Below are 56,365 nucleotides of genomic sequence, written 5' to 3'. Positions count from 1 at the left end.
CCGCCGCGCCCATGCCGTGTCCGGTCCGGGCGAAGAAGGCCGTGCCCAGGACGGCGACGCCGATCGAACCGCCTAGCTGCTGCACCGCGTTGAGCACCCCGGAGGCGGATCCGGTCTCCTGGTCGGACACGCCCGCCAGCGCGATGTCGAAGAACGGCGCCATCACCACACCGAGTCCCGCGCCGCTGACCAGCAGGGACGGTACGAGCTGCCAGCTCGTCACGGAGTCGCCCGCCAGGCGCACGGTCAGCGCCACCGCGCCCACGGACAGCGCGGTGAGCAGCAGTCCGCCCTGTACGGCACGGCGGCCGTAGCGCGGGCCGAGCCGCATGCCGGACAGCGTCGCGCCGACGGCGGAGCCGAACGCCCAGGGGATCATCGTCGCGCCCGCGTGCAGGGCGCTGAAACCGAGCCCGTACTGGAGGTAGAGGGTGACCACCAGCATCAGGCCGGTCAGCGCCGCGAAGAAGACCAGGCCGACGGCGAGGGAGCCGGTGTAGCCGCGGTGCCGGAACAGCCCCGGCTCGATCAGCGGCGAGCCGCCGCGGGCCCGTACCGACTTCTGGTAGCGCGCGAAGAGGACGAGGACCGGTACGGACGCCGCCATGCAGAGGTGACTCCACAGCGGCCAGCCCAGGTCGCGGCCCTGCACCAGCGGATAGACCAGCAGCAGAACGGCGACGCTGAGGATGCCGACACCCGGCACGTCGAGCCGGGGCGGCCGTGGGGCGCGGCTCTCCGGCAGTACGCGCAGGGCGGCGGCGAAGGCGACGAGCGCGATCGGCACATTGATCAGGAAGATCGCCCGCCAGCCGGTGCCGAACAGATCGGCGTCGGTCAGGAAACCCCCGAGCACCGGACCGGCGACCGCCGCCAGACCCATCACCGGCCCGAACACGCCGAAGGCGGCGCCCATTTCGGCCGGCGGAAAGACCTCCCTGATCAGGCCGAGGCCCTGCGGCACCATCATCGCGGCGAACGCGCCCTGCGCCGCCCGCATGCCGATCAGCATGTCCGCGGAGCCCGAGCAGGCGCACAGCAGCGAGCAGACCGCGTAGCCCGCCACCCCGATCAGGAACATCCGGCGGCGGCCGACGATGTCACCGAGCCGCGCCCCGGTGATCATCAAGACGGCGAAGGCGAGGGTGTACGCGGCGGCGATCCACTGGATACGGGTGGAGCTGCCGCCGAAGTCCGCCTGGATCGAGGGCGAGGCCACGCCGACGATCGTGGCGTCCAGCAGGTCCATCACCTCCACGGCCAGGACCACGGCGAGGGCGAGCCAGCGCAGCCGCGCACCGCCGGCCGGGGCCGCGTCCGGCTCCGACGCGCGATCCGGGTCCTCGGTGAGGGTCGATGCGGTCACGGTGATTCCTCCGGGCGGTGGCGGGACGGCATGCTGGGAACGAACACTGTTCTACTTACGAACACTGTTCGCGTCAAGTACGATGTTCGCAGCCGCTGTCCCTGGAGGTTCCACCGCCGTGACCGAGATCCCCGCCCCGCCCTGGGGGCCGACCCGCAAGCGCGCGCCGCGCCGCGTCCTCAGCCAGGACGGGATCATCGCGGCGGCCCTGCGGATCATCGACACCGAGGGCATCGACGCGATGAGCATGCGCCGGGTCGCCCAGGAGCTGGGCACGGGAGCGGCCTCCCTCTACGCGCACGTCGCCGGGCGGGACGAGCTGATCGCCCTGGTCCTCGACCGGGTCAGGGCCGAGATCCACTGCCCGGTCCCCGACCCCGAGCGGTGGCAGGAGCAGGTGAAGGACGTGATGCGGCAGGCCCGCGCGGCGCTGGCCGCGCACGGCGACCTGGCCCGGCTCTCGATCGAGATCGGCGTCCCCACCGGCGAGAACGCGATGCGCACGGCCGAGGGCGTGCTCGCCATCCTCGCCGCGGGGCGACTGCCCGTGCAGGTCTGCGCCTACGGGATCGACGCGCTCGCGCTGTACGTCACCGCCGCCGCAGCCGAGGAGGCCGCCCTCGCCTTCCGCACCGGCGTCACGACGGCGGGCAAGGACGACTTCCTCGCCCAGGTCCGCGACTACTACAAGAGCCTGCCCAGCGGGCAGTTCCCCGTCATCACCGGCATGGTCGACGAGCTGATGCGGGACGTCGGCGACGAACGCTTCGAATTCGGCCTCGACCTGCTGGTCTCCGGCCTCGCACGGCACGCGGTCCCGGCGGCGGGGGAGTAGGCCACTCGCCCAGATCCGGCCGCCCGCCCGTTTCCGGCCGCCTGCCCAGATCCGGCCGCCCGCCCGTTTCCGGCCGCCCGCCCAGATCCGTATCAGGCCGGTCGGCCGCCCGCCCGGCCCGGGGCTCGCTCAGCCGGCCCGCTCGTTCGGCGCGCCCGCACACTCAGTGCGGCTCCCGGATCGCCGCCGCCCCCGCCGTGCACAGGCCCAGCACCACCCAGCCGAACCACAGCCAGCCGTTCGACCCCAGTGCCACGGTGTAGGCGACCACCGCGACCAGAAACGCCACCGTGGTCAACGCCATCGCTTTCACGGAACCCGGCATCGCACGCCTCCCTTCCGCAGGCGCGTGCGCGCACCCGCCGACGAGGCGGAAGCCGTATCGCGGCCCTTCCTTCATGGTGACCCCACGGGCACCCCGCGCGCCACCACGCCTCACGGCCCGCCGCGCGCCAGGCCGCTCACCACTCCCCGTCGGTCACCCGGCCCGGATCGTCGCCCAGGTGCTCGACCTGCTCCGGCTTCGGCGGCGCCCACGGCTGCTCGTCATCGCCCAGCCAGTCACCGACCGGCCTGACCCCGGTCAACGGCTCGGTGGCGGCCAGATCCTCGCCGTCCGCGTCGTAGTAGTCGAACCACGGCAGCCCCGCCGCGTTGTACGCCGCCCGGTCCACCGGGGACGCGGGCGCCGGTTCTCCGGTGATCTCCCGCCACTGCGGGGCCGTCGCCAGATGGACGAAGACCCGGCCGGACGGCTTCTTCCGCCAGTCCTGCGCGGGCCGCTCGTCGCGGTACACCTCCTGGCGCATCCGGCCGCCCGCGCCGAGCCCCATCGCGGGCGCCGACCTGGCCGCCATCGGTGCGGGCGGCGGCACGTGACCCGCGCCAGGGGCCATCGACGGGAGCGCGGGTCCGCCGTACCCCCCGCCCGCCTGCGCCGACACACCCCACGGCCCGTTCGTCGTCACCGTCCTGCGGCTCTGCTCGGCGCGCCAGCGCGCCAGCGGCTCCTCGCGCAGCTCGAACACCTGGAGCTGCACCCCGCCCCAGACCTCCTCGCCGGAGACCTGCCCCTCCACGGTCGCACCGAGCCCCAGGGGCACGGCCACGAACTGCCGGATCGTGCCGGGGCCCGAGGTGATGCCGTCCAGCCACGGCTGCCGGGGCAGCACCACGTAATTCTGCGGGTCGCGCGACAGCCGGTCGCTCCACGGCCGGCCCGACACCGCGCACACCTTCCCGACACCGACCTGGAGGGCGGCGGGCGCGGCCGAGGAGAAGCTGAGCCACATCGCCTCGCGCTGATACACCGGCAGCAGCACCCCGCCGTGCGCGCGCCACCGCTCCGGAGTCCGCCCGGCGAAGTCGCCCACGCGGCGCAGCGGGAAGGAGCCCAGGCCGGGCGGCAGCGGGTGCGTGCCCTTCTCGGGCAGCCGCAGCGTCCGCATGAAGCGGACCGTCACCCCGCCGGGCAGCTCCAGCGCCGCCCCCGAGATCCGTACCTGTTCGCCCATCCCGGGCCCCCCTCCGTCAGCCGCGACCGCGCGCCTCCAGCGATGCCAAATACGCGTTGTACGCGACGAGTTCCGCGTCACCGTCGCGGTCCGCGGCCCGGTCGCCGCGCCGTGCCTGCCGCTGCTCGGAGGTGTACCACTGGAAGAGCAGCGCCACCAGCACGACGACCGACGGGATCTCGCTGAACGCCCAGGCGATGCCGCCCGCCGCCGTCTGGTCGCCGAGCGCGTCGATGCCCAGCGAGGCGGGCGGGTGCTCGAAGGTGGTCAGCATCGGCTCGCTGGCCATCATGACCGCGATGCCGAAGAACGCGTGGAAGGGCATCCCCGCGAACAGCTCCAGCATCCGCATCACATAACCGGGCCGGTGCGGCCCCGGGTCGACGCCCATGATCGGCCAGAAGAACAGCAGGCCCACCAGCAGGAAGTGCACCATCATCGCGATGTGCCCGGTCCTGGTGTGCATCAGCGTGTCGAAGATCGGCGAGAAGTACAGCCCGTACAGGCTCGCGATGAACAGCGGGAGCGTGAAGGCCGGGTGCGTGATGATCCGCAGATACCGGCTGTGCAGCAGCTTCACCAGCAGCTCGCGCGGTCCGGTGCGGCCGCGCTCGGCGGCGGGCAGCGCCCGCAGCGTCAGCGTCACCGGGGCGCCCAGCAGGATCAGGATCGGCGAGAGCATGCTCAGCACCATGTGCTGCACCATGTGCACGCTGAACATGACCATGCCGTAGTCGTTGAGCTTGGTGCACATCACCAGAGCGACCGTCAGCACCCCTGCGACGAACGCCACGGTACGGCCGGGCGACCACGAGTCGCCGCGCCGCCGCAGCCGCAGCACACCCCAGCCGTAGAGGACCAGCGCCACCAGGCAGCCGATGAGGAAGAACGGATCGCCGCCGCTGAACGACAGCCCCCGGCCGAGGGTGAACGGCGGCAAGTCCATGTGCATGCCGTGTCCGCCGTGGTCCATCCGTCACTCTCCTGTCGCGCCGGGCCGCGTGCTGCCGGTCCGGCCCGTGCTCCGATTCGACCCTTGTGCCCGCTCCAGAGTAGAACCGCCCCCGGACGCCGATTCGGCCGGGGGCGGGGAGCGCCGACGCACGTGGTCGGAGCACGTCATGAAGCGTCAGGACACGCCACTCACAGCACGCACTCGGCCTCGACGTACCGCTCGGCGGGCACCGTCTTGAGGTGCTCGACGGCCTCCCCGAGCGGGACCAGCGTGATGTCGGTGCCGCGCAGCGCCGTCATCATGCCGAACCGGCCCTTGTGGACGGCCTCCACGGCGTGCCAGCCGAAGCGGGTGGCGAGAACGCGGTCGTACGCGGTGGGCGTGCCGCCGCGCTGGACGTGCCCGAGGATGACCGGCCTGGCCTCCTTGCCCAGCCGCTCCTCCAGCTCGACCGAGAGCTGGTTGGCGACGCCGCTGAACCGCTCGTGGCCGTAGATGTCGGTCGCGCCCGACGTGAAGTCCATGGTGCCCTCGCGCGGCTTGGCGCCCTCGGAGACCACCACGATCGCGAACTTCTTGCCCGCCTCGAAGCGCTGGCCGACGACCCGCGCCAGCTCCGACACGTCGAACGGCCGCTCCGGCACCAGGATCGCGTGCGCGCCCGCCGCCATCCCGGAGTGCAGCGCGATCCACCCGGTGTGCCGCCCCATGACCTCCACGATCAGCACCCGCTGGTGCGACTCGGCGGTGGTCTTGAGCCGGTCCAGGGCCTCGGTGGCCACCATCACGGCGGTGTCGAAGCCGAAGGTCACGTCCGTGGACGCGATGTCGTTGTCGATGGTCTTGGGCACACCGACGATGGGCAGGCCCGCGTCCGACAGCAGCCGGGCCGCCTTGAGGGTGCCCTCACCGCCGATCGGGATGATCGCGTCCAGGCCCAGGTCGGCCACGTGGCCCCTGGCCTGTTCGACCCCGCCGCGCAGGTGGGCGGGCTGGACCCGCGAGGAGCCGAGGATCGTGCCGCCGCGCGCGAGGATGCCGCTCACGGCATCGAGGTCCAGCTTGCGGTAGTCGCACTCGAGCAGGCCCTTCCACCCGTCGTGGAAGCCGATGACCTCGTCACTGTGGTCCACCACGGCGCGGTGCACCACGGACCGGATGACGGCGTTCAGCCCGGGGCAGTCGCCGCCGCTGGTCAGCACACCAATACGCATTGCTCTCGTTACTCCCGCAACTCGACCGGACGGCCGGACCCCGTCGTCCGGATGGATCGCAGCCAGCTTACCGAGAGCGGCTGTCACGCCTCCACGGCGACCGAACTGCGGACACCTGACGATTACTCAAACTCCGGGGAACGCCTGCGCAGCGTGACGGACCCACCTCGGACCCCCGCCGACGCACGACGCCCGCGCCCTCCTGCGAGGACACGGGCGCGGTACGGGTCAGGCGGGTCGGAACGGTGTCACGCGGGCTGTACGGCCGCCGCGATCCGCTCGGCGCGCAGCGCCTCGAACCACTGGTCGTCGACCGGCGGCAGCGCGTTGACGTCCAGCGCGAGCTTGATCAGCAGGTCGGCGATCTGCGGATTGCGGGCCATCACCGGACCGTGCATGTACGTGCCGAAGACCGTGTCGTTGAAGGCGCCCTCGGTGCCGTCCCCCGTGCCGTTGCCCTTGCCCATCCGCAGCCGGGCCAGCGGCCTGGCCTGCGGGCCGACATGGGTGACGCCCTGGTGGTTCTCGAAGCCGGTCAGCGGCGGCAGATTGAGGTGGGGGTCGATGTCGGCCAGGACGTCGCCGACGCACCGCTCGCCCTCGCCGCGCACGCTCACCACGTCGAGCAGGCCGAGGCCCGGCTCGGGGCGGCCCAGGTCGTTGACGAACTCGTGGCCGAGGATCTGGTAGCCCGCGCAGACCGAGAAGACGATCGCGCCGTTGGCGACCGCGCGGTTCAGCCCGCCGTCGCGGCGCAGCCGCTCCGCGGCCAGCCGCTGCGGGCGGTCCTCGCCGCCGCCGATCAGATAGATGTCACCGGACGTCGGCACCGGCTGGTCGGAGCGGACGTCGACCCGGGTGACCGGCACCCGGCGCTGCTGGGCGCGGCGCTCCACGACCAGCGCGTTGCCCTGGTCGCCGTAGGTGCTCAGCAGGTCGGGGTAGACCCACACCAGGCGGAGGCTGGACTCACTCATGCGTGCTTCTCCTTGTCCGTCGTCAGCAACGTGACGCGATGTGACGCGACGTGGTCGCGGTCAGTTGCCGACCCGGCGGCGCAGGTCCTGGAAGGCGGTGTAGTTGGCGATGGCCTCGATCCGGCCGGGCGGCGCGGAGCGCACCGCCTCGTCGAGGTTGGCGCAGACCCGGAACTGGAGCCCGGCGACCTCCAGGCGGACCGCGAGGTCCAGCTTGCGGTCGCCGATCACCATGATCGGGTGTCCGGCCAGCCGGGTGTAGTCCACGTCCCACAGCCAGGAGGTGTCGGTGCCGTCGGCGCCGCGCGCGTTGACCGACAGGATCACCGGGGTGGGCGGGCCGTCGATCAGCGAGAAGGTCTCCAGCCAGCCGGCCGGGTTCTTCGCCAGCAGCAGCCGCAGTTCGCGCTGCTGGAAGCTCACCACGTCGTAGCGGCCCGCGACCGCCTGCACCGCGTACATCCGCTCCAGCGCGACCTTGGGGTCGATGCCGAAGGCCGCGGCGGCGGCGGCCGAGACCGCCGCGTTCGACTTGTTGGCGCGGCCCGGGAGCTGGAGGTGGATCGGCCAGGCGGAGCCGTGCGGGTCGATCACGTGGTCGCCGGACAGCGCCCAGGTCGGGGTGGGGCGGCGGAAGCCGCACTCGGCGCAGAACCAGTCCTCCGACGGGCGTTGCAGGACGCCGCCGCAGGACGGGCACGACCAGGCGTCGTCCTTCCACTCCTGGCCCGCCGCGACCCACACCACGGTCGGGCTGGAGGAGGCGGCCCAGGTGATCAGCGGGTCGTCGGCGTTGGCGATGATGATCGCCTCGACGCCTGCCAGGCCCTCGCGCCACTTCTCGGCCAGCATGCGGGTCTCGGCCGCGCGGTCGAGCTGGTCGCGGGAGAGGTTGAGCAGCGCGATGGCCTTGGGGGCGACGTCGCGGGCGACGCCCGCCAGGTACTTCTCGTCGACCTCGATCACGCCGAAGCGCGCCTCGGAGCCGCCCGCCAGCGCGGAGGTGATCCCCGCGGGCATGTTCGCGCCGAGCGCGTTGGAGACGACGGGGCCGCCCGCGCGAAGCGCCTCGGCCAGCAGCCGGGTGGTGGTGGTCTTGCCGTTGGTCGCCGACACCAGGATCACGTCGAGGTGCCGGGCGAGCCTGGCCAGCAGGTCGGGGTCGAATCTCAGCGCCACCTTGCCGCCGATCACCGAGCCGCTGCCACGGCCTGCCGCACGCGACACGCCCGCCGCCACCTTGCCCGCCGTCACGGCCAGTTTCGCCCGCGGCGACAGCGGCTCCGAGTTGCCTGCCATCGTCTCTCTTCCTCCTCGACTGCGACCGGCCCCGCTGCCCCGTGGCGGCTGGTTGTACGCCTCCGAGCGCCACTTGGGCGGCCGACAAGGTTCGGTCCCGGCTCAGCCTATCGACTCCGGGCCCCCGGACCGCACCGCGCCGCCCCGGTCGGACCGTGCGCCGAACTCCACGCGCACCGGGGGCATCCGCGCCACCGGCGCTGTCTGTGGGGACGGGTGCGGCCCGCTCGCGGTTCCTGATCCGCCCGCCGCGTTACAGCCCCGGGCTGCCCGCCCGGTCGCCGGCCGCCGCGAGGCGGCCCCACAGCAGGTCGGCCAGGTGCCTGACCAGCAGGTCGCGGGAGAACGGCCGCTCGCCGAGCCACCAGTCGCCCGCCGCGTACATCATGCCGACGATGCCGTGTCCCCAGGCGCGGGCGAGCTGCTCCGAGTCGGGGCCGAGGTCGAGGCGTTCGGCGATCACCTCGGCCAGGTCCTCGCCCATGCGGCGCAGCAGCGGTACGGAGTGCCGTCCGGCGTCCAGTCCCTTGTCGCCGTCGGCGGGCGCCTCGGCCGGGTGCATCAGGAAGCGGTAGACCTGCGGGTGGGCCTCGATGGCGGACAGATACGCGTGCAAGGTGGCCTCGACGCGGTCCCTGCGGTCGCCGGGGGAGTCCAGCGCGGCCCGCAGGGTGGCCAGCAGCGCGTCGGTGTGCCGCTTGGCCAGCGCCCGGTACAGGCCGCTCTTGTCGCCGAAGTGCCGGTAGAGGATCGGCTTGGTGATGCCCGCCTCGGCGGCGATGGCGTTCATGGACGCCTCGGGCCCGTCCCGCAGGACGACGCGGTCGGCCGCTTCGAGCAGCTCCGCCCGGCGCCGCTCCGTGGCCGTCCGCTGGTCCTGCCGCTGGCCGGTGTCCACCCGCGCCTCCCCAATTGTTCGATTGCTGGTGGTCAGCGCAACGTAACACCCCGCCAGCCGCCCCCCGCGCGCGCCGGAATGAGTTGACATGGCCTACCGGTCGGTAACAGACTGCTGTTACCGCTAGTAACTGGCACGTGGAGGGGAAGATGGGCGACTTCACGCTCGAACTCAATGACGACCAGCAGTCCGTGCGCGACTGGATCCACGGCTTCGCCGCCGACGTGATGCGCCCGGCCGCCGCCGAATGGGACGAGCGCGAGGAGACCCCGTGGCCCATCATCCAGGAGGCCGCCAAGATCGGACTGTACTCGCTGGACTTCTACGCCCAGCAGTTCTTCGACCCCACGGGCCTGGGCATCCCGCTCACCATGGAAGAGCTGTTCTGGGGTGACGCGGGCATCGCCCTGTCCATCGTCGGCACCGGACTCGCCGCCGTCGGCGTCCTCGCCAACGGCACCGAGGAGCAGATCGGCACCTGGGTCCCGCAGATGTACGGCGACGCCGACGACGTCAAGCTCGCCGCCTTCTGCTCCTCCGAGCCCGACGCGGGCTCCGACGTCTCCGCGATGCGCACCCGCGCCGTCTACGACGAGGCCACCGGCGAGTGGGTGCTCAACGGCACCAAGACCTGGGCCACCAACGGCGGCATAGCCAACGTCCACGTCGTCGTCGCCGTGGTCGACCCGGAGCTGGGCACCAAGGGCCACGCCTCCTTCATCGTGCCGCCCGGCACTCCCGGCCTGTCCCAGGGGCAGAAGTTCAAGAAGCACGGCATCCGCGCCTCGCACACCGCCGAGGTCGTCCTGGAGGACGTACGGATTCCCGGCGACTGCCTGCTCGGCGGCAAGGACAAGCTCGACGAGCGGCTGGCACGGGCCCGCGAGCGGGCCAAGTCGGCCCATGGCGGCGAGCGGGTGAAGAACGCGGCGATGGCCACCTTCGAGGCCTCCCGCCCGGCGGTCGGCGCCATGGCCGTGGGCACGGCGCGCGCCGCGTACGAATACGCCCTCGAATACGCCACCGGCCGCGAGCAGTTCGGCCGCCCGATCATCGACAACCAGGGCGTCGCCTTCCAGCTCGCCGACATGCGCACCCAGATCGACGCCGCCCGCCTCCTGGTCTGGCGCGCCTCCTGGATGGCGACGGCGGGTAAGCCCTTCACCTCCGCCGAGGGCTCGATGTCCAAGCTCTTCGCCAGCGAGACCGCCAAGAAGGTCACCGCCCAGGCCATCCAGATCCTCGGCGGCAACGGCTACACCCGCGAGTACCCGGTGGAGCGCATGCACCGCGACAGCGCGATCTACACGATCTTCGAGGGCACCAGCGAGATCCAGCGTCTGGTCATCGCCCGCACGCTGTCCGGGATGCCGCTGCGCTGAGGCGGCGCGACGGCACAGGGCTCAGGGGCGGACGCCGGGGGTGTCCGCCCCTGACGCATGTCCCGGCGGCCACCCCCTCGTTGGGCAGGGTGTACATCATCCGATACGCGCCGATTTCCGGCGCAAGCCCCGGGGAGGGCCGATGGCCGACCCGCAGTGGAAACGACTCATCGAACACGTCATGGCGGTCCCGGAACGCGTCTACGAGCACTGGAGCGGCGCCGACGGCTGGGACAACGACACCGAATTCGGCAAGGAGTACGGAGAGAACCGCGTCTCCTGGTGCGTGATCTTCGACTGGGACATGTACCACGACGTCGGTCTCGACCAGGCCGTCCCGAAGACCGACAACGTGACCGCGTTCAGCACATGGGCCCGACGCAAGGGCGCCTGGTCCGCGTACCCGAGCATCGGCGCCTGGGTGAATCTGGACGGCGGCGGGCACACCGAGATCGTCACCGGCTTCGACGAGCGCTACGTCCACACCAAGGGCGGCAACAGCGTGAAGGCCGGGGCCACCGACCGAGGCCAGGGCAACGGCGTGTGGTCGCACCGTGAACTGCGTCACGCCCAGCGCGTCACCGGCTACTTCGCGCCGCGCTTCCCCGACGGGATCTGCCCGCCGACCGCGGACCCCGCCGACCCGCGCGGCGGCACGGCGGTCGCCTCCTACCGAGTGCGCCCGACCGCCACCACGCACCCGGCGCCCGCGTTCCCCGGCCGTGAGTACTTCGTCCTCGGCGCGGTCAGCGACCACACCCTGCTGCTCCAGACCTGGCTGCAACGCGGCAACTGGGGCCCGCCGTACAAGGTCGGCCCGTCCCGCACCATGACCGCGCTCGACCTGACCAAGGTCAAGGCCCTCCAGCGGCACTACGTCGCCGCGCTCGGCCCGGCGGACGGCGCCGTCGGCCCGCTGACCTGGCTGTACGCCTACGAGGTCGCGTACGGCCTGCGCGCGAGATGACCGCCGCCGCCCGGCGCGGCCCCGCGTGACTAGTCCCCGTCGTTGCGGTAACCGCGCAGCAGGAACCAGGCGAGGAACACCACACCGACCACCGAGACGACGATGATGCTGCGCATCACCGGACCGGGGCCGGGCGAATTCGACATCGCGAACGTCGTGACGTCGTGGAACGCGCCGAGATCCATGTGGGTATGCATGGGGGTACTCCTTATGGTCCGGCTGCCCAGGGTAGACCCGCGCCCCGAGCCGTCCGCGCTCCGGGTCGGCCCGCGCGCCGACCCGGAGCGCGCACCCAGGTCAGTGGCCGGAATGCGGGCAAAGCGGCACCAGTGTGTCCGGGCGGTCACCGCACGCGCACGTCGTCTGGTTCAATAGGACACATGGCCAGCACTACTGACTCCGGGACAGGTCGCGACGACCTCGAACCCTTCTGGCCGTCCCGGCAGGAGCACCACTTCGACCGCTGGTGTTGCCGCGCGACCCCCGCGCGGACCCGCGTCCTGAGCTGACCCCGCCGCACCGGCCTCCGAGCCGCTGCCCGCAGCCACCGGTCCCCGCGCAATACGGCGTCCTGACGACCCCATCGCGCGAAAGAGCCGAATCATGTCGAACCTGCCGAACGTCCACTCCCTTTCCACGCTGCCCGCCCGACCGGGCGGAGCGCCCTCCTCCGGCGGCGCTCCGGCCGTCAACCGGCAGCGACTGCGCGCCGTACGCCCCGACGAGGTGCCGCCCGCACCGGACTTCCTGCCGCCCGGCGCCACCTGGCTGCCCGCGCCGGGACATGTGCTGCCCACCATCCCCGGCGGCGCCCCGATGGTCGGTTACCTGGTGCTCGTCCCGGCCGAGCAGGTCCCGACCGCCGTCCCCGCCCCGGCCCCCGAGTTCCGCACCGGCCGGGCGGAGACCTCCGACCCGCTGTCCCAGGTGCCGATCAGCATCGACGACGAGCGCCGCACCGCCGCGGTCGACGGTCGCCAACTCGACCTGACCTACCTGGAGTTCGAACTGCTCGCGCACCTCGTCGCGCACCCGCACCGGGTGCACTCGCGCGACCAGCTCGTGACCACGGTCTGGGGATACGGGCATGTCGGCGACGGCCGCACGGTCGACGTCCACGTCGCCCGGCTGCGCCGCAAGCTCGGCGCGGAGCACCGCGCCAGCATCGTGACGGTGCGCCGGGTCGGCTACAAGTACGCCCCCGCCGCGCCGGTATCGACCGCGGGCGCGACCGCGGCTACGGCACGACCGTGACCGGCCACCGTCCGGCTTTCACGAGCCGGACGGCGACCGAGCCGACGAATCGGTGCCCGGCGCGCTCCGAGGCGCCCACCACGACCGCGTCCGCGGTGAGCTGTTCCGCGGCCGTGGTCAGGCCGTTGTAGGGGTCGCCGCGGAAGGTGTGGAACTCCCACCGCACCGTGAACGTCCCCTGCAACCGCTCGACGGAGTCGCGGATCTCCGCCATGAGCTGCTCGGCGATCCCGGTGTCGACCTCCGACACCGGGACCCCGAGGGCGGCGCCGGTCGGCATGTACGGCTGCACGTAGACCAGGGCGAGCAGCGCGTGCTGCCGCCGCGCGAGCCCCGCCGCGTACGCGGCTGCCCGCCACGACGTGTCGGAGCCGTCCAGTCCGGCGAGGATGACCTTCGGTCCGTCCGTGCCGCGCTCGAAGTGCGCCGGCAGCTTCTGCTCTTCCACGCGCGCCAGGCTATCGGCCTCCGGCCTGCGGTTTCATCCCCCGGCACGCAGCGTTCTCACTCCAATGGGCGCATTGCCACGACATGTGCACCTTTGCGGGGCACGCTGTGCGAGAGGAGTGAAACAGGCGGCGGTACCGCGCCGGAGCCGCGCACCCCACGGGTGCGGTCGGCGTACCCGCGACGGCTCGCCGCCCACGCCGCTACCGGGGAGGTTTGTGATGCCGAGCGTGTCCACGAACGTGTTCGTGTCGAGGCCGACCACGGAGGTCTTCGACTTCCTCGCCGACGCCCGCAATCTCGCCCTGTGGAGCTCGGGGGTGGCCTTCGTCGACTCGGCGCCCGTCCCGCCGGGCGTGGACGCGGAGTACCGCTACCGCTACCCCGGACGGCGCAGACCGCACCGGCTGGTCTGCGCCGCCTTCGAACCGGGCCGCCGGATAGTCTTCCGCGGCCAGCGCATGTGGTGCCCGCTGGGCACCCAGGTGCCCGTGTACGGCTTCGAGCTCGCCCCGCACGCCGACGGCACGCTGGTGCGGCTGTCGGTCACCAGCTCGCTGCGCGCGGCCCTCGTCCTGCTCGCCCCGGTCGTGGCCATGGCCTGGCGCCGTGACCTGCCCGCGGACGCCAGGAAATTCTGCGATCTGCTCGGCGGCTCCCGCGCCCCGGCCGCCCCGCTGCACGCTCCCGTGTCCGCCCCCGCGGTCGCCTCGGCCCCCGAGGACCCGGCGCGGTCCACGTCCGCGCCGAGTGGCTTTGACTTCGCTCATTGAGTGTTAAACTAATAATGTGAAGATGTTCGCACACGTTCTTCACCCTTTACTGCCCCGGCCTGGTCCCCCCGTCCCGGCCGGGGCTCCTCCATGTCCGGACCCGCTTCGGGCTCGTTCCCGCCTGTGTCCGGCCCGCACCGGCCCGCCTCGGGGGTCGACTGTCAGACCCTCGTCGTACGGTGCGGACATGAACGACGCACATGAGCCGCGAATTCGCATCGAGCCCTGGTCGGCGGACGACCTGTGGCTGCTCCGCAGGACGAACACACCCGAGATGACCGAGCACCTCGGCGGACCGGAGACCGAGGAGCAACTGCTCTCCCGGCACCAGCGCTACCAGGACATCGAGAAGACCGGCGGCAGGATGTACCGCGTGGTGCTCGTCCCGGACGGCGAGGTCGCCGGTTCCATCGGCTTCTGGGAACAGACGTGGCGGGGCGGGAAGGTCTACGAGACCGGCTGGGCGATCCTCCCGGAGTTCCAGGGCCGGGGCCTGGCGGCGGACGCCGCCCGCGCGGTGACCGAGGCGGCCAGAGCCGCCGGTGCCCACCGCCACCTGCACGCCTTCCCCAAGGTCAGCCACCCGGCGTCGAACGCCGTCTGCCGCAAGGCCGGATTCACGTTGCTGGGCGAGGCCGACTTCGAGTACCCCAAGGGCAACCCGATCACGTGCCACGACTGGGTGATCGACCTGACGCCGGACGCCCCTGAGGCTGACCCGGCCGGAGCTCCCACGGCGACCGGCTGACGGTCGCAGGGCGTTCGCGGGGCGCCGCGGGACGCCGCGGGCCGTCAGGAACCGGCGGCCCGCAGTTGGGGCACGATCTGCTGCCGTACGTAACCGCGCACGTCCTGGCCGCGCAGGCCGCCCCGAATCACCGTCACCGAGTGCGCGGCGGCGGCCTTCCGCAGCCGACGCGCGGCCAGCGGGCCCACACCGCCGCCGATCACCAGCGCCGTCACACCGCCCGCGCCGATCAGAGAGACGGCGTCGCGCGCGCCGGTGACGCCACGCGCGTCGAAACCCTCCTCGCGAAGGACCGTGGTCGCGGAGCTGACAATGCTCTCCATACGGCCGATTACCACAACGGTCATGCTTAGCTGCTGCCCATCCACACCCCGCACACACCCGGCTGGCGCTCATCCGCCACCACCGCACCGAGGAGACCCCGTGCGCCCACTGACGCCGACCACCCTGGTCACCGCCGCAGCCCTCGCCACCACGCTCGCGGTCGGCGGCACCGGCGCCGGTCCCGCTCCCGGCTCGGGTACGGCGCAGCCCCGGCCCGTGGCGAACCTCCCGCAGATCATGAAGGACACCGGCGGCGGCACCCAGCTCATCACCGCGAGCGCCCCCACCCTCGGCTCCACCAGCGGCACCCTCACCTGGTGGGAGAAACAGAGCGGCGGCTGGAAGGCCGTCGGCACCGCGCCCGCCCGCTTCGGCGCCCACGGCCTGGCCGACGGCGCGACCCGCACCCAGAACACCAGCACCACGCCCACCGGCCTCTACGGCCTGCCGCTCGCCTTCGGCAACGCCGCCGCGCCCGCGGGCACCGCCCTGCCGTACCGCGCGGTCACCCCGACCGCCTGGTGGTGCGAGGACACCCAGTCGACCTCCTACAACCGCTGGGTCGACCCGCTGCCCAAGGACTGCCGGGGCACCGAGTCCGAGCGCCTGGCCGACTACCCCGGGCAGTACGCGCACGCCGTCCTGATCGACTTCAACTACGCCAAGCCGGTCAAGGGCCGCGGCGCCGGCATCTTCCTGCACGTCAACGGCAGCGGCGCGACGGCCGGTTGCGTCTCGGTACCCGCCGACGCGATGAGCCGGATCCTCGCGTGGCTGCGGCCCGCGGCGCAGCCGCACATCGCCATCGGCACCGTGGACGGCGGCACGGCATTGACCGGTTACTGACCCCCTGGTGCGCTGTTGGGTGACGCTACCGCCCCGTACCGTAGGGCACAGGCGCAACACCAGTGACGCGAAGGGGAATTGCCGTGTCGTTCGCAGAGGACCGGTCGCAGGCCGTGGAAGACGTCGTCCACGCGTGGACGCACGGCACCGACTGCCTGTTACGCGAGGCCGACGGCGGCTCGGGGGAGACGGTCGGGACGGAGACGGGGCCCAGGATGCTCTCGCACGCGGAAGCCGTGCAGATCGTCCACGCCCAGCTCGTCCTGATCGCCCTCGGAGCCGACCTCGGCCGCCTCCAGACGACCGCGAGGACCTGCTACCGCACCGCGGTCGACACGCGGCTCGAACGGCCGGAGGACGCCCGCGCCTACGCCAGGGCCGCCGATCTGTGCGAGCGCGCCGCCCGGCTGGTGGTCGACGCGGGAGCCGCGGGCGACGACCGGGCCAGGCGCCGCCTGCTCGCCGTCGCCGAGCACGACACCGCCGTGGCGACCGGAGCCGTGGACCCCGAGGTCGCCGACCGCGCCCGCCGCGTCCTGGAGTCCGCACTCAGCGAGGCCGAGAACAGGGCCGCCCGCGACACCGCGCCCCAGCAGCGCGGCCCGCGCTATCCCGGCCCGACCTACGACGAGACCACCGGACGGCACCGCGTCGGCGTCGGCGCGACCGGCGAGCCCGCCTACTGGCAGCTCAACACCCCCGGCTCCGGCATGGAGAGCGGCCTGATCTGCGGCGCGCCCGGCAGCGGCAAGAGCAGCTTCCTGCTGATGGTGCTCTACGAGGCCGCGCGCCGCGAGGAGTTCACGCTGTGGCTGGCCGACCCCGGCGGCCGGCACGACACCCCGGCGCCGATCGCCGAGGCCGCCGCCCGTACCGCCGCCACCCGCGAGCAGACTGTGGACCTGCTGCGCGACGCGGTGGCGGTGATCGCCGACCGCGCCCGCCACCACGGCCCGGTCCCCGACCCCACCGACACCTGGCAGGGCATCGTGCTCGCCGTCGAGGACTGCCGACTCGTCTTCGCCGACGACCTGGAGGCCACCCGGCTCGCCGAGCGCGTCGTCGCCGTCGGCGGCCGGTTCGGGGTGGCGCTGGTCGTGACCGCGCCCGACGCCGACCTCGCGTCCTTCGGCGGCAGCCTCGCGCTGCGCGCCGGGCTCGCCAGGACCAACTGCTTCCCGCTCGGTCCCGGCGGACGGCAGATGCTCACCGCGCTCGGCCGCGCGGTCTGACGGCCAACCGCCTCCGGCCGGACGTCGGTTGCCGGGCCGCCCTCGGCCGGCTCTCGCCCGCCGACCGCCGGATCTGACACTCCTCTGACACGCGCCTGGCCCTTTCCGGAAGGTCGGGCGGTGCATCTGTGGTTCCTGACCGAGACCTGAAGCCGGGGATCTTGTGACGGACCGGCGGACCGAAGAACCTGGTAGTCAGGATCCGGTGCGGTGTCGGCGAAAGCCCCCGGCGCGGTCCTCTCTCTCGGAATCTCTACGAATCTTCACGAAACTCGCGGATTCTCGCGGATTCTCTTTGGTTCTCTCCGAACGACCATGACGACCGTCCCCTGACGTCCGGGTGCGGCCCCTGAATCGCGTTGTCGGGCTCTGTGGTGTGGGAGGTGTGGACGATGGCAGGTGCGATGTCGTCGAACGCGGTGGCGGCTGGGACCGTCGCCGGAAATACGGTGGCGCCGCCGGAGGAACGGGTGGGCGAACCGGCCCCGTTGAGCAGACTGATGTCACTGCACCAGGCGCACCCGGTGGACGGCCGGTCACTGCGGACGGTGTGCGGGATGTTCGTGACCGGCGTGACGGTGATCACCAGCGGCGAGGACGGCAACGCCGAGGGCACCACGGTGAACTCGTTCACCTCGGTCTCCCTCGACCCGCCGCTAGTGCTGTTCTGCCTGCACAACGAGTCCCGACTGCGGTCCGTCGTGCGGGAGTCGGGGAAATTCGTCGTCAACTTCCTCCAGGGGCAGCAGGAGGGCGTGGCCCGCGCCTTCGCGGGCAAGGGCACCGCGGAGATCCACGACGTGGCCAACCACCCGTCGGTGACGGGCGTTCCGGTTCTCAGCGAGGCGCTGGCGTTCCTGTCCTGCCACCTGGTCGAGGAGTTCGACGGCGGCGACCACACGATCTTCCTCGGCCGCGTGGTCGAGTTGGGCGTGCCCCGGCAGCACCAGGAGCCGCTGGTCTTCTTCCGCGGCTGGCTCGGCGCGCTGGAGGAGGAACTGCGCGGCGTGCACCCCATCATCGACGGCTGACCGCCCCGCCCGTTCCCTGTCTCCTTGGCACGGCGGTGCGTCGCACGGCGGTATTTCGCGACGCCCCGCGGTCTTCCGCGTGGATCCGAGGTGATCCGCGCTGTTCGTGTTCCTGACGTTTCTGCGAGTTCCCGAATTCGACCGGTGGAGGGTGTGATGGGCGTGGATTCCGGCAAGGTCGTCCGACTGGAGGACGTCGTACCGATCACATACGGCGGAGGCGAGGAGACCCGCTTCCTGCTGCGCGGCTCGGACACCAGCGGCCGTTCCTCGTTCTACGAGGTCCGGATGCCCGCGGGGGAGGGCTCGGTGTGGCATGTGCACCATGACACCGACGAGTCCTTCTACGTCCTCGAGGGCGAATTCGAGGTCAAGGTCGGCGAGGAGATCCACAAGGCGCCCGCCGGGACGATGGTGCACGGCCCGCGCGGCGTGTGGCACTCCTTCTTCAACGTGGGCGAGACCACGGGACTCATGCTCTGCACGATGACGCCCGGCGGCATCGAGCTGTTCTTCGAGGAGCTGAGCGAGGTGCTGACCCGCCCCGAGCGGCCCGACTGGGACACGATCAAGGCGGTCGGCGAGCGGCACGGCATCACCGCCGCCCGGCCGCAGGGCGGACCGCACGGCGGCCCGCCGGTCAGCGCGCCGCAGTAGTCCGTACCGTCGCGCACCGTCCTCGCGACGGGGGTCGGGAGCCGCCGGGTGACCGGCGCCCTGCGCGCCGTCGGGTGACGGGGGGCGGCCGGTCCGGGGGATTCACCCGGCGGCTCCCGGGCCTAGGGGGTGTCCGCGCGCCGTCCGGCCTCCCGGGGGTGCGCGTCCTCCTGCTCGGGGTCCAGCTCCGGCTCGGGCACCGCGTCCGGCGCGAGCCGCGGCGCGCCCGTCGGCTCACCGCTCTCGTCGAGCCGGACCCGGGAGAGCTTGTCGGGGTTGGTGACCAGGTAGATGTCGGTGATCTGGTCGTTGCTCGGGTTGAGGTCCATGACCATGACCGCGTACGGCGAGTCGCCGGAGAAGACGACGGCCGACGGGTCGCCGTTGACCTGCTGGTAGCGGATGTCCAGCGACTCGGGCAACCGGCTGGTGGCGTAGCCGTTGAGGAAGCGGGCGACCTTGTCCCGGCCGTTGACCGGCCGGAGCGCGGAGCGGACCTTGCCGCCGCCGTCGGTCCACATCGTCACGTCCGGCGCGAGCAGGCTCATCAGCTCGGCGATGTCGCCGCCGAGCGCGGCGGCCACGAACCGCTCGGTGACCTGCTGCTGGAGGTGCGGATCGGCCTGGTAGCGGGGCCGCCTGGCCTGGACGTGCTCGCGCGCCCGGTGCGCGAGCTGCCGGATCGCGGACGGGCTGCGTCCCAGGATCTCGGCGATCTCCGTGTGCGCGTAGCCGAACACCTCGTGCAGGACGAAGACCGCCCGCTCCAGCGGCGTCAGCGTCTCCAGCACCACGAGCAGCGCCATGGACACCGACTCGGTGCGCAGCGCGGACTCCGCGGCGTCCACGGCCTGCGCGCCCTGCGGGCTGTCGAGGGCGTCGGGCGTACGGGTCAGCAGCGGCTCGGGCAGCCAGGGGCCGATGTACGTCTCGCGGCGACGGCTGATCGTCGCCTGCCGGGCGAGCGCCTGGTTGACCGCGATCCGCACCAGGTACGCGCGCGGGTTGTCGATCTCCTCGGCGTCCGGCTGGCGGACCCGGCGGGCCCAGGCCAGCCAGGTCTCCTGGAGGACGTCCTCGGTGTCGGAGACACTGCCGAGCAGGTTGTAGACCACCGAGAACAGGAGTTCCCGATGGCCGACGAACACCTCGGTCGCGCGGTCACCAGCAGCCGAGGGGAGCTGAGCCGGAGTGTCGGACACGATGTGAGCCTCCCGTGATGCGTTTCACCTATGAGGTACCGCGGACCCGAAAGCGTGACACTCGCGCCGCGAAATGTGACGCGCGTCTCTTTCACCTGCGATATTCCGGCGCGCCCCACCGATCTCCATGAGTGCTGGAATGATCACACGGTGCCACGATGTCACATCGACCGTGGCCCGAAGCTCTTTATCCGCGGGGCCGGACACGGTCTGGCGGTGGCCCGGACGCCGGGCCCGGAGGGGAGCCTCCGGACCGTCGAGGCTCCGAGCGGTCACCCCGATCCCCGGGGGGCCGATAACGACATTCGTACGAAGAAAGTGGTGGGCCGTCGTGGCCGAGTCGAAAGACCCGAACGTGGACATCGATTTCACCGTCATGTATGCGACGCACAAGGCGTTCCGACGCGACCTGCGCCGGCTGGCGACCGCGGTGGCCGCCGGTCAGGCGACGGCGCCGCAGGTGCGCGCGGGGTGGGACAACTTCAATCACCAGCTCCACAACCACCACTCGGTCGAGGACCGGGCGCTGTGGCCGCAGGTGGAGGCCAAGATCGCCGACCGTCCCGACGATCAGCGGCTGATGAAGGAAATGGAAGAGGAGCACGCCGAGCTGGGCCCGCGCATCGAGGCGGTGGACACCGCGATCAAGGGCGGCGGGGGCGACCTGGCCGCGCTGATCGAGGACCTTTACCAGGTGATGGACGGCCACTTCACGCACGAGGAGGAGGCCGCGCTGCCGCTGATCCAGGACGTGCTGTCGCCCGCCGAATGGCGGACCTTCGGGCTCGCCAACGCCAAGAACCTCGGCATCAGCGGCGTCAGCGTCTACATCCCCTGGGTCATCGATGACGCGACGCCGGACGACCAGAAGCGGTTCCTCGGGTCCTTCCCGCCGCCGCTGCGCGTCGTCAACAAGCTGATCTGGCAGCGCGGTTACGCGAAGAAGGAGCTGTTCAAGGTCTGACCGGACCCGGGCACCGACGACCGGGCGCCTGAACGGCCGGAATCGGCGGGCACCGCGCCACCGGGCGCGGTGTCCATGCTCGGGCGCGGTGTCCATGCTCGGGCACTGCGGAAAGGCGTGGCCATGGACAGCACGGCGATCGTGGAGCGGGCCCGACCGGCCCCGCCCGCCCGCCGCACCGGGCGGGTGCCCGGCGCGGCCGAGCTGCTGCGGAGGGTGCCGTGACCGGCGCTGTGGTGGTGACAGGTCTGGGCATCGTCTCGCCCGCGGGACTGGGCGCCCGCGACTACTGGGCGCAGGCGTGCGGGAGCGGGCGCGGCGCCGGACGGCACGGCGAGGCCCGTACGGCGGGCGAACCCGCCTGGCAGACCGCCGCCCTCCTCGAGCCCGCTCCGGGCGACCAACTGTGGGGCAGGCCCGCGCCGCAGGCCGACCGGATGGCCCGGCTCGCGCTGGCCGCAGCGGACTGGGCGCTGGCCGACGCGGGCATCCGCCCGCAGGACTTGCCCGACTTCGGCCCCGACGCGGTGACGGCCGTCACCGCCGCGGCTGCCGCCGCCGCGGCTCCCGGCGGTCGGTACGGCGAGGGCCGCGGGCCCGGCTTCGGCGCCCGTTTCCGGGCCGGCTCCGGCACCGGCGGACCGCGCGGCCAGGCCGGGCGGCAGAGCGGCGCGTACCGCTCCTTCGCCTGGTTCTACGCCGTCAGCAGCGGCCAGATCTCGATCAGGGACGGCATGAAGGGCCTGGACGCCGTGGCGCACGCCCGGCGGCAGATCCGGCAGGGCGGACGGCTCATCGTCTCCGGCGGTGTGGACGCGCCGGTCTGCCCCGCCACCTGGAGCGCGCACACCCCGCCGCCCGCCGCCCGGCCCGGCGGCGGAGCGCTGCTGGTACTGGAGACCGCGCAAGCGGCCCTGGCCCGCGGCGCCAAGATCTACGGCGAGGTCGCCGGATACGGCGCGACCTTCGACCCCGACCCGAGCGGCGGACGCGAACCGGGCCTGCGGCGCGCGGTGGAACTGGCCCTGTGCGACGCGGGAGCCGTCCCCGGCGAGGTGGACGCGGTGTTCGTCCCCGGCCTCGACGCGGCCGAATCGGCCGCCGTCACCGCGGTGTTCGGCGTGCACGCCGTACCCGTCACCGCGCCCCGCACCATGACCGGGCGCCGCTACCCGGGCACGGCCGCGCCGCTGGACCTGGCGGCAGCCCTGCTCGCCATGGAGGAGGGCCTGATCCCGCCGACCGCGGACGATCTGCCGTCCCCCGGCTACGACCTCAATCTGGTCCTGTCGCCGCGCACCGCGGAACTGCGCACCACGCTGGTGGTGGCCCGCGGCCACGGCGGCTTCAACTCCGCCGTCGTGCTGCGCACCCTGGACTGACCGCACCGCCCCGCGACAGCGCGGCGAGCAGCAGCACCGCACCGACCCCGTGACGTCCCCTCTCCCGCACCGGGAGCCGGGGACGTTTTCGCGTGCCCCGACACATTCCTACCCGGGAGGGACGAAGCAGCATGAACACAACCGCCCAACAGGCCCAGTCCAATGAGAAGTTCGATGTGGCGATCCTCGGCGCGGGTATGGCCGGCGGTCTGCTGGGCTCGGTGCTGGCCCGCAACGGGGTGAAGGTCCTGCTCATCGACGCGGGCGTGCACCCGCGCTTCGCGGTGGGGGAGTCCACCATCCCGTACACCTCGTCGATGACCCGGATCATCGCCGAGCGCTACCAGGTGCCCGAGATCGAGCCGCTGGCCAGCTTCAAGGGCATCCAGGAGAAGATCGCCCCGTCGTGCGGGCGCAAGCAGAACTTCGGCTTCGTCTACCACGTCGAAGGGCAGCCGCAGGACCCCGAACAGATCAACCAGCTCGTGGTGCCCGAGTGGCAGCGCACCGAGACGCACCTGTTCCGGCAGGACGTGGACGCCTATCTGTTCAACCTCGCCGTGACGTACGGCGCGGTGCCCAAGGTCGCCACGAAGATCGCCGACATCGAGGTGTTCCCCGAGCACGGGGTGCTGCTGAGGTCAGACAAGGGCGAGGAATTCCACGCCAGTTACCTCATCGACGGCAGCGGCTTCCGGTCGCCGGTCGCGGAGAAGTTCGGGCTGCGCGAGACCCCGACCCGCGCCAGGGCGCACTCGCGCTCGCTGTTCACGCACATGGTCGGCGTCACACCCTTCGACGACGCGAAGGCGGCCCGCTCGCACAAGCAGCCCAGCCCCTGGCACAACGGCACCCTGCACCACGTCTTCGACGGCGGCTGGCTCTGGGTGATCCCGTTCGACAACCACGACGGCGCCCTCAACCCGCTGTGCAGCGTGGGCCTGCAACTGGACGAGCGCAAATTCCCCGCCGAGCCCGGCGTCTCCGCGCAGGAGCAGTTCGACCAGTTCCTGGAGCGGTACCCCGAGATCGCCGAGCAGTTCACCGACGCCACCGCCGTACGCCCGTGGGTGGCCACCGGCCGGCTCCAGTACTCCGCGACGCAGACCGTCGGCGAGCGCTACTGTCTGACCGCGCACGCCGCCGGATTCATCGACGCGCTGTACTCGCGCGGCCTGACCAACACCCTCGAGGTCGTCAACGCCCTCGCCTGGCGGCTGATCGAGGCGTCCAAGGACGGCGACTGGTCCGTCGAGCGCTTCGCGTATGTCGACAGCCTCCAGCAGGGCCTGTTCGACATCCACGATGACCTCGTCTACTGCTCCTTCGTCGGCTTCCGCGACTACGACCTGTGGAACGCGGTCATCCGGGTGTGGGAGTCGACCAGCATCCTGCCGACGGTCACCATCGACCGGGCGTACCGCACCTTCATGGCCGACCCCGAGCGCGACGAGCAGGTCTTCCGCGACCTGGAGAAGCGCGATGTGCCCGGACTCCCGGCCCCGGTCGGCCAGGACATATCGGAGCTGCTCGGCTTCACCCGCTCCATCTGCCAGCAGGTCGAGGCGGGCACGCTGGAGGCCAAGGCCGGCGCGGCCCAGCTCTTCGAGCGGCTGCGGACGTCCGAATTCCTGCCCGCCCCCTTCGAGTTGGGCTCGCCCGACAACAGGTGCTTCGAGGCCACCCCGGCGGTGATCCAGAGCGCCGTCGAATGGGCCGGTACGGACGCGCCCGCGCACATCGCGCAGCTCTTCGCGCGCTGAGCCCCCGCCGTACCCAGGTCGTCGAGCGCCGCCGTACGCAGGGCCCCCCGCCGTACGCATCGCAGACGCACCGCACCCGCGACAGCGCCGCCGGACGCCTCCTGACGGGCCGTCCGGCGGCGCGTCCCTGCCCGTGGCCCCGTTCGCCGGAGGCAACTTCCTTTCAGACAGGAGTCAGACGTGGACGAGAAGGTGGACGAGAAGGTGCACGAGAGGGACAGCACGGGCGCGGGCGGAGCCGCTGCCCTGGACACCGATGTGATCATCGTGGGGGCGGGGCCCACCGGGCTGATGCTCGCCGGTGAACTGCTGCTGGGCGGCGCCCGGGTGATCGTCGTGGAACGCCTGGACGAACCCACCGGGCAGTCGCGCGGCCTGGGCTTCACCGCCCGCGCCATGGAGGTGTTCGACCAGCGCGGGCTGCTGCCCGCCTTCGGCGGCCCCGACGGCACCCTGGAGATCTCCCCGGTCGGCCACTTCGGCGGCCTGGTCTTCGACTACACGGTGCTGGAGGGCGCGCACTTCGGCGCCCGCGGCATCCCGCAGTCGCTCACCGAGTCCGTGCTGGAGGCGTGGGCCGTGGGCCTGGGCGCCGACATCCGCCGCGGCTGGGAATTCCTCGAAGTCGCCGACGGGGAAGGGGCGGTGACCCTCACCGCGGGGACCGCGGACGGCGTACGCCACCTGCGCGCCTCGTACCTGGTCGGCTGCGACGGCGGAAAGAGCGCGGTCCGCAAGGCCGTCGGCTTCGACTTCCCCGGCACCGACCCGACCCGCGGCATGTACCTCGCCGACGTGGTCGGCTGCGGGCTGCGCCCGCGATTCCTCGGCGAGCGGCTGCCCGGCGGCATGATCATGGCCGCGCCGCTGGGCGAGAACGTCGACCGGGTCATCGTGGTCGAGAACGGCGCCCCGCCGCCGGACCGCACCGAGGAGCCGACCTTCGCCGAAGTGGCAGGTGCCTGGCAGCGGATCACGGGCGAGGACATCAGCGCCGGTACCGCCGACTGGGTCGGCTCGTTCACCGACGCCAACCGGCTGGTCACCGAATACCGGCGCGGGCGCGTGCTGTTGGCGGGCGACGCCGCCCACATCCACCTGCCCGCGGGCGGCCAGGGCCTGAGCACCGGCGTGCAGGACGCGGCCAACCTCGGCTGGAAGCTGGCCGCGGTCGTCACCGGCTGGGCGCCCGAGGGTCTGCTCGACACCTACCACGCCGAGCGGCACCGGGTCGGTGAGCGGCTGATGATGAACACCGCCACCCAGGGCATGGTCTACGTCGGCGGTCCCGAAATGGACCCGATCCGCGAGATGTTCGCCGAGCTGATCGAGTACGACGAGGTCAAGCGGCACCTCGCGGGCACCGTCAGCGGTCTCGACATCCGCTACGCCTTCGGCGCGAAGGACGACGACCACCCGCTGACCGGACGCCGGTTGACCCCGCTGAAGGTCGACACCGACGGCGGCGGCACCGACACCACGGAACTGCTGCACACCGCGCAGGGCGTGCTCGTCGACCTCGCCGACGCGGCGGCCGTGCGCGCGGTCGCCGCGCCCTGGAAGAGCCGCGTCCTGACCGTCAGCGGCACGGTCGCCGAGCCCGAGGGGCTGTCCGCACGGGAGTTGGCGGGGGCCACCGCGGTGCTGCTCCGGCCCGACGGACATGTCGCCTGGGTCTCGACGGGCGGTGAGGACGGCCTGGCCGAGGCGCTCCAGCGGTGGTTCGGCGCGCCCGAGACGGGCGCGTGAGTTCCAGCCTCCGACCGGAGGGCGCCGACCGTTCGAGGGCCGGCGCCCTCCGCCAACCGAAGGGCGGGGCACGGCGGTCCGCGGGCGGGCCCTTCCGGTCGCTGGCCGTGCGCAACTTCCGGCTCTTCGCGCTCGGCCAGGTCGTCTCGGCGGCCGGCACCTGGATGATGGTGGTCGCGCAGGACTGGGCGGTCCTCTCGCTCACCGACAACTCACCCACCGCGCTCGGCCTGGTGACGGCCCTTCAGTTCACCCCGGTCCTGCTCCTCGCGCTGTACGGCGGGCGGCTCGCCGACCGCCACGACAAGCGCGCGCTGCTCGTCGCCGCCAACCTGGTCTGCGGTGTGCTCGCCGCCCTGCTCGCGCCCCTGATGCTCACCGGGACGCTGCGGCTGTGGCATCTGTATCTGTTCGCCCTCGGCCTCGGCACCGCGAGCGCCGTGGAGATCCCCACCCGCATGTCGTTCGTGCGCGAGATGGTCGGCCCCGAACTGCTGCCCAACGCCTCGGCGTTGAGCGCGGCGTACTTCAACGTCGCACGGGTGGCGGGGCCCGCGTTCGGCGGCCTGCTCGTCGGCTGGCTCGGCACCGGACCCGTCGTCCTGCTCAACGCCGTCAGCTATCTGGCCACGGTCGTCGCGCTGCGGATGATGCGGCCCGCCGAACTGCACCGCGGGCCGCCGGGCGCAGCCCGCGCCCGCGTGATCGACGGCCTGCGCTACACCGCGAGCCGCCCCGACCTGCTGCTGCCGCTCGCCCTGGTCGCCGTCATCGGCCTGGCCGGGTTCAACTTCCAGCTCACGCTGCCGCTGGTGGCCAAGACGGTCTTCCACACCTCCGCGGCCTCCTTCGGACTGCTCACCACGGCGCTGGCGGCCGGATCACTGCTGGCGGCGCTGGTCACCACCTCGCGTACGACCCGGCCGAGCGGACGGCTGGTGACCGGCTCCGCGCTGGCCTTCGGCGCGGCCGAGACCGCGGCGGGCTGGGCGCCGAACTACCTGAGCGAGCTGCTGCTGCTCGCGGTCACCGGCTTCACCACGCTCTACTTCGCCCAGGCGGCCAACCACCGCATCCAGCTCGGCGCCGACCCCGCGTTCAGCGGGCGGGTGCTGGCCATCTACGCGCTCATCCTCCAGGGGACCACCCCGCTGGGCGCGCTGGCGGTCGGCTGGCTCACCGAGCACTGGGGCGCCAGATCAGGACTCTACGCGGGTGGCATCGTCTCGCTGGCCGCGGCGGCGGTCGCCATGCTGCTTGACCGGCCCCGTCCGGGCCGGGCGGACGGCGGGGACCGGGCGGACGGCGGGGACCGGGCGGAGCGCGAGGGCGACGGTGATCGGGAGGCCGGGCGCGCGCGGGAGACCGGCAGCCGCTCGCCCGAGTCCCCGGCCGTCCCGATGACCGGCGCGTGACGTCGGCGCGCGGACGGTGCCCCGAGGCACCCGAACCCCCGCCCGTACGCGCCCCGTCCGTACCGCGCCCGTCCCCACGAGGGCCGCGGGCCCGGTCCCGGACGACCCCCGCGGGCCGACGCTCCGCCACCGCGCGGAGCGACCCGTGCCCCGCGGAGCCGTCCGCGCGGCACGTTCTCGAACCTGCCGGTGAACCGCCGCGCCACAGCGCAACGGCGGCGCCGGTCCGTGCACTACCGATGGAAGGCGGTATGCCGTGATGGAACAGACGGTCCCACTGCACCTGAGGGGGCTTCCCGACCCGCACGTCCTGCGTGCCGCGGGCATCGACGTGCGGACCAGGATCATCGAGCGTTACATCTGCCGTCAGTTGGAGCCGTATCTTCATGTGCCCCCGGCCCACCGGATCAGCACCGACCGGTCGCTGCGCAGCCAGGGCGTCGACTCGATCACCGCGCTGGCGCTGCGCCGCAGGCTCGTCTCGGCGCTGGGCGTCGACGTCCCCGCCGCGGACCTGCTGCGGGACGACTCGGTCACCGAGGTGGCGGCGCTGCTGGCCGGGCTGGTGACCCCCGTACCGCAGAGCGTCCCGCAGACCGCCCCGGTCGGCGCCGTCGCCGGGGCCGTCTTCGACACCCCGGCGGAGAGGCCGCGGCTCACCGCAGCGGCGCGCACCGCGCGGTGAGCGGCGCGGTGGACCGTACGGGGGCCGCCACCGCACCGGCTCTGACCGTCGCGCCGGGCGACCTGCACATCTGGGTGCTGCCCCGGCCCTGGACGCACACCGACCCGGCGCCGCTGCCGGTCGGGGAACTGGACGACGACGAACGCGAGCGCGCCGCGGGCCTGCTGCGTACGGGCGACCGGGTGCGCTACCTCTCCGCCCACGTCGCCCTGCGCCGCCTGCTGTCGGCCTACACCGGCCTCCCGCCGCGGGCGCTGCGGCTCGGCCGGGACCGCTGCCCCTGCTGCGGCGGCCCGCACGGCCGCCCGGTGCTGCTCGACCGCCCGCGCGGCCCCGTGCCCGACTGGCCGCACTTCTCGCTGTCCCACAGCCACCAGGTCGCGGTCGTCGCCTTCGCGGGCGCCACCGTCGGCGTGGACGTGCAGCGGGTGCCGCCGGCCAACGCCGTACGGCTGTGCCTGCCCGACCTGCACCCCGCGGAACAGGCGGAGTTGGCCGCTGTGCCCGGCCGCAGGAGGCCCGCGGCCTTCGCCCGGCTGTGGACCCGCAAGGAGGCGTATCTCAAGGGCCTCGGCACCGGTCTGCGCCGCGACCTGGCCGCTGACTACCTCGGGACGGCGGCGGGCCGGCGCGGCGGCCCGCACCGCCCGTCCGGATGGTCCGTCACCGACGTGCCGGGACCGCCGGGCCACGCCACCGCGGCGGCCGTCCGCACCCCGCACCACTACCGCACCGTCGTCCGCACACTGACCGCCGACTGCCTCCACGCCGAGGACGCCACGGAGCTGATCGCCGATTCCCGCACGCGGGTGCACCGCGTGCCGCAGGCCGCCGTCCGGCGGCCACAGGAGTGATCGACATGAACCCGAGCAAGGGAGGGTGGAGCGCCATGCCCAACGCGGAGTCTCCCGCCGAGGTCCCCGACCGGTTGCAGGAACTGAGCGACCTCAAGGAGCTGGCCCGGCAGGGCCCCGACCCCACGGCGACAGAACGCCAGCACGCCAAGGGCAAGCTGACCGCGAGGGAGCGGATCGACCTGCTCCTGGACAAGGGCAGCTTCACCGAGGTCGAGGCGCTGCGGCGGCACCGGGCCAGCGGCTTCGGCCTGGAGGGCAAGCGCCCGCACACCGACGGCGTGGTCACCGGCTGGGGCACCGTCGAGGGCCGGACGGTCTTCGTCTACGCCCACGACTTCCGGATGTTCGGCGGCGCGCTCGGCGAAGCGCACGCCGAGAAGATCCACAAGATCATGGACATGGCCATCGCGGCCGGCGCCCCGCTGGTCTCGCTCAACGACGGCGCGGGCGCCCGTATCCAGGAAGGCGTCTCCGCGCTCGCCGGTTACGGCGGCATCTTCCAGCGCAACACCAAGGCGTCGGGCGTGATCCCGCAGATCAGCGTGATGCTCGGCCCGTGCGCCGGGGGCGCCGCGTACTCCCCGGCCCTGACCGACTTCATCTTCGCCGTCCGCGGCATCTCGCAGATGTTCATCACCGGGCCCGACGTCGTGCAGGCCGTCACCGGCGAGGAGGTGACCCAGGACGCGCTCGGCGGCGCCGACGTGCACGCCAGCGTCTCCGGCGTCGCCCACTTCGCCTACGACGACGTGCACACCTGCCTCGCCGAGGTCCGCTACCTGCTGTCGCTGCTGCCGTCCAACAACCGCGAACTGCCCCCGGCCAGCCCTGGACAGGACCCGGTGGACCGGCCGGGCGACGCGCTGCTGGAGATCGTGCCGACCGACGGCAACCGCAGCTACGACATCAGGGACGTCATCGAGGAACTGGTCGACGACGGCGACTCGATGGAGGTGCACGCCGCCTGGGCGCCCAACATCGTCTGCGCGCTGGCCCGGCTCGACGGGCAGACCGTCGGCATCGTCGCCAACCAGCCGTCGGCGATGGCCGGGGTGCTGGACATCAAGGCGTCGGAGAAGGCCGCGCGCTTCGTGCAGTTCTGCGACGCCTTCAACATCCCGATCGTCACCCTGGTCGACGTCCCCGGCTTCCTGCCCGGCGTCGACCAGGAACACGACGGCATCATCCGGCGCGGCGCCAAACTGCTCTACGCCTACTGCAACGCGTCGGTGCCGCGGATCTCGGTGGTGTTGCGCAAGGCGTACGGCGGCGCGTACATCGTCATGGACTCGCAGTCGATCGGCGCCGACATCGCGCTGGCCTGGCCCAGCAACGAGATCGCCGTCATGGGCGCGGAGGGCGCGGCCAACGTCGTCTTCCGCCGCGAGATCGCCGCCGCCGAGGACCCCGAGGCGATGCGGATCCAGAAGATCGAGGAGTACCGCAGGGAACTCGTGCACCCCTACTACGCGGCCGAACGCGGCCTGGTGGACGACGTCATCGACCCGCGCGACACGCGGTCGGTGCTGATCCGGTCGCTGTCCATGCTGCGGACGAAGGACGCGGACCTGCCGCGCCGCAAGCACGGCAACCCGCCGCAGTAGCCCGCCGTACTCCGCACAGCCCTTGACGGTGCGTCAGCGCAGCCGCCCGCAACTCGTGCATTCCGTCCGGCAGTTCCGAGACCGAAGGGGACACCGCCCATGCCCGCCGCCATCACCGCTCCCACCCCCGCCGCACCGCACCTGGTGCGGGTCGGCACGCTGACCATCCCGGCGCAGCCGGGACCGCCCGCGCTGGAGACGATCAACGCCGCGCCCGCCGTGGTGCCGCTCGCCGCACCCGAGGCGGCTCCGGCGCCGACGACGCTGGTACGTGTCGAGCGCGGCACCGCGACACCCGAGGAGATCGCCGCGGTCACCGCCGTGCTGCTCGCCCGCGCCGCCACCGTTCGCGCGGCGGCCGACGCCGACCACGCGACGGCCGCCCGCCGCCGGGGCGCCGCACGCTGGCGCGCGCACGGCTTCACCGGCCCGCGCGCCTGGACCGCCGGGACCCGGGATCTGCTCGCGAGTTGAGCGCGGCCGGTCCCGTAGGAGTACCTGAGCGCCCGATGCTTCGAGCACTGAGCACTGAGCACTGAGCACTGAACACTGAGCACTGAGCACTGAGCACCGAGCACCGTCAACGGCCCCACGCGCTTCGGCGCGTGGGGCCGTTTTTCGTCGTCTCACCCGCGATTCCCGCCGGAGGCGATTTCCCCCGGCCGCGCGGCGGGGTCCCGCGGCCGGAAGAGGGCAGGCGTCGTAGCGTGACGGGGACGTACAACGGATCATCGGACCGCACGACGCGAGGGGACCTCATGTGCTGGAGCGCCACGGCCGATCTGGCGGCGGGCTCGGTGATCTGCGCCCTGGGCGTGACCTGCGTCGCGCGCGTACGCCGGGCCCGGGACCTGCCGCTGGCGGCGCTGCCGCTGGTGCTCGGCGCCCATCAGCTCATCGAGGCCGCGGTCTGGCACCGCGGCGGCGGCACCGGGCCCGCCACCCTCGCGTGGGCGATCATCGCGCTGCCGCTGCTGGCCGCCTATGTGCCGCTCGCCGTGCTGACCGCCGCGCCGCCGGGCGGGCGGCTGCGGCTGGCCGTACCGGTGCTGGCCGGACTCGCCACCGCCGTCGTGCTCGTCGCCTGCCTGATCGACCGGGCGCCCGTCGCCGACATCCGCGGCCACACGGTCGGCTACGCGGTGGACGTGCCCGCCGTACCGCTGGTCATCGCCGGATATCTGGTGGCCACCGTCGGCTCCCTGCTGCTCAGCGCGGACCGGATGCTGCGGCTGCTCGGCGTCCTCACCGGGGTGGGGGCCGCGGTCTGCGCGGCGGTGTGGCGGACCGAATTCGTCTCCACCTGGTGCGCCTTCGCCGCCGTCGTCTCCGTCGTCCTCCTGCTGTGGGTACGGCGGCCGTCGACGGGGCCGGCGCCGACCGCGCCCGTACTGTCGTAGCGGCTGATCACACGTCAGACTGGGCGGATGCGTCCTCACCGTACCGTGTCCACGGTCGCCCTCACCGTCGTCCTGATCACGCTCGGCCCGGCTCTCGCCGCCTGCTCGTCGGGCTCGCCGTCCCCCGGCTCGCCCGGCGCCGCCCGTTCCGGCCCTTCCGGCCCCGGCGCCGTCGATCCCGACGCGGTCGACCCCAACAGCGGTGTGAAGCCGTCGGAGTCGACCGCCTCGGGCCGCACCGTCGCCACGTACACCGCCGCCTCGGCGATGAGCGCGGACCAACTCCAGGAGACGGTGCGGCGGCTCAAGGAACGCGCCGCCGCCTTCGGACTGACCGGCACCCGTATCGAACAGCGCGGCAACGTCATCACCGCCGACGCGCCCGGCGACAGCGGCGACCGGCTGCGGCAGTTGGCTGCGACCGCCGAGCTGGCCTTCCGGGCGGTCAAGGGCGATCACGCGGAGGGGTCCGCCGAGATTCGGCAGCGCTTCGACGCCCTCACCTGCCCGGTCACCGGCACGCCCCCGCTGTCCAGGCCCGAGGAGCCGACCCCGGCCTGCGACGCCAAGACCGGCCAGAAGTACCTGCTCGGCCCGGTCGCGCTCGACGGCGAGGACGTCAAGAGCGCCAAGTCCGCGTACGAACCGAACTCCGGCCAGTGGATGGTGAATCTGAACTTCACCGAGCGGGGCGCGAAGACATTCGGCACGGTCACCGCGGCGCTGGCCCAGGAAACGCCGCCCGCCAATCAGTTCGCGATCCTGCTCGACGACGACCTGCTGTCCGCACCGGCCGTCCAGCAGGCCATCACCGACGGCGCGGCGCAGATCTTCGGCGACTTCGACCGGAAGCGCGCGGAGGACCTGGCCGCCCTGATCGGCAGCGGCGCGCTGCCGGTACGGCTCACGGTGAGCGGGGTGACGCGGCAGCCGTAGCCGGTCGCCGCGCCGGCATGATCGCCGGACACTGTGTGTCCGGCGTGTGTTCGGGTGTGTGTTTGGCTAGGGTGACGGCCGGAGGTGGTCCGGTTGTCGAATGAGCAGGGCGAGCTGTTCGCTTCGGTCGACGCGCTGCTCGAACAGGTGGCCGCGCAGGACTCGCTGCCGGAACCCGCCGAGCGCAAGCGGCTGCGTGAGGCGGCCGGGATCAGCCAGGACCAGATCGCGAAGACGCTCAAGGTGCGGCGCGAGACGGTCACCGCGTGGGAGTCCGGCCGCGCCGAGCCGAGGTCGCCGAAGCGGGCGGCGTACGTACGGCTGCTGGACGGTCTCGCTGCGCTGCATCCGGCGCCGCCGGTCGCCACGGCTCCTGAGCCGGCCCCGCAACCTGTGCCCGTACCTGTGCCCGTACCGGAGCCCGCGCCGGTCGCCGTGGTGGCGCCGCCAACTCCCCGGCTCCCGGCCCCCGTTGACCCCGCACCCGAACCAGCAGCCGCCCCCACGCGCCAGCCCGCCCCGCCGCCGCGCCGCCCCGCCCCCGCCCGCCGCCCCCAGGCCCCCGCCTCCGTCCGGGCCCCCGAGCCCGGTGCCGATCCGCGGTTCGCCAACGGACCGCTGGCCGTCGTGGACGGCGACGGCAGCGCGTACTGCGTCGGCGGCCTCGTCCTGGAATGCCCGGCGGACGACATTCCGTCGCTCGTGCAGTGGGCCCTCACCGACGCACGCCTTGGCGCGGCCCGGCTGCACCGCTCGGGCAAGGACGCCGACCCGCTGGTCGTCCTCACCGAGTCCGCCACCACCCGCTTCGGCCTCCCCGCGGAACTGGCCGACCGGCGCGGGCTGCGGCTGCCCGAGGACCACGAGGCCGTACGCCGCGTCGCCCGCGCGGGCTGGCAGCTCACCCGGCGCGGCTTCGGCCCCTGGGCACGCGTCTACCGGCCCGCGCAGGCCGGACAGCGCCAGTGCGTACAGCTCGCGATCCTGCCCTGGGGCGCGCTGGACAGCCGGTCGTGGGGGAACGTGGACCAGGCGCCGCCCGCCGAAGTGGCCCGCGTCCTCGGCACGTACGCCACCCGCGTGATCACCCCGCGCGGCTCGACCGCCGTCTGCGGCCTCGAACTGATGACGAGCCTGCGCCCGCCGACCAGGGCCGTACGGGACGAGGCGAGCGGCGCGTGGGTGTCGGGGCAGGTGGCCGGCGCGCTCGGCGCCGCCGTCGACCCCGCGCCGCCCGAGGCCCCCGACGAGCACCCCGTGGCGGCCCGGCTCCATCCGCGCGGCCACCGGCGCACACCGGACCAGGTGCTGGACGAGGAGGCGTACGACTGGATCCGCGACCCGCAGCTCCTCGGCGACGACGAGTGCGCCCGGCCGTACGCGGTCGGCATCGACGTCAACATGGCCTTCGCCGCCGCCGCGAACCGCCTCACCGTCGGCCTCGGCGCCCCCGTCCACCGCACCGCCCCCGGCTTCGACAAGGCGCTGCCCGGCTGCTGGCTCGTCGACCTCTCCGGCATCGAACTCGACCCCCGGCTGCCGAGCCCCTTCACCCCCCAGGGCACCCGCCCCGAGGGACCCGCCTGGTACGCCACCCCGACCGTCGCCTACGCCGTCGAACTCGGCCACGACGTCAAGCCCGTCGAGGCGTACGTACGGCCGGAGACCGGCGCGTATCTGGACGCCTGGTACACCCGGCTGCGGGACGCCTACCTCGCCACGATGGGGCAGCTCGGCGTCACCGCGGGGATGGACGAGGCGGACTTCCTGGCCGCGATGGCCGTCCACAAGGACACCGATCCGGGCCTGGCCGCCGTGCTGTCCGCCGTCAAGGCGACCGTCAAGGGCGGCATCGGCAAGCTCCGCGAGCGCCCGCAGGGCGCGGGCTACCGGCCGGGGGAGCGGTGGTCCGCGCTGGACCGCCCCACCTGGCGGCCCGACATCCGCGCGGCCGTGATCTCCTCCGCGCGGGTCAACATGCACCGCAAAATGCGGAAGTTCGCCGCCGTCGGGCTCTACCCGCTCGCCGTGCTGTCCGACTGCGCCGTCTACGCCTCGGACGGCCCCTCGCCGCTGGACTTCCTGCCGCGCGCGCCGGAGGGCAAGCCGCTGCCCGGCGGATTCCGGCTCGGCGTCAGTCCCGGCATGGTCAAGCACGAAGGCACCCAGGACCTGATGTGGGCGGTCGAACTCCTCGACCAGGGCCACAACCCGGCCCGGCACATCAAGGGCACCGACGCCGCCGTCGACGGAGAGTAGGACCACAGCGTGGGCATCATCGGCGACAGCCTCGACAAGGCGACGGCCAACACCCAGACCCGGCCGATCCCCAAGTCCGCGCAGGCCCAGATGCGCTTCCTGGTCAAATACGCCAAGGGCTCCACGCGCGCCGTCGCCCAGCGCCTCGGCGTCACCCAGCGCACCGTCGAGCGCTACCTGAAGGGCACGCTCAAGCGGCCGCGGCGCGAACTCGCCGACCGCCTCGCCGCCGCCGTCCGGCAGGACTGGCAGCCCCGTGTCAAACAGCGCGCCCAGCGCCGCGCCGCCACCTCCGACGGCCTCGTCATCGAGACCCGCGCCCGCTTCGGCTTCACCGCCGCCCCCGGCTCCACCGACGACGGCCGCATGCGCCGGATCACCCAGCACCTCCCGCCCGCCTACGCCGCCCGGCTCTTCGAAGCCCAGTCCTCCGGCGCCACCGAACAGCAGCTCCAGGCCATCGCCGCCGAGGGCCTCCAGGAGGTCTACTTCAAGGACAGCGGCCGCCGCGCGGACGGGCTGCTGGTCGAGTTCACCGACATCGACTACGTGGAAATCGACTTCTGACGGAGGCGCTCGTAGGGGCGGACCGCACGCACACGGTGACGCCGACCTGGCGGACACCGCGCTGCGCGCCGCGGAGGCCAAGGCGCGCGAGCGCGGCGCCGCCGTGCGGTTCCTGCACCACGACGCGCGGCGGCTGCCGGAGCTGGGGGAGCGGGCAAGAGGCGAGGCCCGACGCGCAAGAGACCGGGCACGAGACCGCGTATGAGGCGAGGCCCGAGGCGTAGAAAGGCCGTGCGGGCCGTCAGTAGCGCAGCACGGCCGCGATGTGGTGGGAGCCGTTGAGCATCGCGTCGGGGACGAAGTGCACGCGGGCGCCGGTGTCGAGGGCCTGTTCGGCGATCTCGTCGACGATGTCCTCACGGGCGCCCGGGGTTTCTGGCGTGGCGGGGACGAGGTGGTCGGCGTCGTCGCGCACGGTGGTGCGGTAGTCGTCCTCGATGACGACGACGGCGGCGCGGCCCTCGACGACGCACTGCCAGACCTCGTCCACGCCCGCGGCGAAGGTACGGCGGCCACGGGCGGCGTCGAGTTCCGCGAGGACATCCGAGACGTCCTGGTCGGCGCGCTCGCGGACGGCGGGCAGCACGGCCTGCCGGACGGCTTCGGCGGGGCCCTTGGACAGACCGCCCTGGAGGACCCGGACGGCCTCCTTGGCATCGGGGCTGACCTCGTCCAGGACGGCGAGGGCCTCGGCCTCCGCGACGACGTAGAGGGGCCGCGGCTCGGCCGTGAGCACCGTACCGACGGCGTCGGCGACCTCGCGCAGATAGCGGCGGGTCTCCTCGTCGTTGAAGGTGCTGGGCCGGTCCCCGATGCGCTCCTCGCGCTCGATGTCGGTGTCGGGCAGCGACCGGGTCTTCGGGAAACCGCTCGCGGTGTGCTCGGTCAGCCGCTCCCGGCCGCCGCCCCACAAAGTGGCGTGGTCGGCGGAGACCGCCAGCACCCAGTACGGCTGGTCGGCCGCCTGCGCGGCGATGAGATTACGGGTCAGGAACGTCTGCGCGAGCAGCACCCGCTCCGGCACCGAACGGTCCAGCGACCACACCTGGTGCTCACCGGGCGCCGCGAAGATCGCCAGACCGTCCTCGGCGTGCACCAGGTCCACCTCGGACAGCGCCTTGTCCAACTGCTCGACCACATCGATCCGGTCGGCCCTGGACACCTCGGGGTCGGACTCCACCTCGTCCTTGGCCCGCGCGATGAGATTGCGCAGGCGTACGGCGTCCTGCGCGTTGTCCGGCTCCCGGCGGTGCGTCGGCATCAGCACGGAGACGGCGGGGTAGTGGCGCGGACGGCGCAGGTCGGCGAGGGTGGCGGGGCTGAGAGGCGAGTGCATGGCAGGCCCTTCCGGCGAAGTCCCCCCGGACATGAAATCCCTTTGTCTCTTTATGGATATCTCACTGGGGCAGTGGCCGCAGCTCGTACAGCAGTGCGTCCTCCGCCCACGCCAGCGCGTCCTCCACGCTGTCGTGCCGTACCGCGACACCGCCCCAGTGCTGGTCCGGCGCGCCGACCAGGGCGACCTGGTGCCCCGCCGCCGAGATCCGCTCGAAGGCGTTGCCGAGCATCAGCCCGGCCACCGGATTGACGTGCGTCACGCGCTCCATGTCGACCACCACCCAGCCGGGCACCAGCGGCACGGCGCTCGCCAGCGCGTGCAGCAGCCGCTCCGCCGCGGGGAAGTCCACCTCGCCGCGCGCGGCCACCAGCACCACCCGGTCGCCGTCCCGGTCCAGCAGGTCGCGGTCGGCCGTCACCCGCTCCCGCCCGGAGGAGACCCGGGTCCCCGTACCGCCGCTGCCGCCCGTGCCGACCCGCGTGACGGTGTCCGCGCCCGGCACCGGGTGGTGCATCAGATGCATGCCGAACCGCCGCGACAGCTCCCGCAGCGCGACCACCCCGCGGATCGTACTGCCGGTACGGTCCAGCGGCGGGCTGTAGCAGGCGATGCCGAACCGGGCCGGGCTGGCCGCCGCGAGGCCGCCGGACACCCCGCTCTTGGCGGGCAGCCCCACCCGCACCAGCCAGTCACCGGCCGCGTCGTACATCCCGCAGGTCGCCATCACCGACAGCACCTCGACGGCCACCTGCTCGGCCACCACCCGCTCGCGCGTCACCGGATTGACCCCGCCGTTGGCGAGCGTCCCCGCCATCACGGCCAGATCGACGGTGTTCACCAGCACCGAGCACTGCCGGAAGTACACCTCGGCCGCCTCCACCGGATCGGTGCGCAGCGAACCGGCCGCGTGCATGAGATACGCCAGCGCCCGGTTGCGGTCGCCGGTGGCCGCCTCCGAGCGGTAGACGTCCTCGTCCACGGTGAGCCGCCGCCCGGCGAAGGCGCTCAGCGCGTCGAGGATGCGCGCGGACCGTTCGCCCGGCGAGGCGGCCGGTACGAGATTGGTCGTCGCGATGGCCCCCGCGTTGATCATGGGGTTGGCGGGGCGGCCGGTGCCGTGCTCCAGGCTGATCGCGTTGAAGGCGTCGCCGCTCGGCTCGTTGCCCACCCAGCGGGTCATCTCGTCGAGGCCCAGCTCGGACAGGGCCAGCGCGTGCACGAACGGCTTGGACACCGACTGCACGGTGAACTCGGTACGTGACCTGCCCGCCTCGTAACGGTGGCCGCCCATGCTCACCAGCGCGATGCCGAAGTCGTCCGGGTCGGCCAGCGCGAGCTGCGGGATGTACGACGCCACCTCGCCGTCCCGCAGCGGCAGCAGTCGCCGGTGCACCTCGGCCAAGCCCTCGCTGACCACGTCGAACGCCACCGGATCGGTCATGGCCTCATGCTCGGCCCGCCCCGCCGACCCCGCAAACGCGCAAGGCCCGCGGCGGGCACCCCATCGCAGGGCCGGTGCGGACACCCCACCGCCGGGCCCGGCGCGTCACCCGTACGGCACCGCGCACGCTGCGCGCCGCCGGGGCACCCCGCACGGTGGAGGGGCGGCCGGAGCGTGTGCCCGACCGGTGACCAGCGCAGAAACCGGAGGGGAAGCCCGTGAGCCGACGTCGTACCGAGGGGACCCGCGCAGGAGAAACCGGTGACGGACGGGTCCGTACGGCCCGCTCGCGCCGCCTGCGCTCACTGACCGCGGCGGCGCTGGTGGCCATGGCGGCCGGCGGCCTGGCGCTGGTGTCGGCCTGCGACAACTCCTCCGGCAACAGCTCGACCGGAGCGACGACGCCCGGCGGGCCGCCCAGCACCGGGAACTTCTCCGGCACCCTGCCCTCCCCGCTGGACTCCCTCGCCTCCGCCGCCCAGCAGACCGCCTCCGCCGCGCAGTCCTCCGCGAAGGCAGCCGCCTCCAGCTTCGAGGCGTCGGTGGAAGCGGGCGCGGGCAGCGCCGCGGCCGAGGCGAAGTCGGAGCTGGCCAAGGTCGACGGGCAGGGCAACGCCGTCAAGGACGTCCAGCTCACCGGCTTCCCCAAGGCCAGGACCGGCGGCCTCAACGCCGTCCTGGTCAGCATCACCAACACCACCGACACGAAGGCGTCCTTCGCCGTCAAGGTCGAATTCGCCGACTCCGACGGGGCCGTCGTGGACTCCACGGTCGTCGGCGCCCGCGACGTCGAGCCCGGCAAACACGCCCAGCCGGTCGCCTTCAGCACGAAGGACGCCGACAAGACGCTCTTCCCGCGCGTGGCCCAGGCCCAGCGCTACTGAAGGACGCCCCGGCCCGCTCCCGCCCTCCGTCAGCGCGTCCGCCCCGGCGGGGGGCCTGCTGACAGCCCTGGACTCGTGTGCGAAGCTGCCTTCCGCGACAAGGGGAGGTGGCGGTGGGACGGGCGGGGAACGGGGGAGGGCCGCGGACGAGCGCCGGGGCACGGGCGGCGCTCGGCGTCCTGGTGATCGCGGGTCTGGCGCTCAGCGCCCTGGTGCTGCGGCCCGAGGGCAAGGCGTTCGGCAAGGGCGGCGGACCGCTCGGCGGCAATGTGTTCGTGGTGGCGCTCGGCCTCGCGTGGTTCATCGGCGCGCTGATGCTCCACAACCGCTATGTGCTCCAGGTCGGTGACGACGCCGAGTCCGACCCGCTGCGGCAGCGGCTCGTGGACGTGGTCCGCGCCGCACTGCTGGGCGCCGCCTTCGTCGTCCCACTGCTGATCCTCGTCATGCACCGGTTCCACGCGTCCGGCCGTACCTCGGGCGGTGGCAAGGACCGCAAATGGCGAGACGCCACCGCGCCGACCCCCAGCGCCCCCACATCGCCACGTCCGCTCAAGAGGCACCAGGACAACCACGGCTTCCCCTCCTGGCTGACGCACGTCCTGATCGGCATCGGCATCGGACTGCTGGTGCTGGCCGTCGTCCTCGCCGCCGTGCTGCTCTGGCGCTATCTGCGGTCGGGTGAGGCGGAGCGGCAGGACGGCCCCGGGTACGACCAGGCCGACGACGAGGACGAACTGCTCGCCGAGGCCGTGGAGTCCGGGCGCCGGGCGCTGCGGGACGACGCCGACGCGCGCGCCGCCGTCATCGCCTGCTACGCCGCCATGGAACGGTCCCTCGCCGCCTCCGGCATCGCCCGCCGCGCCTCCGACAGCCCGCAGGACCTGCTCGAACGGGCCGTCACGGCAGGCCGGTTGGCGGGCCCGAGCGCGGCGGCGCTCACCGCGCTCTTCCGTGAGGCGCGCTACTCCACCCACCCCATGGACGACGGCCACCGGGACCGCGCCGCGCGGGCACTCACCGAGATCGCCGCCCAACTCGCCCCGGACGAGGCCGCCTCGGGCGACGGCGGCGGTTCCGGGGAGCGGACCACCGAAGCAGCCGCGGAGGCCGCACAGTGAAAGAACGCCTCCGGCGGGCGGCGGGCCCGCCCGGCTCCGTACGCCACTCGCTGACCCTGCTCGGCTGCCTCGTCGTCGCCGCCGAAGTGCTGCTCGCGCTCACCGACGGCCTCGTCGCCGCGGCCACCGGCCTCGCCCTGATCACCGTCGTCGCGCTGGGCGTCGCCCGGTACGTCGGCGGCGCGGGCGCGCAGGACAGCGGATACCGCAAGTCCGTACGGCTGCTCGGCGGTCGCGCCCCGGCGCTCGGCGAATGGCCGCGGGTCGTCCGCAAGGCGCTCGGCCCCGAAGGCGCCCTGCACTTCCACTCCACGCTCCGCCCGCAGTTGCAGCGGCTCTTCGCGGCCCGGCTCGCCGAGCGGCACGGGGTGCTGCTGCGCAAGAGCCCCGACCGGGCCCGCGCGATCGTCGGTCCCGACCTGTGGCCGTGGATCGACCCGACGACCGGCCCGCCGCAGCCAGCGATTCCCGAAGCCGTACTGCGGGCGCTGCTCGACCGTCTGGAGACGCTGTGACCGCGCCCGCATTTCGCGCGTCCGCCTTGCGCCGCCCCGCCCCCGTATTCCGCGCGTCCGCCGCGCGCCGCCCCGCCCCCGTACCCCGTTTCACGACGCTCCACGACCAGGCAAGGTGAGGACCGCAGTGACCAGCTCCGAGCGCATATCCGACCACGACGCCGACGCCCTGAGCCCGCGGCGGGCGGGTGAGAGGGCCGCCGAGGTGCTCGCCGAGATCCGCACCGCCGTAGTCGGCAAGCCGGAACCGCTGGAGCTGGTCATGCTCGGCGTGCTCGCGGGCGGCCACGTCCTCATCGAGGACCTGCCGGGACTCGGCAAGACGCTGCTGGCCAGATCCTTCGCCACCACCCTCGGACTGGAGTTCCGCCGCATCCAGTTCACCCCCGACCTGCTGCCCTCCGACGTCACCGGCGCGCCCTTCTACGACCAGCACAGCGGCGAGATGGTCTTCAGGCCCGGCCCCGTCTTCACGCACCTGCTGCTCGCCGACGAGATCAACCGCACCCCGCCCAAGACCCAGGCCGCCCTGCTGGAGGCGATGGCCGAGTCCCAGGTGTCGATCGACGGCAGCACCCGCGAACTGCCCGACCCGTTCGTGGTGATAGCGACCGCCAACCCCATCGAGTACGAGGGCACGTACACGCTCCCCGAGGCGCAGCTCGACCGGTTCCTGCTGCGGGTGCGGATGGGCTATCTGTCGGCGCCGCAGGAGACCGACATGCTGCGGTCCAGGATCGACAGGGCCGCGCCCGAGGCGAAGCTGCGCACCCTCAGCGGGCCGTCGGAAGTGCTGGCGATGCGCGCGGCCGTGGAGCGGGTCGAGGTCGAGGACGACCTGCTGGAGTACATCGTGGCGCTGGTCGGCGCGACCCGCGACCACGCGCACATCCAGGTCGGCGCGTCACCGCGCGGCGGCCTCGCGCTGGTCCAACTCGCCCGCGCCCGCGCCGTGCTCGACGGCCGGGACTACGTCACCCCCGAGGACGTGAAGTGGGTGGCGGTCCCGGCGCTCGCCCACCGCGTCACGCTCCGCCCCGAGCTGTGGGTCCGGCAGATCAACGCCGACGACGTGATCCGGGAGATCGTGCAGTCCGTACCCGCCCCGCAGACCCTGCCGCTGGCGGCCCGTGACGCCGTCGCGTCATGACCGACCCCCACGCGGCCGTCGCCCGCGCGCTCGGCGGCGCGCAGCCTCCGCCCGGCGAGCGGCGGGCCGTGCCCGCGGAGCCACCGCCGCCGCCGCCGACCGGCTGGCGCGCGGGCGAGCGCGCCCTGCGGTACGGCACGGTGACCGCGGTCGCCGTCGCCGCCGCCCTGCTCACCGGACGGCCGTGGCTGCTCGCGCTGGCCGCCGGCCCGCTGGTGCTGCTCGCGCTCTCACTCCCGTACGGCACGCGCACGGCGCGGATGGACGTCACGGTCGACGTCGAACCGCGGCGGCTGTTCGAGGACGAGACCGTCACCGCCAGGATCACCGTCGCGTACGACGGCGACCGCGGGCGGCTCGACCCCGGCGTCACGCTGGGGCCCGGTGTACGGCTCGACCATCTCACCGTGGGCAGTTCGCGCGTGGAACTGCGGCTGACCGCCGAGCGGTGGGGCCGCTGGACGCTCGGTACCGTCGACCTCGACCTCTACGACGCGGGCGGCACCGCCCGCCGCACGGTCCGCGCGGACCTCGGCGAGGTGCGGGTGTTCCCCGTGCCGTCCCGCGCCGGGATGACGCCCATCCCGGTCCGCCTCCCGCAGCGGCTCGGCGAGCACACCGCGGCGCAGCGCGGTGAGGGCGTCGAGGTCACCGGCGTGCACCCGTACATCCGCGGCGAGCGGCAGCGGCGGATCAACTGGCCCGCCACGACCCGCCGCGGCTCCCTGCAACTCCAGCAGTTCGCCGCGGAGCGCGCCGCCGACACCGTCGTCATGCTCGACGGACTCGGTGACGTCCTCGACCCGGTCACCGGCACGTCCTCGCTGGACGAGACCTTCCGCGCGGCGGCCGGACTGGTCCGCGCCTATCTGCGCACCCACGACCGGGTCGGCGTCGTCTCGGTGGGCGGCACGACCCGCTGGCTCCAGCCGGGCAGCGGGGACGGCTACTTCTACCGGATCGTCGAGAGCGTCCTCGAAGTCCGCAAGGACATCTCCTACCGCACCGAGGGCGTGAGCAACCTCCCGCCGCCCGCGCTGCCCGAAGGCGCGATCGTGTACGTCTTCACGCCGCTCGCCGACCAGCGGATCCTCGACGTGCTGCATCGCGTGGCGGCGCGGGCCCTCGCCCTGGTGGTGATCGAGATCGCCACCGCGGACCCGTACATCGAACCCGGCGACGTCAACGCGGAGCTGGGCCTGCGGCTGTGGCGGTCCGAGCGGGACGCGACGCGCTTCGCGCTGAAGGAGCGCGGCATCGCGGTGGTCACCCACGAGCGCGGCGAGACCCTCGATCTGGCCCTGGCGCCGCTGGTGCGCACACGTATCCACGGAGGCAGGCGATGAGCGGTACGGCGGAGCGGCCGGGCGCGGCCCCGGCACCCTCGCCCCTGACGCCCGCGGCACCTTCGGCTCCCGCCCTGACGCCCGCGGCCCCGGCCCCCTCGGCCGACGCGCCTTCGGCACCTTCTGCACCTTCGACCCCCGCCCGGGCGGCCCGCCGCATCCGGCTCCCCGCCCAACTGCCCGCCCGCTGCCTGGCCGTGGCGCTCGCGCTCGCGGCGTGCGACGCGCCGGAGGCCGTACGCCACTCGCTCGGCGCACAGGTGGCGCTGCTCGTGGTGGCCGGGGTCGCCTGGTGGGCGGCGCCGATGGTGGACGAGCGGCCGGTGCGCAATTCGATGCGCTGGGCGAAGATCGCCGCCCGCCGCCGCTCCACCGTCCTCGCCGTGGGGTCGGTGGTGGCCGCGGCGGTCACCGAACCGCCGACCTGGCTGGCCGCCTGCGTCGTGGGCCTCTTCCTGGCGTATCTGCTGATCACCGACGACTGGACGCGGGGCGCGACCGCGCCGCGCGCCGCCCGCGGCCCGGCCCCTGCCCTGACCGCGGCGGCGGCCGTCGTCCTGACCTTCGTCTGCGCGACGGTGCCGGTGGCCGGTACCGACTGGGCACGGCTGCCCGCCGCGCTGGCCCTGGCGGCGACGGTCGGCTGCGTCGCCTTGGCCGTGCGCGGCCGGCGCGGCCCGCGCTGACCGCCGCCTCCTCGCGCGGTGCGGCCTCGCCGCGTGCCGCGGCCTCCCGCGCTCAGGCCGACTCCGCCGCGGCCAGCGCGCGGGCCTGGGCGAGCCACCGCGTGAACAGTTCGGCGTCCACGTCGTCCAGAGCGCGCAGCTTGACCGAGGCCATGGCCCGCGCGCCCGGCTCCAGCCGCCCGCTGGCGTCCTCGACCTGCTGGCCCTGCCAGAGCCCGAAGGTCACATAGGAGCCGTACGCCTTGAGCAGGCAGACCGGTGCGACGCCCGGCGCTCCGCCCAGGCTCCACACCGGGTGGCCGTGCCACATGGCGCCGGGCGCGTCCGGCAGCGCGGCCTCGATGATCTCCCGCGCCTTCGTGCCGACTTCGCGCAGCGGCTCCTCCAGGGCGGCGAGGTAGTCGGTGACGGTGGTGGTGGACGTGGCCATGCGGATCACTCCCGAGCGTCGGATACGGCTTGTGCGGGGTTGACCGGCGCGGCGTCCGAAACTCATCGCCTCCGGCGGAGGTTTTTTCACCGCCACGGTCCGCCGGGTCCCGCACCGACCCCGGACAGGCTCCGGGCCGGCTCCGGGACGGCCCTGTATCGGTTCAGCAAAGCCCCTGACATCGAGGGAACACCCCGCTTCCCATCAGCACTTGCGGTGCTTTACCGTTTAATGGACAGCCGGTCGGCGGGGTCGCTAGGTTGGGCGCCGCGGGCCACGGGGCCGACAACCGGCCGGAAACCGCCCGGCGGCAAGGCAACAGCAGGCAAGGAGCAGGGATGAAGGACGTCACGCCGATCGCCGACGGCTGGAGGCTGCGCCTTCCCGAGTCCGGGTCGGCAGCCGGAGCCGGAGGCGGAGCGGACGCCGTGCCCGCGCTCGGGTCCGGCACCGTACCCGCCCAGGTACCCGGCTGCGTGCACACCGACCTGATGGCCGCCGGGCTGCTGAAGGACCCGTTCCTGGACCGGAACGAGACCGCGGCGGCGTGGGTGGGACGCGCGGACTGGACGTACGAGACAGTGCTGCCGCCGCGTGCCACCGGGCACGAGCGCACCGACCTGGTCTTCGACGGCCTGGACACGGCGGCCGAGATCCGCCTCGGTGACACCGTCCTCGGCGCCACGCGCAACATGCACCGCGGTTACCGGTACGACGTCACCGAGCGGTACGGACCGGCGGGCGAGACCGCGCTGACCGTCGCCTTCACCTCCGCCTACACCGAGGCGGAACGGGTCCGCGCGCTGGTCGGCGACCGGCCCAACTCGTACCCCGAGCCCTTCCAGTACATCCGCAAGATGGCCTGCTCCTTCGGCTGGGACTGGGGTCCGACGCTGGTCACCGCCGGGATCTGGAAGCCCGCGCGGCTCGAACACTGGTCGACCGCGCGGCTGTCGGGCGTCACCCCGCTGGTCACGGTGGCCGACGGCACCGGACGGGTCGAGGCCCGGCTGGAGATCGAGCGCACCGCGTCCGGCCTGAACCGCCCGCTGACCGTCCGCCTGCGGGTGGGGGAGACGCGGGTCGAGGCCGACGTGCCCGCGGGCGCCGACCGGTGCACCGTCACCGCCGAGGTGCCCGGCCCCGAGCTGTGGTGGCCGCACGGCTACGGCGCCCAGCCGCTGTACGACTGCGAGGTCACCCTCGTCGACGCCGGGACCGAGAGCCCCGACAGCGAAGACGGCGTCGCGCTCGACCACTGGCAGCGCCGCATCGGCTTCCGCACCGTCACCCTCGACACCGCCCCCGACGAGAAGGGCACCCCCTTCACCCTGCTGGTCAACGGCGAGCCGATATTCGCCCGCGGGGTCAACTGGATCCCGGACGACGTCTTCCCGACCCGGATCACCCCCGACCGCTACCGCCGCAGGCTCCAGCAGGCCAAGGACGCGGGCGTCGACCTGATCCGCGTCTGGGGCGGCGGGATCTACGAGAGCGACGACTTCTACGACGCCTGCGACGAGGCCGGGCTGCTGGTCTGGCAGGACTTCCTGTTCGCCTGCGCCGCCTACTCCGAGGAGCAGCCGCTGCGTTCGGAGGTGGAGGCCGAGGCGCGGGAGAACGTGGCCCGGCTCGCCCCGCACGCCAGCCTCGTGCTGTGGAACGGCAACAACGAGAATCTGTGGGGCTTCCGCGACTGGGACTGGGAGCAGGATCTGGCGGGCGCGTCCTGGGGCGAGGGCTACTACCTGGGCCTGCTGCCCCGCGTGGTCGCCGAGACCGACCCCACCCGGCCCTACTGGGCGGGCAGCCCCTGGTCCGGCTCCTGGAACCACCACCCCAACGACCCGGCGCACGGCACCGCCCACTCCTGGGAGGTGTGGAACCGCCGGGACTGGACCGGCTACCTGGAGGACGTGCCGCGCTTCGTCGCCGAATTCGGCTGGCAGGCGCCGCCCGCGTACGCCACACTGCGCCGGGCGCTGACCGACGACCCGCTCACCCCGGACTCGCCCGGCATGCTGCACCACCAGAAGGCCGCCGACGGCAACGGCAAGCTGGACCGCGGCCTGGCCCACCACTTCCCGGCCCCCGCCGACTTCGACACCTGGCACTACCTGACGCAGGTCAACCAGGTCCGCGCCATCGCGTGCGGCATCGAGCACTGGCGCTCGCACTGGCCTGCCTGCGCGGGCACCGTCGTCTGGCAGCTCAACGACTGCTGGCCGGTGACGTCGTGGGCCGCGATCGACGGCGACGAGCGCGAGAAGCCGCTTTACCACGAGCTGAAGCGGCTCTACGCGGACCGGCTGCTCACCGTCCAGGAGCGCGCCGACGGCCTGGTCGCGGCCCTGGTCAACCAGAGCGCGCGGGACTGGTCGGGCACGGCGGTCCTGCGCAGGGTCGCGGTGGACGGCGCCGTACTCGCCGAAGCCCGGCTGCCGTTCACCGCGACGGCCCGCACGGTCGCCGAGATCGCCGTACCGCACGACCTCGTACCGCCGGGTGACAGCACCAAGGAACTGCTGACCGTCGAGGCCGAAGGACCCGGCGGCGGCGAGGACGTCCGCGCCCTGTGGTTCCCGGCCAGGGACAAGGACTTCGCCTACCCCGCGCCCCGCTGGGACCTGGAGCTGGCCACCTCCGACGGCGGCGCCACCGAAGTGACCGTCACCGCCCGGACGCTCCTGCGCGACCTGCTGCTCCAGGCCGACCGGCTCGACCCCGCGGCCCACGCCGACCGGGGCCTGGTCACGCTGCTGCCCGGCGAGCGCGTCACGATCACCGTACGCGGCTGGGACCGGCCGGAGCCCGGAGCCGCCGCCGCGGCGCTGTACTGCGTCAACTCCGCGGTCCAGCGCACGGATCCGGGCGACGAGCGGTGAGCCCTCCGGCCGGGGAGCCGGGACGCCGCCCCACCATCAAGGACGTCGCCTGGGACGACTCGCAGCTGTGCCAGCTCACCCTGCCGAAGCTGTCGGCGATGAGCCATGACGTCTTCGGCTTCGGCGCCGAGGTGGCCCGGCGGCTGCTGACCGTGCTGAAGGGCGGCACACCCGGGACGGGACCGGTGGCCACCCCGGTGCTGACCCCGCGCGAGAGCACCGCCCCGCCCGCCCGTACGACCTGACCGGCGAGCGCCGGTCCGCTTCGCTCCCGCTGCGTCCCTACTTCGTCGCGCCTCTGGTGAATCCGTTGTAGATGAACCGCTGAAGGAACAGGAAGATCACCAGCGTCGGCACGATCACCAGGATCGCGCCCGCCGAGATGTCCTCCCAATGCGCGCCGTAGGGCCCCTTGAAGCGGAACAGCGACGTCGAGATGGTCCCCAGACTCTCCGACGGCATGTACAGGAAGGGGATGTAGAAGTCGTTGTAGACCGTGATCCCCTTGATGATCACCACCGTGGCGATGGCCGGTTTGAGCAGCGGCAGGATGATCCGCCAGTAGATCGTGAAGGTGTTCGCGCCGTCGATCCTGGCCGCCTCGTCCAGCGAGACCGGAATGCTCCGGATGAACTGGAGGAAGATGTAGATCGACACGATGTCCGTGCCCATGTACAGCACGATCGGTGCCCAACGGCTGTCGTACATGCCGAAGTTGTTCACGATCTTGAAGGTCGCCACCTGTGTCGTCACGCTCGGCACCAGCGAGCCGATCAGGAACAGCGCGATCACCAGCCGCCGCAGCCGGAAGTGGAACCGGTCGATCGCGTACGCCGCCATCGAGCCGATCAGCACCGTGCCCGCGATCGAGAAGACCAGGATGAAGGCGGTGTTCCCGAACGCGCGCAGCATCTTCCCGGCCCGGAAGGCCGTCACATAATTGTGGTAGTTCAGCCAGTTGTGCGGCAGCGACAGCGCCCCGCCGTCCGCCGTCATCTCCTGCGACGTCTTGAGCGAGGTCAGGAACACCGCGACCAGCGGCAGCAGCACCACCGCGGAGGCCAGCACGAGCGAGAGGTACACCAGCGCTCTGACCAGCACCCTGCGGGTGCGCGCGGGCCGGTCGACGGTCTCCGGCGGCGGGGCCTGCGCCGTGTCGCGGACGAGCAGCGAGGTCATACGAGATCGTTCCTCTCGTCGGGCACCACGACGCGCTGCAACCAGGTCACCAGCAAGATGATCACCAGCAGGGCGACGGCCGCCGCCGAGGCCAGCCCCATCTTGTTGAACTCGAAGGCCAGCTTCACCGTCTGGATCACGAAGGTCTGAGTGCCCGCCGCGCCGCCGGTCATGATGTACGGGATCTCGAACGCCGACAGCGAGCCGGAGATCGCCAGGATCGCGCTCAGACTCAGCACCGGTTTGATGCCCGGCGCGATGATGTGCCGGAACTGCTGCCAGCGGTTGGCGCCGTCCAGTTCCGACGCCTCGTACAGCTCACCGGGGATCGACTGGATCGCGCCGAGGAACAGCACGAAGTTCAGGCCCATGAAGCGCCACACCGACACCGCGGACAGCGAGGTGTTCGCCGTCCGCCCGCTGCCCAGCCAGAAGTGGTGCCCGTGCACCCCGAAGGCGCTCAGCACGGTGTCGAGGGTGCCGTGCGGCTGGAAGAAGTACAGGAAGACGAAGCCGATCGCGACCCCGTTGAGCAGGTAGGGGAAGAACAGCAGGCCCTTGAAGAGATTCCGGAACCGCAGGTCGAAGCTGAGCACGGTCGCGAAGTACAGCGCCAGCGCGATCTGCGCCACCGACGCCACCAGGTAGTAGACGCTGACGAAGAAGACCTGGAACAGCTCGGGTCTGGTGAACAGCTCCACGTAGTTCTTGGTCCCGACGTAGTTCCGGTCGGGGCTGACCCCGTCCCAGTCGGTGAAGCTGTCCCTGATCATGGTGCCGACCGGCAGGTAGGTGAACGTGATCAGCAGAGCGAGCGGCACCGCCAGGTACAGCCACGGCGTCACGGTCCGCCAGACCCGGGCGCGCGTCACAGGGCGGCGGTCTTCTGCGCGTTCGCCCACTTCTTGGCGAGGCCGGCGAAGATGCCGGGGAGATCACCCCCCGCGGCGCCGCGCGCCACGTCGATCAGGTGCTGGCGGTACTCGGGCTTGTCGGTCATGCCGATCTCGGACTGGTTGTCGATCCTGGTGACCTTGGCGCTCTGCGCCTGCGACATCTCCACGAACCGCACACCGGCGTCCTGGAACGGCTTGAGGGCCGACGGCAGCGGTCCGCCCTTGAGCGTGGGGACGGCCTGATTGGTCTGCACGTAGCCGGACTTGTCGGTGAACCAGTCGATCCAGGCGCGGGCCGCCGCCTTGTTCTTGGAGTGGACGTTCACCGCCTCCTGGTAGTCGGGCGCCACCGGGGTGCAGAAGGTGCCGTTCTTCTGGGAGGGGAAGGGCATGTAGCCGATCTCGGACGGGTCGCGCCCGGCCTTCTTCGCCGCGTCCTGCATCTGCACGATGGACCACGAGCCCAGCCACATGGTGGCGATCTTGCCGGTGGCCAGCAGATTCTTGCTGTTCTCCCAGTTGGTGGTGGTCGGGTCCTGCTCGGAGAGCTTGTCGTGCACGATGGTGTAGAGCAGCGTGTCGCCGACGTTCAGGTCGGTGCCCGCGCGCCAGGGGTCCGGGTCGGTGGCGGGCTCGTCGGCCGCCTTGGCGTCGCAGGTGGCCGCGCCCTGCACCGAGGTCCAGGCGGTCAGCGGCCAGCCGTCCTTGTAGTTGGTGTAGTACGGCGTCGCGGAGGTCTTGGCCTTGACGGCCTTGAGGTCGGCGAGGAAGGCGTCGGGAGTGGTCGGCCAGTCGGTGACCCCGGCCTGCCGCCAGACGGCCTTGTTGTAGACGAAGCCCGCCGCGTTCGCGAAGTTCGCGATGCCGTAGACCTTGCCGCCGACCGTGGCCTTGCCGGTGAAGGTGTACTTCTTTCCCAACTCCTCGGCGCTGCCCAGCGAGGCGAAGAACTTCGGGTAGTCGTCGGTCTTGATGGCCGCCGGGATCATCAGCACATCGCCGTAGTTCGAGGTGTTCATCCGGATCTTCACCTCACCCTCGTAGTCCGTGATCCCCTCGAAGGTCACCCGCACCTTCGGGTAGAGCTTGCTGAACTCGGCGGCGTACTTCTTCATCGTGCCGTCCTGCACGAGGTCGGTCCGCTGGGTGAGGACCTTGATGTCACCCGACACCGCCGACGGGTCGGCGGGCACGGTGGCGGTACCGCCCTTGGACGTCGAGCCCCCGCCACCGCAACCCGCGGCGAGCAGCGCCATGGTCGCCAGCAGCGACCCGGCGAGTGCCTTGCCCTTCATGTGCACCATCTCCGTCTCCACAGCGCGGTACTTAAGCGATTCAGTGGCGGAACGACCGCACTATTGCATTGGGTTGTGGGCCGGTAAAGGGACTGATTCAGCGCTGATGCTTAACCGTTACATTGCGGTTCAGCGCGCCGCCGTCCGAGGGCGCGGGTTCGGGGCGACGGGCGCGCCGCGCCGTGGGGTAGGGTCGATGCCGTCAGCGGCGGGCCAGGACCCGCCACAGCAGTGGAGATCAGCCGAGATCAGCCGAGGAGGTGGGACCGATTACCGGTATCGCAGGCCGGGTGCTCCCGCCGTACGGCCGAGCGGTCTCTCCGACGTAGGTGAGGCCGGGGGAGTGCCCGTGGGCTTCCCGAAAGGCTCTACATGTCGGACTTCACCGCACCGTCGCCCGAATCCACCGTCGTCGCCGCGCTCAGGGCGGCGGGCTGTGTCTTCGCCGAGGACGAGGCGCGGCTGCTCATCGCGGCGGCCGGGACCCCCGAAGAACTCACCGCGATGGTCGCGCGCCGCGCGGACGGTCTGCCGCTCGAACACGTCCTCGGCTGGGCCGAGTTCGCCGGACAGCGGTTCGCCGTGGACCCCGGCGTCTTCGTACCGCGCCGCCGTACCGAATTCCTCGTCCAGGTCGCGGCCGGGCTCGCCGCGCCCGGCGCCGTCGTCGTGGACCTGTGCTGCGGCTCGGGGGCCGTCGGTGTCGCCCTGGCCACCGCGCTCGGCGGCGGCGTCGAACTGCACGCCGCCGACCTCGACCCGGCCGCGGTGCGCTGCGCCCGCCGCAATGTGGCCCGCGTCGGCGGGCGGGTGTACGAGGGTGACCTCTTCGCGCCGCTCCCGGCCGACCTGCGCGGACGGGTCGGGCTGCTGGCCGCCAACGTCCCCTACGTACCGAGCGAAGAGGTCGGCCTGCTGCCGCCCGAGGCCCGCGACCACGAGGCCCTGATGGCGCTCGACGGAGGCGCTGACGGCCTCGACGTCATGCGCCGTGTCGCCGCGCGGGCCACCGACTGGCTCGCCCCCGGCGGTTCCCTGCTGGTCGAGTCGAGCGAGCGGCAGGCCCGGCGGGCGGTCGGCCTCTTCACCGCCGCCGGGCTCCGCGCGCACGTCACCGACTCGGACGAGTTGTACGCGACCGTCGTCGTCGGCACCCGGCCGTCGCTCGGGGCAGGCGGTTAGGGCCCGCCCCGGACGCGTCGTGGCGGGCCGTCGGTCAGTCGGCCTGCTGGTCGGCGGTGCGCAGGCCCGCCGACCACTTCTCCTCGATGTTGCCGAACCGCCAGACGGCGAAGGCGACGGCCCAGGTGGCGAAGAACAGGCCCACGATGACGTAGCCGACGATGTTGAGGTCGATCCCGCCGACCCAGTCCCAGAAGGCGCCGTGGAACCCCGCCTTGTCCGCGACCAGGCCGAGGAGTTCGACGGTGCCGATGATGAGGGCGACGGCGACCGACAGGCCGGTGATGGTGAGGTTGTAGTAGACCTTGCGGACCGGCTTGGAGAACGCCCACTCGTAGGCGAAGTTCATGAACGAGCCGTCGATGGTGTCCAGCAGCGACATGCCCGCGGCGAAGAGCACCGGCAGGCAGAGGATCGCGTACCAGGGCAGCCCGGACGCCGCGCCGGAGCCCGCGAGCACCAGCAGTGCGATCTCGGTGGCGGTGTCGAAGCCGAGGCCGAAGAGCAGGCCCAGCGGGTACATCTGCCACGGCTTGGTGATCGACTTCATGACCCGGCCCAGCAACCGGTTCATGAAACCGCGGTTGTTGAGCTGCTCCTCCAGCGCCGCCTCGTCGAAGTGGCCCTCGCGCATCTGCCGGAAGACCTTCCAGATCCCGGCCAGGATCACCAGGTTGATGAAGGCGATGACGTACAGGAAGGTGCCGGAGACGGTGGTGCCGATCCAGCCGGTGACGTTGTGGAGCTGGGAGTTGTCGTCCTCGACGGGATTGGCGAGCGCCTTGATGCCGAGCGAGAGCAGGAAGGCCAGGCCGAAGACGATGCTGGAGTGGCCCAGCGAGAACCAGAAGCCCACCGACAGGGGCCGCTTGCCCTCGCCCATCAGCTTGCGGGTGGTGTTGTCGATCGCCGCGATGTGGTCGGCGTCGAACGCGTGCCGCATGCCGAGGGTGTACGCGGTGACGCCGATGCCGATGCCGAAGGACTTGGTGCCGAGGCTGTAGTGCTCGGGGGCCACGATCGCCACCAGCGTGAACCAGCCGATGATGTGCAGGGCGAGGATGAAGGCGAACATGCCGCCGACCCTCGTCCACTCGGCGCGGGTCATCGAGCCGGCGATGCGGCGCCAGCGGGACCCTGGTGGTGCCGGTGCGTCCGGAGACGTGGCGGTGGTCATTTCATCAGTCCTTTGTCGAAGCGGGCGAAGCCAAGCTAGACGCACCTCTGTCCTTGTTGCAAGGTACTGGCAATAAGGATGCCCACCCTGGCCTGCCCCAAGCTCAGCGGGGTGCCGGTACCACCGGCGCGAGGACGCAGTCGCCGCAGAGCCCGCCCGCGCCCCCCGGCGCGGCCCGGTAGATCAGGCAGCAACTGCGCCGGCGGAAAGGCGCGCCCGGTACGCCCGTACGCGCCCCCGTGCTCGTACCGCGCAGCGGCGGCCGGTCCAGCAGCAGGGCGGCCAGCGACCGTACGCGCCCGGCGTCGGCGGGGCGCGCCGCGGCGAGCATCCCGGCGGCGCCGTTCAGCGCGGAGGCGCTGTTGCCCCACAGGATGTGCGGGGACACCTTGAAGGGCGCGAAGGCGTCGGCCAGTTCGCGCACCGGCCCGTCGAGCAGATGGCGGGCGAGGGCGGCGGCCACGGCCTCCCCTCCCGCGGGCGCGCCGGGAGCCGTGTGGCCGGTGTCCTGAGGCGTGTGCGGCAGCGACAGCGGGAAGGGGCCGCCCAGGACCGGCTGCCAGCGCAGATCGGCGAGCCGCAGGCCCGGCGCGACCTCGCCGCGCAGGACCGCGAGGGCCAGCGTCGGCGACAGCACCCGGGCGACCAGGCCGAGGTGGGCCACGGACGCGGCGACCCGCGATTCCACGGCTTCCGCCTCCCGGCCGCCCGCCGCCGCGAGATACCGCCTGACGCCCGCCACCCGGTCGCCGAGCGCGGGTCCGCCGTCGGCCAGCTCGGCCATCGAACGCCAGGGAGCGCCGGTATCGGAACCGGCGCGGTGCCCCTCGGCGGCGAAGAACGGGCCGAGGGCCGCGAGATCCGCCGTCCGGGACGCCTCGGCGGGCGGCTCGGACGGCGGCGGCGCGTCGTCGTTCATCGGTTCACGCGCTGACCGGGTCCGTCCTGCCGGTCTGCGCGGCGGGGGCGGTGCGCGAGGCGAGCACCCGCTCGGCCAACGGGCCGAAGGCCAGCCCGATCACCGTCCACAGCAGGAGCTGCGCGGCCACCGAGTACAAGCGGAAGGAGAACAGCACATCGGCGGGGAATCCCGGATAGACGATCCGGCCCTTGTCGTCGGTGAGCGGCAGCGGCGTCTCCGTCGCGTGGTTGCCGAAATTCTCCTTGTTGTACGCCAGGTGGCCCAGTTGCGGCAGCAGCGCCATCACCACGCCGATCGCGACGACGAAGGCGGCACCGGCGAGCAGGGTCGCGTTCCAGTTCCCGAACCGGGCCTGGAGCCTTCTGCCGAGCAGTGCCGCGCCGACCAGAAAGGCCAGCGAACACACGACCATCACCAGATAGAGCCCGGTGCGGTCCTTGATGGTGTCCTCGTGCCCGATGGCGGGCGGATTCGCCGGGTACTTGAGGAACGGCACCAGGTAGATGCCGAGGAATCCGCCGCCCGCGACCAGCAGCGCGAGATTGCGCGCCCGCAGATTGCCGACGCGTCCCAGGCAGACCGCGTAGGCGACCGCGAAGAGCGCGCCCATGGCCATGCCGAAGAAGATCATGCCGACGCCGATGCCCACGTCCGCCTGGACGGTGCGGCTGAACAGCTCGTGTCCCGCGTGCTCCATCGGCAGCCCGGCGGCTTTGTCGAGCGCGGCCTGCGCGTCGTCCCTGCCGCTCTCGTAGTCGATCGCTTTACTGATGTCCGGCTCCGCGAAGATCCGCGCGAAGAGGAATGCGAGCAGCCCTGCGACTGCGCCGACGACTATGCCGCGCAGGATGAGTTTCTTTTCCATGTCGAATTGTCCGTCTGTTCTGTCGGCTCCGTCGGCGCGAACTCAGTGGCAGGGGAAACCGAGGAAGTGCCGGGCGTCGTGGACGAACTCGTGGATGTGGGTGTCCTTGCCGAAGACGCTGACCGCGCCCTGGTCGACACCGATGAAGTAGTAGACGGCGAAAGCCAGGATCGCGGTGCCTACCAGCCACATCACGGCCTTCGAGACCGGCAGGACAACCGGTGTGGCGGTGGTGGTGGGAGCGGACACAGAGCTCACGGGTGGGCCTCCTTCAGGGATTCGGCGTCCCTCGATCGAATGGGGCGTTGTGACGGCGGAGTATCTGACTCACCGGCCACCTCCTCGATGACCGGCTACACAGTGGCGCGACCGTGCTGGATTTTCACCAGCTTCCTCACGCCATCACGTAATTGAGCGTAGGGGCTGTCGAACAGGCACGTCAATCGGGCCTGCGACGTTGTGACATACGCCCCTGACCGCTGTGCGAGACTCCGGACCGTGAAACAGATCTTCGTCATCGGTATCGGGGCGGGCGACCCGGACCAGCTCACCCTCCAGGCCGTGCGGGCGATCGGCCGCACCGAGGTGTTCTTCCTGCTCGACAAGGGCGAGGAGAAGGCCGATCTGGTCGCGCTGCGCGAGGAGATCCTGCGGCGGCACGCCGTACGGCCGCACCGCGTGGTCGTCGCGCGCGACCCGGAGCGCGACCGGGAACGGACAACTCCCGGCTACGCGAAGGCGGTTGACGACTGGCGACGGCGCCGCGCCGACATCTACGAGCGGCTGATCGCCGCGGAACTGCCGGACGACGGCTGCGGGGCGTTCCTCGTCTGGGGCGATCCGGCCCTGTACGACAGCACGTTGGGCATTCTCGAAGAGGTGCACGGCCGGGGGAGGGCCGCGTTCGAGTGGACGGTCGTGCCCGGCGTCAGCAGCGTCTCGTCGCTGGCCGCCAAGCACCGCACGGGCCTCAACCAGGTCGGGCGGCCGGTGCAGATCACCACCGGGCGCAGGCTCGCCGACGGCGGGCTGCCGGACGGGGTGGACGACGTGGTGGTGATGCTGGACGCCCACCAGACCTTCGGACGTTTCACCGGCCAGGGGCTGGAGATCTACTGGGGCGCGTATCTCGGCACGCCCGACGAGATCCTGCTGTCCGGACCGCTGGACGACGCCCTCGCGCAACGGATCAGCGACGTACGGGCGCGGGCCAGGGCGCGCAAGGGCTGGATCATGGACACCTATCTGCTGCGGCGCGGCGTCCCCAAGTGACCTCGCCCGGCGCGGAGTCGAGGCATGTGCTGATCCTCGGCGGTACGGGGGAGGCCCGGCGGCTCGCGGAGCTGCTCGCGGCCGTTCCGGGGTTGGTGACGACGAGTTCGCTGGCCGGGCGGGTCGCGGAGCCCCGGCTGCCGGACGGCCGGGTCAGGATCGGCGGCTTCGGGGGAGCGGACGGGCTGGCCCGCTGGCTGCGCGAGGAACGGGTGGACGCGGTGGTCGACGCCACGCATCCCTTCGCCGCCGTCATCAGCGCCCACGCGGCCGAGGCG

The 56,365-nt window shown here is 72.6% G+C and carries 56 protein-coding genes, 1 pseudogene and 1 riboswitch (2 of these 58 running past the window's edge); of the genes and pseudogenes, 35 read left to right on the top strand and 22 right to left on the bottom strand.

Going from position 1 to position 56,365, the window contains the following annotated elements; translation table 11 throughout:
- On the bottom strand, positions 1-1,366 hold the 5' portion of the coding sequence (locus tag ABZX65_RS19725; protein WP_355341145.1) for an MFS transporter. Its footprint begins 122 nt before the window's first position; the window shows 1,366 of its 1,488 coding nt (coding positions 1-1,366); the start codon lies at positions 1,364-1,366; the stop codon falls past the left edge of the window.
- A 118-nt stretch (positions 1,367-1,484) separates the two neighbouring features.
- Between ABZX65_RS19725 and ABZX65_RS19720 the strand changes: the two genes are divergently transcribed.
- The gene (locus ABZX65_RS19720) at positions 1,485-2,201 is read left to right on the top strand and encodes a TetR/AcrR family transcriptional regulator (RefSeq protein ID WP_355341142.1); all 717 of its coding nucleotides are present in this window, start codon (positions 1,485-1,487) and stop codon (positions 2,199-2,201) included.
- A 163-nt stretch (positions 2,202-2,364) separates the two neighbouring features.
- On the opposite strand, the gene ABZX65_RS19715 is transcribed toward ABZX65_RS19720, so the two are convergent.
- The 7 genes from ABZX65_RS19715 to ABZX65_RS19685 form a co-directional block, all read right to left on the bottom strand.
- Entirely contained in the window at positions 2,365-2,526 is a 162-nt protein-coding gene (locus ABZX65_RS19715) for a hypothetical protein (RefSeq protein ID WP_355341139.1), read from the bottom strand.
- A 136-nt stretch (positions 2,527-2,662) separates the two neighbouring features.
- Positions 2,663-3,715: a hypothetical protein gene (locus ABZX65_RS19710; protein WP_355341136.1), complete on the bottom strand. Its 1,053-nt coding sequence runs from the start codon at positions 3,713-3,715 to the stop codon at positions 2,663-2,665.
- A 16-nt stretch (positions 3,716-3,731) separates the two neighbouring features.
- Positions 3,732-4,688, bottom strand: coding sequence for a cytochrome c oxidase assembly protein (locus ABZX65_RS19705; RefSeq protein ID WP_355341133.1), 957 nt, complete (start codon positions 4,686-4,688; stop codon positions 3,732-3,734).
- A gap of 170 nt (positions 4,689-4,858) precedes the next feature.
- Entirely contained in the window at positions 4,859-5,884 is a 1,026-nt protein-coding gene (locus ABZX65_RS19700) for a 6-phosphofructokinase (RefSeq protein ID WP_188282470.1), read from the bottom strand.
- A gap of 248 nt (positions 5,885-6,132) precedes the next feature.
- The gene (locus ABZX65_RS19695; protein ID WP_188282469.1) at positions 6,133-6,861 is read right to left on the bottom strand and encodes a glutamine amidotransferase; all 729 of its coding nucleotides are present in this window, start codon (positions 6,859-6,861) and stop codon (positions 6,133-6,135) included.
- A gap of 60 nt (positions 6,862-6,921) precedes the next feature.
- The gene (locus ABZX65_RS19690; protein WP_355341129.1) at positions 6,922-8,160 is read right to left on the bottom strand and encodes a MurT ligase domain-containing protein; all 1,239 of its coding nucleotides are present in this window, start codon (positions 8,158-8,160) and stop codon (positions 6,922-6,924) included.
- Between the two features lie 253 nt (positions 8,161-8,413).
- Positions 8,414-9,058: a TetR/AcrR family transcriptional regulator gene (locus tag ABZX65_RS19685; RefSeq protein WP_188282467.1), complete on the bottom strand. Its 645-nt coding sequence runs from the start codon at positions 9,056-9,058 to the stop codon at positions 8,414-8,416.
- Between the two features lie 149 nt (positions 9,059-9,207).
- On the opposite strand from ABZX65_RS19685, the gene ABZX65_RS19680 reads away from it, so the two are divergent.
- The gene (locus ABZX65_RS19680) at positions 9,208-10,440 is read left to right on the top strand and encodes an acyl-CoA dehydrogenase family protein (protein ID WP_355341126.1); all 1,233 of its coding nucleotides are present in this window, start codon (positions 9,208-9,210) and stop codon (positions 10,438-10,440) included.
- Between the two features lie 142 nt (positions 10,441-10,582).
- Positions 10,583-11,407, top strand: a complete 825-nt coding sequence (locus ABZX65_RS19675) for a hypothetical protein (protein ID WP_355341123.1) — start codon at positions 10,583-10,585, stop codon at positions 11,405-11,407.
- Positions 11,408-11,436: 29 nt separating this feature from the next.
- Here the strand turns inward: ABZX65_RS19675 and ABZX65_RS19670 are convergent, their stop codons facing one another.
- Positions 11,437-11,604, bottom strand: a complete 168-nt coding sequence (locus ABZX65_RS19670) for a hypothetical protein (protein ID WP_355341375.1) — start codon at positions 11,602-11,604, stop codon at positions 11,437-11,439.
- 183 nt (positions 11,605-11,787) lie between these two features.
- On the opposite strand from ABZX65_RS19670, the gene ABZX65_RS19665 reads away from it, so the two are divergent.
- Entirely contained in the window at positions 11,788-11,916 is a 129-nt protein-coding gene (locus tag ABZX65_RS19665) for a hypothetical protein (RefSeq protein ID WP_262928374.1), read from the top strand.
- A gap of 94 nt (positions 11,917-12,010) precedes the next feature.
- Positions 12,011-12,661, top strand: coding sequence for a winged helix-turn-helix domain-containing protein (locus ABZX65_RS19660; protein ID WP_355341119.1), 651 nt, complete (start codon positions 12,011-12,013; stop codon positions 12,659-12,661).
- On the opposite strand, the gene ABZX65_RS19655 is transcribed toward ABZX65_RS19660, so the two are convergent.
- Positions 12,645-13,109 carry a universal stress protein gene (locus ABZX65_RS19655; RefSeq protein WP_355341116.1) on the bottom strand — a complete coding sequence of 155 codons (465 nt, stop codon included), beginning with the start codon at positions 13,107-13,109 and terminating at the stop codon, positions 12,645-12,647. The two genes, ABZX65_RS19660 and ABZX65_RS19655, sit on opposite strands and share 17 nt — an antisense overlap.
- Positions 13,110-13,338: 229 nt before the next feature.
- On the opposite strand from ABZX65_RS19655, the gene ABZX65_RS19650 reads away from it, so the two are divergent.
- Together ABZX65_RS19650 and ABZX65_RS19645 are read left to right on the top strand one after the other, a co-directional pair.
- Positions 13,339-13,881: an SRPBCC family protein gene (locus ABZX65_RS19650; RefSeq protein WP_355341113.1), complete on the top strand. Its 543-nt coding sequence runs from the start codon at positions 13,339-13,341 to the stop codon at positions 13,879-13,881.
- A gap of 187 nt (positions 13,882-14,068) precedes the next feature.
- Complete coding sequence (locus ABZX65_RS19645; RefSeq protein WP_355341110.1) at positions 14,069-14,629, top strand: GNAT family N-acetyltransferase; 561 nt, start codon at positions 14,069-14,071, stop codon at positions 14,627-14,629.
- Positions 14,630-14,673: 44 nt separating this feature from the next.
- Here ABZX65_RS19645 and ABZX65_RS19640 read toward each other — a convergent pair whose 3' ends face one another.
- Positions 14,674-14,976, bottom strand: coding sequence for a hypothetical protein (locus ABZX65_RS19640; RefSeq protein ID WP_355341107.1), 303 nt, complete (start codon positions 14,974-14,976; stop codon positions 14,674-14,676).
- Between the two features lie 100 nt (positions 14,977-15,076).
- Here ABZX65_RS19640 and ABZX65_RS19635 point away from each other — a divergent pair, with 100 nt between their 5' ends.
- The 4 genes from ABZX65_RS19635 (at position 15,077) to ABZX65_RS19620 (ending at position 18,719) form a co-directional block, all read left to right on the top strand.
- On the top strand, positions 15,077-15,799 hold the full coding sequence (locus ABZX65_RS19635; RefSeq protein ID WP_355341357.1) for a L,D-transpeptidase family protein: 723 nt from the start codon (positions 15,077-15,079) through the stop codon (positions 15,797-15,799).
- An 83-nt stretch (positions 15,800-15,882) separates the two neighbouring features.
- Positions 15,883-17,031, top strand: a complete 1,149-nt coding sequence (locus ABZX65_RS19630) for a hypothetical protein (protein WP_355341104.1) — start codon at positions 15,883-15,885, stop codon at positions 17,029-17,031.
- 392 nt (positions 17,032-17,423) lie between these two features.
- Positions 17,424-18,062: a flavin reductase family protein gene (locus ABZX65_RS19625; RefSeq protein WP_355341101.1), complete on the top strand. Its 639-nt coding sequence runs from the start codon at positions 17,424-17,426 to the stop codon at positions 18,060-18,062.
- 156 nt (positions 18,063-18,218) lie between these two features.
- Positions 18,219-18,719 carry a cupin domain-containing protein gene (locus tag ABZX65_RS19620; protein ID WP_355341098.1) on the top strand — a complete coding sequence of 167 codons (501 nt, stop codon included), beginning with the start codon at positions 18,219-18,221 and terminating at the stop codon, positions 18,717-18,719.
- A 122-nt stretch (positions 18,720-18,841) separates the two neighbouring features.
- Here ABZX65_RS19620 and sigJ read toward each other — a convergent pair whose 3' ends face one another.
- Positions 18,842-19,921, bottom strand: coding sequence for an RNA polymerase sigma factor SigJ (gene sigJ, locus ABZX65_RS19615; RefSeq protein WP_355341095.1), 1,080 nt, complete (start codon positions 19,919-19,921; stop codon positions 18,842-18,844).
- Positions 19,922-20,252: 331 nt separating this feature from the next.
- On the opposite strand from sigJ, the gene ABZX65_RS19610 reads away from it, so the two are divergent.
- The 13 genes from ABZX65_RS19610 (at position 20,253) to ABZX65_RS19550 (ending at position 35,502) form a co-directional block, all read left to right on the top strand.
- Entirely contained in the window at positions 20,253-20,885 is a 633-nt protein-coding gene (locus tag ABZX65_RS19610) for a hemerythrin domain-containing protein (RefSeq protein ID WP_355341092.1), read from the top strand.
- Between the two features lie 221 nt (positions 20,886-21,106).
- Complete coding sequence (locus ABZX65_RS19605) at positions 21,107-22,267, top strand: beta-ketoacyl synthase N-terminal-like domain-containing protein (protein WP_355341089.1); 1,161 nt, start codon at positions 21,107-21,109, stop codon at positions 22,265-22,267.
- A gap of 131 nt (positions 22,268-22,398) precedes the next feature.
- Positions 22,399-24,030: a tryptophan 7-halogenase gene (locus tag ABZX65_RS19600; protein ID WP_355341086.1), complete on the top strand. Its 1,632-nt coding sequence runs from the start codon at positions 22,399-22,401 to the stop codon at positions 24,028-24,030.
- 246 nt (positions 24,031-24,276) lie between these two features.
- Positions 24,277-25,779 carry an FAD-dependent monooxygenase gene (locus ABZX65_RS19595; RefSeq protein WP_355341354.1) on the top strand — a complete coding sequence of 501 codons (1,503 nt, stop codon included), beginning with the start codon at positions 24,277-24,279 and terminating at the stop codon, positions 25,777-25,779.
- Positions 25,780-25,880: 101 nt separating this feature from the next.
- Positions 25,881-27,194, top strand: a complete 1,314-nt coding sequence (locus tag ABZX65_RS19590) for an MFS transporter (protein WP_355341351.1) — start codon at positions 25,881-25,883, stop codon at positions 27,192-27,194.
- A 259-nt stretch (positions 27,195-27,453) separates the two neighbouring features.
- Entirely contained in the window at positions 27,454-27,879 is a 426-nt protein-coding gene (locus ABZX65_RS19585) for an acyl carrier protein (protein WP_355341083.1), read from the top strand.
- A gap of 8 nt (positions 27,880-27,887) precedes the next feature.
- Positions 27,888-28,733, top strand: coding sequence for a 4'-phosphopantetheinyl transferase superfamily protein (locus ABZX65_RS19580; protein WP_355341080.1), 846 nt, complete (start codon positions 27,888-27,890; stop codon positions 28,731-28,733).
- A gap of 35 nt (positions 28,734-28,768) precedes the next feature.
- Positions 28,769-30,340 (top strand): acyl-CoA carboxylase subunit beta, encoded by a 1,572-nt coding sequence (locus tag ABZX65_RS19575; RefSeq protein WP_355341348.1) that lies wholly within the window; start codon positions 28,769-28,771, stop codon positions 30,338-30,340.
- 222 nt (positions 30,341-30,562) lie between these two features.
- Positions 30,563-30,814, top strand: a complete 252-nt coding sequence (locus ABZX65_RS19570; RefSeq protein WP_355341345.1) for an acyl-CoA carboxylase subunit epsilon — start codon at positions 30,563-30,565, stop codon at positions 30,812-30,814.
- A gap of 284 nt (positions 30,815-31,098) precedes the next feature.
- Positions 31,099-31,740, top strand: a complete 642-nt coding sequence (locus tag ABZX65_RS19565) for a DUF6629 family protein (protein ID WP_355341076.1) — start codon at positions 31,099-31,101, stop codon at positions 31,738-31,740.
- Positions 31,741-31,767: 27 nt separating this feature from the next.
- On the top strand, positions 31,768-32,676 hold the full coding sequence (locus ABZX65_RS19560) for a hypothetical protein (RefSeq protein WP_355341073.1): 909 nt from the start codon (positions 31,768-31,770) through the stop codon (positions 32,674-32,676).
- A gap of 93 nt (positions 32,677-32,769) precedes the next feature.
- The gene (locus tag ABZX65_RS19555; protein ID WP_355341070.1) at positions 32,770-34,935 is read left to right on the top strand and encodes a helix-turn-helix domain-containing protein; all 2,166 of its coding nucleotides are present in this window, start codon (positions 32,770-32,772) and stop codon (positions 34,933-34,935) included.
- A 9-nt stretch (positions 34,936-34,944) separates the two neighbouring features.
- On the top strand, positions 34,945-35,502 hold the full coding sequence (locus ABZX65_RS19550; protein WP_355341067.1) for an XRE family transcriptional regulator: 558 nt from the start codon (positions 34,945-34,947) through the stop codon (positions 35,500-35,502).
- A 241-nt stretch (positions 35,503-35,743) separates the two neighbouring features.
- Here the strand turns inward: ABZX65_RS19550 and ABZX65_RS19545 are convergent, their stop codons facing one another.
- Together ABZX65_RS19545 and glsA are read right to left on the bottom strand one after the other, a co-directional pair.
- On the bottom strand, positions 35,744-36,838 hold the full coding sequence (locus tag ABZX65_RS19545) for a chemotaxis protein (protein WP_355341064.1): 1,095 nt from the start codon (positions 36,836-36,838) through the stop codon (positions 35,744-35,746).
- Positions 36,839-36,899: 61 nt separating this feature from the next.
- The gene (gene glsA / locus ABZX65_RS19540; RefSeq protein WP_355341061.1) at positions 36,900-38,282 is read right to left on the bottom strand and encodes a glutaminase A; all 1,383 of its coding nucleotides are present in this window, start codon (positions 38,280-38,282) and stop codon (positions 36,900-36,902) included.
- Positions 38,283-38,500: 218 nt separating this feature from the next.
- On the opposite strand from glsA, the gene ABZX65_RS19535 reads away from it, so the two are divergent.
- From ABZX65_RS19535 to ABZX65_RS19510, 6 genes are all read left to right on the top strand, one after another.
- Complete coding sequence (locus ABZX65_RS19535; RefSeq protein WP_355341058.1) at positions 38,501-39,166, top strand: hypothetical protein; 666 nt, start codon at positions 38,501-38,503, stop codon at positions 39,164-39,166.
- 113 nt (positions 39,167-39,279) lie between these two features.
- A complete protein-coding gene (locus ABZX65_RS19530) occupies positions 39,280-40,287 on the top strand; it encodes a DUF4129 domain-containing protein (RefSeq protein WP_355341051.1) in 1,008 nt (335 codons plus the stop codon).
- Entirely contained in the window at positions 40,284-40,802 is a 519-nt protein-coding gene (locus ABZX65_RS19525) for a hypothetical protein (RefSeq protein ID WP_355341048.1), read from the top strand. The genes ABZX65_RS19530 and ABZX65_RS19525 overlap by 4 nt, the downstream gene beginning before the upstream one ends.
- A 127-nt stretch (positions 40,803-40,929) precedes the next feature.
- Entirely contained in the window at positions 40,930-41,952 is a 1,023-nt protein-coding gene (locus tag ABZX65_RS19520) for a MoxR family ATPase (protein WP_355341045.1), read from the top strand.
- Positions 41,949-43,298, top strand: coding sequence for a DUF58 domain-containing protein (locus ABZX65_RS19515; RefSeq protein WP_355341042.1), 1,350 nt, complete (start codon positions 41,949-41,951; stop codon positions 43,296-43,298). Before ABZX65_RS19520 ends, ABZX65_RS19515 begins: the two co-directional genes overlap by 4 nt.
- Positions 43,295-43,984, top strand: coding sequence for a hypothetical protein (locus ABZX65_RS19510; protein ID WP_355341039.1), 690 nt, complete (start codon positions 43,295-43,297; stop codon positions 43,982-43,984). Before ABZX65_RS19515 ends, ABZX65_RS19510 begins: the two co-directional genes overlap by 4 nt.
- Positions 43,985-44,036: 52 nt before the next feature.
- Here ABZX65_RS19510 and ABZX65_RS19505 read toward each other — a convergent pair whose 3' ends face one another.
- A complete protein-coding gene (locus ABZX65_RS19505; protein WP_355341037.1) occupies positions 44,037-44,414 on the bottom strand; it encodes a DUF1801 domain-containing protein in 378 nt (125 codons plus the stop codon).
- Between the two features lie 338 nt (positions 44,415-44,752).
- On the opposite strand from ABZX65_RS19505, the gene ABZX65_RS19500 reads away from it, so the two are divergent.
- Positions 44,753-47,299 (top strand): glycoside hydrolase family 2 protein, encoded by a 2,547-nt coding sequence (locus ABZX65_RS19500; RefSeq protein WP_355341034.1) that lies wholly within the window; start codon positions 44,753-44,755, stop codon positions 47,297-47,299.
- Positions 47,300-47,343: 44 nt separating this feature from the next.
- Positions 47,344-47,544, top strand: a pseudogene (locus ABZX65_RS19495) (substrate-binding domain-containing protein); the annotation flags it as partial.
- Positions 47,545-47,581: 37 nt separating this feature from the next.
- Here ABZX65_RS19495 and ABZX65_RS19490 read toward each other — a convergent pair.
- Genes ABZX65_RS19490 through ABZX65_RS19480 form a run of 3 tightly spaced genes read right to left on the bottom strand, consistent with a single transcriptional unit; the run spans position 47,582 to position 50,669 of the window.
- Positions 47,582-48,478, bottom strand: a complete 897-nt coding sequence (locus ABZX65_RS19490; protein ID WP_355341031.1) for a carbohydrate ABC transporter permease — start codon at positions 48,476-48,478, stop codon at positions 47,582-47,584.
- A complete protein-coding gene (locus ABZX65_RS19485) occupies positions 48,475-49,350 on the bottom strand; it encodes a sugar ABC transporter permease (RefSeq protein WP_355341028.1) in 876 nt (291 codons plus the stop codon). Before ABZX65_RS19485 ends, ABZX65_RS19490 begins: the two co-directional genes overlap by 4 nt.
- Positions 49,347-50,669, bottom strand: a complete 1,323-nt coding sequence (locus ABZX65_RS19480; protein ID WP_355341342.1) for an extracellular solute-binding protein — start codon at positions 50,667-50,669, stop codon at positions 49,347-49,349. The genes ABZX65_RS19485 and ABZX65_RS19480 overlap by 4 nt, the downstream gene beginning before the upstream one ends.
- Positions 50,670-51,041: 372 nt before the next feature.
- Between ABZX65_RS19480 and ABZX65_RS19475 the strand changes: the two genes are divergently transcribed.
- Positions 51,042-51,851, top strand: coding sequence for a putative protein N(5)-glutamine methyltransferase (locus tag ABZX65_RS19475; RefSeq protein ID WP_355341025.1), 810 nt, complete (start codon positions 51,042-51,044; stop codon positions 51,849-51,851).
- 34 nt (positions 51,852-51,885) lie between these two features.
- On the opposite strand, the gene ABZX65_RS19470 is transcribed toward ABZX65_RS19475, so the two are convergent.
- From ABZX65_RS19470 to ABZX65_RS19455, 4 genes are all read right to left on the bottom strand, one after another.
- Positions 51,886-53,028: a HoxN/HupN/NixA family nickel/cobalt transporter gene (locus tag ABZX65_RS19470; RefSeq protein ID WP_355341022.1), complete on the bottom strand. Its 1,143-nt coding sequence runs from the start codon at positions 53,026-53,028 to the stop codon at positions 51,886-51,888.
- A gap of 103 nt (positions 53,029-53,131) precedes the next feature.
- On the bottom strand, positions 53,132-53,947 hold the full coding sequence (locus ABZX65_RS19465; protein ID WP_355341019.1) for a (2Fe-2S)-binding protein: 816 nt from the start codon (positions 53,945-53,947) through the stop codon (positions 53,132-53,134).
- 4 nt (positions 53,948-53,951) lie between these two features.
- Positions 53,952-54,815 carry a CbtA family protein gene (locus ABZX65_RS19460; protein WP_355341016.1) on the bottom strand — a complete coding sequence of 288 codons (864 nt, stop codon included), beginning with the start codon at positions 54,813-54,815 and terminating at the stop codon, positions 53,952-53,954.
- Positions 54,816-54,857: 42 nt separating this feature from the next.
- Positions 54,858-55,007 carry a CbtB-domain containing protein gene (locus ABZX65_RS19455; RefSeq protein WP_188281174.1) on the bottom strand — a complete coding sequence of 50 codons (150 nt, stop codon included), beginning with the start codon at positions 55,005-55,007 and terminating at the stop codon, positions 54,858-54,860.
- 102 nt (positions 55,008-55,109) lie between these two features.
- A riboswitch (cobalamin riboswitch) is annotated at positions 55,110-55,258 on the bottom strand.
- A 55-nt stretch (positions 55,259-55,313) separates the two neighbouring features.
- Between ABZX65_RS19455 and cobF the strand changes: the two genes are divergently transcribed.
- Complete coding sequence (cobF, locus tag ABZX65_RS19450; protein ID WP_355341013.1) at positions 55,314-56,087, top strand: precorrin-6A synthase (deacetylating); 774 nt, start codon at positions 55,314-55,316, stop codon at positions 56,085-56,087.
- Positions 56,084-56,365, top strand: the beginning of a protein-coding gene (locus ABZX65_RS19445; RefSeq protein WP_355341010.1) for a cobalt-precorrin-6A reductase. Its footprint extends 546 nt past the window's final position; the window shows 282 of its 828 coding nt (coding positions 1-282); the start codon lies at positions 56,084-56,086; its stop codon lies off the right edge, out of view. The genes cobF and ABZX65_RS19445 overlap by 4 nt, the downstream gene beginning before the upstream one ends.

The organism is Streptomyces sp. NPDC003300, assembly GCF_040610915.1.
In the GTDB taxonomy this organism is placed as follows: Bacteria; Actinomycetota; Actinomycetes; order Streptomycetales; family Streptomycetaceae; genus Actinacidiphila.
The sequence above is the reverse complement of the archived record's forward strand: the minus strand, read 5'-3'. Positions and strand labels throughout refer to the sequence as shown.

Excerpts from the sequence above, each read along its gene's own strand:
- ABZX65_RS19715 (WP_355341139.1), bottom strand. The coding sequence starts at position 2,526 with ATGCCGGGTTCCGTGAAAGCGATGGCGTTGACCACGGTGGCGTTTCTG.
- ABZX65_RS19710 (WP_355341136.1), bottom strand. The coding sequence starts at position 3,715 with ATGGGCGAACAGGTACGGATCTCGGGGGCGGCGCTGGAGCTGCCCGGC.
- ABZX65_RS19705 (WP_355341133.1), bottom strand. The coding sequence starts at position 4,688 with ATGGACCACGGCGGACACGGCATGCACATGGACTTGCCGCCGTTCACC.
- ABZX65_RS19700 (WP_188282470.1), bottom strand. The coding sequence starts at position 5,884 with ATGCGTATTGGTGTGCTGACCAGCGGCGGCGACTGCCCCGGGCTGAAC.
- ABZX65_RS19695 (WP_188282469.1), bottom strand. The coding sequence starts at position 6,861 with ATGAGTGAGTCCAGCCTCCGCCTGGTGTGGGTCTACCCCGACCTGCTG.
- ABZX65_RS19690 (WP_355341129.1), bottom strand. The coding sequence starts at position 8,160 with ATGGCAGGCAACTCGGAGCCGCTGTCGCCGCGGGCGAAACTGGCCGTG.
- ABZX65_RS19680 (WP_355341126.1), top strand. The coding sequence starts at position 9,208 with ATGGGCGACTTCACGCTCGAACTCAATGACGACCAGCAGTCCGTGCGC.
- ABZX65_RS19675 (WP_355341123.1), top strand. The coding sequence starts at position 10,583 with ATGGCCGACCCGCAGTGGAAACGACTCATCGAACACGTCATGGCGGTC.
- ABZX65_RS19670 (WP_355341375.1), bottom strand. The coding sequence starts at position 11,604 with ATGCATACCCACATGGATCTCGGCGCGTTCCACGACGTCACGACGTTC.
- ABZX65_RS19665 (WP_262928374.1), top strand. The coding sequence starts at position 11,788 with ATGGCCAGCACTACTGACTCCGGGACAGGTCGCGACGACCTCGAACCC.
- ABZX65_RS19660 (WP_355341119.1), top strand. The coding sequence starts at position 12,011 with ATGTCGAACCTGCCGAACGTCCACTCCCTTTCCACGCTGCCCGCCCGA.
- ABZX65_RS19645 (WP_355341110.1), top strand. The coding sequence starts at position 14,069 with ATGAACGACGCACATGAGCCGCGAATTCGCATCGAGCCCTGGTCGGCG.
- ABZX65_RS19640 (WP_355341107.1), bottom strand. The coding sequence starts at position 14,976 with ATGACCGTTGTGGTAATCGGCCGTATGGAGAGCATTGTCAGCTCCGCG.
- ABZX65_RS19625 (WP_355341101.1), top strand. The coding sequence starts at position 17,424 with ATGGCAGGTGCGATGTCGTCGAACGCGGTGGCGGCTGGGACCGTCGCC.
- ABZX65_RS19620 (WP_355341098.1), top strand. The coding sequence starts at position 18,219 with ATGGGCGTGGATTCCGGCAAGGTCGTCCGACTGGAGGACGTCGTACCG.
- ABZX65_RS19600 (WP_355341086.1), top strand. The coding sequence starts at position 22,399 with ATGAACACAACCGCCCAACAGGCCCAGTCCAATGAGAAGTTCGATGTG.
- ABZX65_RS19585 (WP_355341083.1), top strand. The coding sequence starts at position 27,454 with ATGGAACAGACGGTCCCACTGCACCTGAGGGGGCTTCCCGACCCGCAC.
- ABZX65_RS19575 (WP_355341348.1), top strand. The coding sequence starts at position 28,769 with ATGCCCAACGCGGAGTCTCCCGCCGAGGTCCCCGACCGGTTGCAGGAA.
- ABZX65_RS19565 (WP_355341076.1), top strand. The coding sequence starts at position 31,099 with ATGTGCTGGAGCGCCACGGCCGATCTGGCGGCGGGCTCGGTGATCTGC.
- ABZX65_RS19560 (WP_355341073.1), top strand. The coding sequence starts at position 31,768 with ATGCGTCCTCACCGTACCGTGTCCACGGTCGCCCTCACCGTCGTCCTG.
- ABZX65_RS19545 (WP_355341064.1), bottom strand. The coding sequence starts at position 36,838 with ATGCACTCGCCTCTCAGCCCCGCCACCCTCGCCGACCTGCGCCGTCCG.
- glsA (WP_355341061.1), bottom strand. The coding sequence starts at position 38,282 with ATGACCGATCCGGTGGCGTTCGACGTGGTCAGCGAGGGCTTGGCCGAG.
- ABZX65_RS19515 (WP_355341042.1), top strand. The coding sequence starts at position 41,949 with ATGACCGACCCCCACGCGGCCGTCGCCCGCGCGCTCGGCGGCGCGCAG.
- ABZX65_RS19510 (WP_355341039.1), top strand. The coding sequence starts at position 43,295 with ATGAGCGGTACGGCGGAGCGGCCGGGCGCGGCCCCGGCACCCTCGCCC.
- ABZX65_RS19505 (WP_355341037.1), bottom strand. The coding sequence starts at position 44,414 with ATGGCCACGTCCACCACCACCGTCACCGACTACCTCGCCGCCCTGGAG.
- ABZX65_RS19500 (WP_355341034.1), top strand. The coding sequence starts at position 44,753 with ATGAAGGACGTCACGCCGATCGCCGACGGCTGGAGGCTGCGCCTTCCC.
- ABZX65_RS19490 (WP_355341031.1), bottom strand. The coding sequence starts at position 48,478 with ATGACCTCGCTGCTCGTCCGCGACACGGCGCAGGCCCCGCCGCCGGAG.
- ABZX65_RS19480 (WP_355341342.1), bottom strand. The coding sequence starts at position 50,669 with ATGAAGGGCAAGGCACTCGCCGGGTCGCTGCTGGCGACCATGGCGCTG.
- ABZX65_RS19475 (WP_355341025.1), top strand. The coding sequence starts at position 51,042 with ATGTCGGACTTCACCGCACCGTCGCCCGAATCCACCGTCGTCGCCGCG.
- ABZX65_RS19470 (WP_355341022.1), bottom strand. The coding sequence starts at position 53,028 with ATGACCACCGCCACGTCTCCGGACGCACCGGCACCACCAGGGTCCCGC.
- ABZX65_RS19465 (WP_355341019.1), bottom strand. The coding sequence starts at position 53,947 with ATGAACGACGACGCGCCGCCGCCGTCCGAGCCGCCCGCCGAGGCGTCC.
- ABZX65_RS19460 (WP_355341016.1), bottom strand. The coding sequence starts at position 54,815 with ATGGAAAAGAAACTCATCCTGCGCGGCATAGTCGTCGGCGCAGTCGCA.
- ABZX65_RS19455 (WP_188281174.1), bottom strand. The coding sequence starts at position 55,007 with ATGTGGCTGGTAGGCACCGCGATCCTGGCTTTCGCCGTCTACTACTTC.